At 70.2% G+C, this 55,419-nt stretch carries 56 protein-coding genes and 1 pseudogene (2 of these 57 only partly in view); 20 read left to right on the top strand and 37 right to left on the bottom strand.

Going from position 1 to position 55,419, the window contains the following annotated elements; translation table 11 throughout:
- Window positions 1–450 carry the 5' end (the start) of a BTAD domain-containing putative transcriptional regulator gene (locus ACFYW7_RS30435; protein WP_389508207.1) on the bottom strand. It extends 2,595 nt beyond the left edge of the window, so 450 of the gene's 3,045 nt are visible here — the first part of the coding sequence; its start codon is at window positions 448–450; the stop codon falls past the left edge of the window.
- Window positions 451–1,161: 711 nt separating this feature from the next.
- On the opposite strand from ACFYW7_RS30435, the gene ACFYW7_RS30430 reads away from it, so the two are divergent.
- The 6 genes and pseudogenes from ACFYW7_RS30430 to ACFYW7_RS30405 all read left to right on the top strand — a co-directional run bounded on the left by ACFYW7_RS30430 (window position 1,162) and on the right by ACFYW7_RS30405 (window position 4,574).
- Window positions 1,162–1,446, top strand: coding sequence for a WXG100 family type VII secretion target (locus ACFYW7_RS30430; protein ID WP_389508205.1), 285 nt, complete (start codon window positions 1,162–1,164; stop codon window positions 1,444–1,446).
- Between the two features lie 908 nt (window positions 1,447–2,354).
- Window positions 2,355–2,648, top strand: coding sequence for a putative adhesin (locus tag ACFYW7_RS30425; RefSeq protein ID WP_389508584.1), 294 nt, complete (start codon window positions 2,355–2,357; stop codon window positions 2,646–2,648).
- 14 nt (window positions 2,649–2,662) lie between these two features.
- On the top strand, window positions 2,663–3,079 hold the full coding sequence (locus ACFYW7_RS30420) for a DUF4279 domain-containing protein (protein ID WP_389508203.1): 417 nt from the start codon (window positions 2,663–2,665) through the stop codon (window positions 3,077–3,079).
- A 9-nt stretch (window positions 3,080–3,088) separates the two neighbouring features.
- On the top strand, window positions 3,089–3,550 hold the full coding sequence (locus tag ACFYW7_RS30415) for a DUF4279 domain-containing protein (RefSeq protein WP_389508201.1): 462 nt from the start codon (window positions 3,089–3,091) through the stop codon (window positions 3,548–3,550).
- A 202-nt stretch (window positions 3,551–3,752) separates the two neighbouring features.
- Window positions 3,753–4,211 (top strand): annotated as a pseudogene (locus tag ACFYW7_RS30410) (hypothetical protein).
- A gap of 33 nt (window positions 4,212–4,244) precedes the next feature.
- Window positions 4,245–4,574 (top strand): hypothetical protein, encoded by a 330-nt coding sequence (locus ACFYW7_RS30405; protein ID WP_389508199.1) that lies wholly within the window; start codon window positions 4,245–4,247, stop codon window positions 4,572–4,574.
- A 181-nt stretch (window positions 4,575–4,755) separates the two neighbouring features.
- Here the strand turns inward: ACFYW7_RS30405 and ACFYW7_RS30400 are convergent, their stop codons facing one another.
- The 9 genes from ACFYW7_RS30400 to ACFYW7_RS30360 form a co-directional block, all read right to left on the bottom strand.
- Window positions 4,756–5,223 carry a pilus assembly protein TadG-related protein gene (locus tag ACFYW7_RS30400; RefSeq protein ID WP_389508197.1) on the bottom strand — a complete coding sequence of 156 codons (468 nt, stop codon included), beginning with the start codon at window positions 5,221–5,223 and terminating at the stop codon, window positions 4,756–4,758.
- On the bottom strand, window positions 5,220–5,666 hold the full coding sequence (locus ACFYW7_RS30395; protein ID WP_389508195.1) for a TadE/TadG family type IV pilus assembly protein: 447 nt from the start codon (window positions 5,664–5,666) through the stop codon (window positions 5,220–5,222). Before ACFYW7_RS30395 ends, ACFYW7_RS30400 begins: the two co-directional genes overlap by 4 nt.
- Entirely contained in the window at window positions 5,663–6,127 is a 465-nt protein-coding gene (locus ACFYW7_RS30390) for a TadE family protein (protein ID WP_389508193.1), read from the bottom strand. The genes ACFYW7_RS30395 and ACFYW7_RS30390 overlap by 4 nt, the downstream gene beginning before the upstream one ends.
- A 12-nt stretch (window positions 6,128–6,139) precedes the next feature.
- Complete coding sequence (locus tag ACFYW7_RS30385) at window positions 6,140–6,391, bottom strand: hypothetical protein (protein WP_389508191.1); 252 nt, start codon at window positions 6,389–6,391, stop codon at window positions 6,140–6,142.
- A gap of 63 nt (window positions 6,392–6,454) precedes the next feature.
- On the bottom strand, window positions 6,455–7,378 hold the full coding sequence (locus ACFYW7_RS30380; protein ID WP_389508189.1) for a type II secretion system F family protein: 924 nt from the start codon (window positions 7,376–7,378) through the stop codon (window positions 6,455–6,457).
- Window positions 7,375–8,376 (bottom strand): type II secretion system F family protein, encoded by a 1,002-nt coding sequence (locus ACFYW7_RS30375; RefSeq protein WP_389508582.1) that lies wholly within the window; start codon window positions 8,374–8,376, stop codon window positions 7,375–7,377. The genes ACFYW7_RS30380 and ACFYW7_RS30375 overlap by 4 nt, the downstream gene beginning before the upstream one ends.
- A 5-nt stretch (window positions 8,377–8,381) precedes the next feature.
- Entirely contained in the window at window positions 8,382–9,692 is a 1,311-nt protein-coding gene (locus ACFYW7_RS30370) for a CpaF family protein (RefSeq protein ID WP_389508187.1), read from the bottom strand.
- On the bottom strand, window positions 9,689–10,549 hold the full coding sequence (locus tag ACFYW7_RS30365; protein WP_389508185.1) for a hypothetical protein: 861 nt from the start codon (window positions 10,547–10,549) through the stop codon (window positions 9,689–9,691). The genes ACFYW7_RS30370 and ACFYW7_RS30365 overlap by 4 nt, the downstream gene beginning before the upstream one ends.
- A gap of 20 nt (window positions 10,550–10,569) precedes the next feature.
- Window positions 10,570–11,286, bottom strand: a complete 717-nt coding sequence (locus ACFYW7_RS30360) for a hypothetical protein (RefSeq protein WP_389508183.1) — start codon at window positions 11,284–11,286, stop codon at window positions 10,570–10,572.
- 871 nt (window positions 11,287–12,157) lie between these two features.
- Here ACFYW7_RS30360 and ACFYW7_RS30355 point away from each other — a divergent pair.
- The 3 genes from ACFYW7_RS30355 to ACFYW7_RS30345 all read left to right on the top strand — a co-directional run bounded on the left by ACFYW7_RS30355 (window position 12,158) and on the right by ACFYW7_RS30345 (window position 14,633).
- Entirely contained in the window at window positions 12,158–12,811 is a 654-nt protein-coding gene (locus ACFYW7_RS30355; RefSeq protein WP_389508181.1) for a hypothetical protein, read from the top strand.
- Window positions 12,812–12,948: 137 nt separating this feature from the next.
- Window positions 12,949–13,605, top strand: a complete 657-nt coding sequence (locus tag ACFYW7_RS30350) for a hypothetical protein (protein ID WP_389508179.1) — start codon at window positions 12,949–12,951, stop codon at window positions 13,603–13,605.
- Complete coding sequence (locus ACFYW7_RS30345) at window positions 13,602–14,633, top strand: hypothetical protein (protein ID WP_389508176.1); 1,032 nt, start codon at window positions 13,602–13,604, stop codon at window positions 14,631–14,633. The genes ACFYW7_RS30350 and ACFYW7_RS30345 overlap by 4 nt, the downstream gene beginning before the upstream one ends.
- A gap of 723 nt (window positions 14,634–15,356) precedes the next feature.
- Here the strand turns inward: ACFYW7_RS30345 and ACFYW7_RS30340 are convergent.
- The 5 genes from ACFYW7_RS30340 to ACFYW7_RS30320 form a co-directional block, all read right to left on the bottom strand.
- Entirely contained in the window at window positions 15,357–15,968 is a 612-nt protein-coding gene (locus tag ACFYW7_RS30340; RefSeq protein WP_389508173.1) for a hypothetical protein, read from the bottom strand.
- Window positions 15,965–16,624 (bottom strand): hypothetical protein, encoded by a 660-nt coding sequence (locus ACFYW7_RS30335; protein ID WP_389508171.1) that lies wholly within the window; start codon window positions 16,622–16,624, stop codon window positions 15,965–15,967. The genes ACFYW7_RS30340 and ACFYW7_RS30335 overlap by 4 nt, the downstream gene beginning before the upstream one ends.
- 35 nt (window positions 16,625–16,659) lie before the next feature.
- Window positions 16,660–18,051, bottom strand: coding sequence for a hypothetical protein (locus ACFYW7_RS30330; protein WP_389508169.1), 1,392 nt, complete (start codon window positions 18,049–18,051; stop codon window positions 16,660–16,662).
- Entirely contained in the window at window positions 18,048–18,368 is a 321-nt protein-coding gene (locus ACFYW7_RS30325; protein ID WP_389508167.1) for a hypothetical protein, read from the bottom strand. The genes ACFYW7_RS30330 and ACFYW7_RS30325 overlap by 4 nt, the downstream gene beginning before the upstream one ends.
- Window positions 18,369–18,488: 120 nt before the next feature.
- Entirely contained in the window at window positions 18,489–18,794 is a 306-nt protein-coding gene (locus tag ACFYW7_RS30320) for a WXG100 family type VII secretion target (RefSeq protein ID WP_389508165.1), read from the bottom strand.
- 280 nt (window positions 18,795–19,074) lie between these two features.
- Here ACFYW7_RS30320 and ACFYW7_RS30315 point away from each other — a divergent pair, with 280 nt between their 5' ends.
- Window positions 19,075–23,643 carry an FtsK/SpoIIIE domain-containing protein gene (locus tag ACFYW7_RS30315; protein WP_389508163.1) on the top strand — a complete coding sequence of 1,523 codons (4,569 nt, stop codon included), beginning with the start codon at window positions 19,075–19,077 and terminating at the stop codon, window positions 23,641–23,643.
- Between the two features lie 64 nt (window positions 23,644–23,707).
- Here ACFYW7_RS30315 and ACFYW7_RS30310 read toward each other — a convergent pair whose 3' ends face one another.
- Together ACFYW7_RS30310 and ACFYW7_RS30305 are read right to left on the bottom strand one after the other, a co-directional pair.
- The gene (locus tag ACFYW7_RS30310) at window positions 23,708–25,555 is read right to left on the bottom strand and encodes a serine/threonine-protein kinase (protein ID WP_389508579.1); all 1,848 of its coding nucleotides are present in this window, start codon (window positions 25,553–25,555) and stop codon (window positions 23,708–23,710) included.
- 110 nt (window positions 25,556–25,665) lie between these two features.
- Window positions 25,666–26,514: a menaquinone biosynthetic enzyme MqnA/MqnD family protein gene (locus ACFYW7_RS30305; RefSeq protein WP_389508161.1), complete on the bottom strand. Its 849-nt coding sequence runs from the start codon at window positions 26,512–26,514 to the stop codon at window positions 25,666–25,668.
- A 343-nt stretch (window positions 26,515–26,857) separates the two neighbouring features.
- Here ACFYW7_RS30305 and ACFYW7_RS30300 point away from each other — a divergent pair, with 343 nt between their 5' ends.
- Window positions 26,858–27,061, top strand: coding sequence for a cold-shock protein (locus ACFYW7_RS30300; RefSeq protein ID WP_037627265.1), 204 nt, complete (start codon window positions 26,858–26,860; stop codon window positions 27,059–27,061).
- A 147-nt stretch (window positions 27,062–27,208) separates the two neighbouring features.
- On the opposite strand, the gene ACFYW7_RS30295 is transcribed toward ACFYW7_RS30300, so the two are convergent.
- Window positions 27,209–29,191: an AMP-dependent synthetase/ligase gene (locus tag ACFYW7_RS30295; RefSeq protein WP_389508159.1), complete on the bottom strand. Its 1,983-nt coding sequence runs from the start codon at window positions 29,189–29,191 to the stop codon at window positions 27,209–27,211.
- A 346-nt stretch (window positions 29,192–29,537) separates the two neighbouring features.
- Here ACFYW7_RS30295 and ACFYW7_RS30290 point away from each other — a divergent pair, with 346 nt between their 5' ends.
- Window positions 29,538–30,554, top strand: a complete 1,017-nt coding sequence (locus tag ACFYW7_RS30290) for a MaoC/PaaZ C-terminal domain-containing protein (protein ID WP_389508157.1) — start codon at window positions 29,538–29,540, stop codon at window positions 30,552–30,554.
- A gap of 147 nt (window positions 30,555–30,701) precedes the next feature.
- On the opposite strand, the gene ACFYW7_RS30285 is transcribed toward ACFYW7_RS30290, so the two are convergent.
- The 8 genes from ACFYW7_RS30285 to ACFYW7_RS30250 all read right to left on the bottom strand — a co-directional run bounded on the left by ACFYW7_RS30285 (window position 30,702) and on the right by ACFYW7_RS30250 (window position 35,977).
- Entirely contained in the window at window positions 30,702–31,406 is a 705-nt protein-coding gene (locus ACFYW7_RS30285; protein ID WP_389508154.1) for a TetR/AcrR family transcriptional regulator, read from the bottom strand.
- A gap of 70 nt (window positions 31,407–31,476) precedes the next feature.
- Window positions 31,477–31,788: a DUF4229 domain-containing protein gene (locus tag ACFYW7_RS30280; RefSeq protein ID WP_389508151.1), complete on the bottom strand. Its 312-nt coding sequence runs from the start codon at window positions 31,786–31,788 to the stop codon at window positions 31,477–31,479.
- Window positions 31,789–31,893: 105 nt separating this feature from the next.
- Window positions 31,894–32,427 (bottom strand): GNAT family N-acetyltransferase, encoded by a 534-nt coding sequence (locus ACFYW7_RS30275; RefSeq protein ID WP_389508149.1) that lies wholly within the window; start codon window positions 32,425–32,427, stop codon window positions 31,894–31,896.
- Between the two features lies 1 nt (window position 32,428).
- A complete protein-coding gene (gene mqnE, locus ACFYW7_RS30270; protein ID WP_389508147.1) occupies window positions 32,429–33,592 on the bottom strand; it encodes an aminofutalosine synthase MqnE in 1,164 nt (387 codons plus the stop codon).
- A 109-nt stretch (window positions 33,593–33,701) separates the two neighbouring features.
- Window positions 33,702–34,157 carry an Lrp/AsnC family transcriptional regulator gene (locus tag ACFYW7_RS30265; protein ID WP_389508145.1) on the bottom strand — a complete coding sequence of 152 codons (456 nt, stop codon included), beginning with the start codon at window positions 34,155–34,157 and terminating at the stop codon, window positions 33,702–33,704.
- Between the two features lie 164 nt (window positions 34,158–34,321).
- A complete protein-coding gene (locus ACFYW7_RS30260) occupies window positions 34,322–35,011 on the bottom strand; it encodes a UbiX family flavin prenyltransferase (protein ID WP_389508143.1) in 690 nt (229 codons plus the stop codon).
- Window positions 35,012–35,261: 250 nt separating this feature from the next.
- A complete protein-coding gene (locus tag ACFYW7_RS30255; protein ID WP_389508141.1) occupies window positions 35,262–35,645 on the bottom strand; it encodes a hypothetical protein in 384 nt (127 codons plus the stop codon).
- A complete protein-coding gene (locus tag ACFYW7_RS30250; RefSeq protein WP_389508139.1) occupies window positions 35,642–35,977 on the bottom strand; it encodes a hypothetical protein in 336 nt (111 codons plus the stop codon). Before ACFYW7_RS30250 ends, ACFYW7_RS30255 begins: the two co-directional genes overlap by 4 nt.
- A gap of 180 nt (window positions 35,978–36,157) precedes the next feature.
- Here ACFYW7_RS30250 and ACFYW7_RS30245 point away from each other — a divergent pair, with 180 nt between their 5' ends.
- Entirely contained in the window at window positions 36,158–36,427 is a 270-nt protein-coding gene (locus tag ACFYW7_RS30245) for a GntR family transcriptional regulator (protein ID WP_389508136.1), read from the top strand.
- 11 nt (window positions 36,428–36,438) lie between these two features.
- Here ACFYW7_RS30245 and mqnP read toward each other — a convergent pair whose 3' ends face one another.
- The gene (gene mqnP / locus ACFYW7_RS30240) at window positions 36,439–37,341 is read right to left on the bottom strand and encodes a menaquinone biosynthesis prenyltransferase MqnP (protein ID WP_389508134.1); all 903 of its coding nucleotides are present in this window, start codon (window positions 37,339–37,341) and stop codon (window positions 36,439–36,441) included.
- On the bottom strand, window positions 37,338–38,789 hold the full coding sequence (locus ACFYW7_RS30235) for a menaquinone biosynthesis decarboxylase (protein WP_389508132.1): 1,452 nt from the start codon (window positions 38,787–38,789) through the stop codon (window positions 37,338–37,340). Before ACFYW7_RS30235 ends, mqnP begins: the two co-directional genes overlap by 4 nt.
- 89 nt (window positions 38,790–38,878) lie before the next feature.
- On the opposite strand from ACFYW7_RS30235, the gene ACFYW7_RS30230 reads away from it, so the two are divergent.
- Window positions 38,879–39,283: a PLD nuclease N-terminal domain-containing protein gene (locus tag ACFYW7_RS30230; protein ID WP_389508130.1), complete on the top strand. Its 405-nt coding sequence runs from the start codon at window positions 38,879–38,881 to the stop codon at window positions 39,281–39,283.
- A 1-nt stretch (window position 39,284) separates the two neighbouring features.
- Window positions 39,285–40,190, top strand: a complete 906-nt coding sequence (locus tag ACFYW7_RS30225) for a LysR family transcriptional regulator (RefSeq protein WP_389508128.1) — start codon at window positions 39,285–39,287, stop codon at window positions 40,188–40,190.
- Here the strand turns inward: ACFYW7_RS30225 and ACFYW7_RS30220 are convergent.
- Entirely contained in the window at window positions 40,075–41,097 is a 1,023-nt protein-coding gene (locus tag ACFYW7_RS30220) for a DMT family transporter (protein ID WP_389508126.1), read from the bottom strand. The genes ACFYW7_RS30225 and ACFYW7_RS30220 overlap by 116 nt on opposite strands.
- A 175-nt stretch (window positions 41,098–41,272) precedes the next feature.
- On the opposite strand from ACFYW7_RS30220, the gene ACFYW7_RS30215 reads away from it, so the two are divergent.
- Together ACFYW7_RS30215 and ACFYW7_RS30210 are read left to right on the top strand one after the other, a co-directional pair.
- Complete coding sequence (locus ACFYW7_RS30215; protein ID WP_389508124.1) at window positions 41,273–41,731, top strand: nucleoside deaminase; 459 nt, start codon at window positions 41,273–41,275, stop codon at window positions 41,729–41,731.
- A gap of 251 nt (window positions 41,732–41,982) precedes the next feature.
- Window positions 41,983–43,065 (top strand): hypothetical protein, encoded by a 1,083-nt coding sequence (locus tag ACFYW7_RS30210; RefSeq protein WP_389508122.1) that lies wholly within the window; start codon window positions 41,983–41,985, stop codon window positions 43,063–43,065.
- A 78-nt stretch (window positions 43,066–43,143) separates the two neighbouring features.
- Here ACFYW7_RS30210 and ccsB read toward each other — a convergent pair whose 3' ends face one another.
- The 7 genes from ccsB to hemL all read right to left on the bottom strand — a co-directional run bounded on the left by ccsB (window position 43,144) and on the right by hemL (window position 50,999).
- The gene (gene ccsB, locus ACFYW7_RS30205; RefSeq protein WP_389508120.1) at window positions 43,144–44,265 is read right to left on the bottom strand and encodes a c-type cytochrome biogenesis protein CcsB; all 1,122 of its coding nucleotides are present in this window, start codon (window positions 44,263–44,265) and stop codon (window positions 43,144–43,146) included.
- Entirely contained in the window at window positions 44,262–46,082 is a 1,821-nt protein-coding gene (locus ACFYW7_RS30200) for a cytochrome c biogenesis protein ResB (RefSeq protein ID WP_389508118.1), read from the bottom strand. The genes ccsB and ACFYW7_RS30200 overlap by 4 nt, the downstream gene beginning before the upstream one ends.
- Before the next feature lie 3 nt (window positions 46,083–46,085).
- Window positions 46,086–46,865 carry a cytochrome c biogenesis CcdA family protein gene (locus ACFYW7_RS30195; RefSeq protein ID WP_389508116.1) on the bottom strand — a complete coding sequence of 260 codons (780 nt, stop codon included), beginning with the start codon at window positions 46,863–46,865 and terminating at the stop codon, window positions 46,086–46,088.
- 5 nt (window positions 46,866–46,870) lie between these two features.
- Entirely contained in the window at window positions 46,871–47,488 is a 618-nt protein-coding gene (locus tag ACFYW7_RS30190; RefSeq protein WP_389508114.1) for a TlpA family protein disulfide reductase, read from the bottom strand.
- A gap of 66 nt (window positions 47,489–47,554) precedes the next feature.
- Entirely contained in the window at window positions 47,555–48,820 is a 1,266-nt protein-coding gene (locus ACFYW7_RS30185) for a hypothetical protein (RefSeq protein ID WP_389508112.1), read from the bottom strand.
- A 146-nt stretch (window positions 48,821–48,966) separates the two neighbouring features.
- Complete coding sequence (locus ACFYW7_RS30180; protein ID WP_389508110.1) at window positions 48,967–49,686, bottom strand: histidine phosphatase family protein; 720 nt, start codon at window positions 49,684–49,686, stop codon at window positions 48,967–48,969.
- Complete coding sequence (hemL, locus tag ACFYW7_RS30175) at window positions 49,683–50,999, bottom strand: glutamate-1-semialdehyde 2,1-aminomutase (protein WP_389508108.1); 1,317 nt, start codon at window positions 50,997–50,999, stop codon at window positions 49,683–49,685. The genes ACFYW7_RS30180 and hemL overlap by 4 nt, the downstream gene beginning before the upstream one ends.
- Before the next feature lie 406 nt (window positions 51,000–51,405).
- On the opposite strand from hemL, the gene ACFYW7_RS30170 reads away from it, so the two are divergent.
- The 3 genes from ACFYW7_RS30170 (at window position 51,406) to ACFYW7_RS30160 (ending at window position 54,893) form a co-directional block, all read left to right on the top strand.
- Complete coding sequence (locus tag ACFYW7_RS30170; RefSeq protein ID WP_389508106.1) at window positions 51,406–52,038, top strand: hypothetical protein; 633 nt, start codon at window positions 51,406–51,408, stop codon at window positions 52,036–52,038.
- A gap of 1,046 nt (window positions 52,039–53,084) precedes the next feature.
- Window positions 53,085–53,816 carry a hypothetical protein gene (locus ACFYW7_RS30165; protein ID WP_389508104.1) on the top strand — a complete coding sequence of 244 codons (732 nt, stop codon included), beginning with the start codon at window positions 53,085–53,087 and terminating at the stop codon, window positions 53,814–53,816.
- A 387-nt stretch (window positions 53,817–54,203) separates the two neighbouring features.
- On the top strand, window positions 54,204–54,893 hold the full coding sequence (locus ACFYW7_RS30160) for a class F sortase (protein WP_389508102.1): 690 nt from the start codon (window positions 54,204–54,206) through the stop codon (window positions 54,891–54,893).
- 184 nt (window positions 54,894–55,077) lie between these two features.
- Here ACFYW7_RS30160 and ACFYW7_RS30155 read toward each other — a convergent pair whose 3' ends face one another.
- Window positions 55,078–55,419, bottom strand: partial view of a potassium-transporting ATPase subunit C gene (locus ACFYW7_RS30155; protein WP_389508576.1) — the 3' portion only. It continues 327 nt past the right edge of the window; the window shows 342 of its 669 coding nt (coding positions 328–669); its start codon lies beyond the right edge, outside the window; the stop codon is at window positions 55,078–55,080.

The following is a 55,419-nucleotide window of genomic DNA, read 5'->3' as shown; positions in this document are numbered from 1 at the left end:
CGAGAGGCCCGGCGTGAAGCTCGCGGTGGCGGCGCCGACGAGCAGGAGTGCCGCCACGAGCTGACGGGCCAGCAACTGGCTCGGTCCGGAGCCCGGCACGCGGTCCGGCATCCCGACGCCCGACAGCGCGGCCTTCATCTCGACGAGCACGCACGCGGTGAACTGCGCCCACGCGAGCCACACGATGACCGTCAGCACGGACACGAACGTGCCGACCGTGATCTCCTGTTGCAGCCAGTCCATCGAGGGACGCCCGTTCGGGAACGGCCACCCCACGACGACGACCAGCGCACCGGGCACGCCGACGAGCAGCACCAGCAGGGCGACGAACGCGCCGAACGCCCGCGCGAAGTCCCCGACCGTCCGACGGCGCCGGGGCAGGGGCTGCGGCGTCCGATTCCTCGGACCCGGAGTGGCGCCCGTCGAGCTGGAAGTGGTGCGTCTCGCCATGGCGGGTTTCCTGAGGTCGTGTGAGGACGGCGTGAGGTCGGGGGTGAACCGAGCCTACTGAGAGTCTAGGGAGGGTGTCGAAGGCCGGGCAGGGGGTGTGGACGGCCTTCCGCCCGTTTCGTCACCAACCGTCCGGGAGACCCGAGTTGCCGCCCCGCCCCGGGAACTCTCACCCCCGCCGGACCCTCACACCCTTCACAACACCTGCGGGCCCTCCAGAAGGGTCCGGACCGGACGGCGGCGAGCGCGGACCACCACCCCGGCCGTGGGACCCCGCGCCCGCGCGACCGGCGCCGATCCCGATCCCGGTCACGACGCCGATGCCGGTGCCGGTGCCGGTGCGAGACGAAAAAAGACCCTGTCCCGAGAACTCGGGACAGGGTCTTCGTGGAGCGCCGGGCAGGCCTTGCACCTGCATTTCCCCGCAGGAAGCGGGGCGTCTTTCCTTGGACCACCAACGCGTGACCGGTCAGTGCGACTTCCGCCGACCAGCTCAAGATCAATGCTATCAGAACATCGGTGCCGCCCCCACCCCCGTCGGCCACCCACGCCAGTCACCCCTTCCAGGCCGTGCCTATCGGAACGGTCACCGCGCCTCACGTGTAACACCCCTTCCACGAAGCCCGGTCCGGCGTTCCACTCGCAATGATCAACGCGCCACGTTCACACGTACGTTCTGATCGAAGAGTTGCGGGTGTCACGGGGGGACACGTGTCGAACAGGCCGACGGACTGGCACATACTCGACCTGGACCAGGACCCGACGCCGGGCGACCCGCAGCGGGTGCGCAAACTCGCGGGTTCGCTGCACGACTTCGCCGACGACGTCGCGGACATCCTGCGGGACGTCAAGGGACTGGCGAACGACGACGCGGTCCTGAAGTGGGCGGGGAAGACGGCGGACGCCTTCGCGTCGGAGTTCGAGGACGTCCCCGGCCAGCTCAAGAAGCTCAAGAAGTCCTACGACATCGCGGGCGACGCGCTCGCTTCGTACTGACCGGATCTGGACGACGCCCAGCAGAAGGCGGACAAGGCGCTGCGCGACGGCCGCAAGGCCCGCCAGGACCTGTCCACGGCCACGACCGCACTCTCGGGTGCCGACGACTGGGTGCACACCGCCACCGCGAAGGCCGACTCCTACGACCCGGACAAGAACCGCGGCAAGGACGTGCCCCCGCCGGACGAGGCCGACGTCCGCCGCGCCACGCGCAACGCCCAGCACGCCAAGGAACAGCGGGCCGCCGCCCAGAAGAACGTGGACGACGCCCAGGGGCTGCTGGACGCGGCGAAGAAACTCGCCGCCCACGCGAGAGGACTGCGCGAGGACGCCGCCCGCCACACGGTGAAGAAGCTGAACGAGGCGTCCGACGCCGGTATCCGCAACCGCCACTGGTGGGAGGAGCCCGTCGACCGGGTCTCCGACCACTGGGACGAGATCGTCACGGTGTGCAAGTGGGTCGTGACGATCGTCGGCATCATCGTGATGATCGTGGGCGGCCCGCTGGGCTGGCCGGTGTTCGCGGCGGCCCTCATCGTGCTGGCCGACACCATAAGAAAGATGCTCAACGGCCAAGCCGGCTGGGGAGATCTGACTTTCGCGGTCCTCGACTGCATCCCCGCCACCAAGGGTTTCACGAGCCTCGCCAAGATGGGCAAGCTCTGGAAGGCGGGCGGATTGCGCGCCCTGGGCGGCGGCGCGCTGAAGGGAATCGGTGGCGGCCTGAAGAATCTGGCGAACGGTGCCAGAAATCTCGGAGGCTCCGCACGAAACATATTCCGCGGATTCGACGGATCCTGGCTCGGCAGAATGTCGGCCCGCGGATCCGGTAACCCACTGCCTTCTCCGGAAGCAATCAAGGACGCACTGCGCAACCTCGGTCCACAACTCTCGAAGAAGACTTACACATCCGAACAAGGTCATTACTATGCGACTCGCGTATTCCAAGGCGGCAGAACCGACGAAACAGTTCTCGCCGGCCATGGCTTCCTGGAGGACGGGGCCGGGACATTCACGGCTCCCGAGGGAAGCTCGGTCTCCTTATACCCAACTACACGCTGGCTGCCCCCACAGGGTCGATGGGCGGAAGTTTCAGCGTTTTCGAGAATTCGACGACCGTTGTGGAGCGGACGAAAATTGCCAACCTGCTACAGCCCGGCATGGTGAATGTACACTGGGCGGCATGCCGTGAAATCCTCTGAGGGAGAAATGTCAGATGGAATACACCCATAGCGAAGGACCTTGGGCCGAGACTGCTGTGAAGCTGGTCGTCCGTAAGCATGATTTGGATGCGGATTTCGTTTCCCGGACAATCTCCCTGACTCCGACGACGGTTCGGAATCCAGGCAACGATCACCAGGGTCAGGCATCGCCCCAAGGCGGACTCTGGGCACTTCAGATTCACGACAGAATGCCAGGGGGCGTGAGCGATCAGCTCCGGACCCTCCTGGACTTGGTGGAACCCCGTTCTTCCTCACTGGCCCAACTGTCCGCCCAGGGCTACGACATCCACGTCGACCTCTTCGGTTTCGTCGGCCGTGGCGCCACCTTCGCACTGCCCCCTGAGGTCGTTCAGAAGGCGGCCGCCCTCCGCGTTCCCATCACGGTCACAACCAGCGTCAGCGATCGGTGAGAAGCCACCATGGAACTGCTCTCCTCATGGGGAACCCCCCAAGCCGCCCTCCTCATCACCGGGCGGAACCTGAAACCACAGGACATCACGGATGAGTTGGGTATCACTCCCACGTTCTCCAGGGAGGCAACGGTCGGTTCGCCGTTCCGCCCCGGTGAGGGATGCTGGGCGCTCCAGGTGACCGGCACGCCTCAACAGGGGTTCGACGGACCCGTCGACGAACTGATCGGCCTCATCTCCCCCGCCCTGAAGGAGATCCAGGACATCCGTCGCCGGGGACACTCGGTCCAGCTGGACCTGAGCGGCCACGTGCAGAGAGGTTCCCGGACCTTCCTCTCCTCCCACGCACTGGCACGTGCGGCTCAACTGGAACTGCCCGTGTCCCTGACCACGGACGCCGATCCTCCCACTCGATCCGAGGACCTGCTGGACTGGCTGCCGGCCCCGGACGGATCTCACCGCGCTACCTGAAAGAAGGCATCGGAAGTTGACCGCACGTTCCAACGCCCCGGAGAATCCCGGCCTGTCGACAGGTTTCTCACTGGCCGTTCCGGATTCCTGGTGGGAGTTCGACATCCGCCCGGAAGGCCGTGACGCGACCGTCCGCGCGCTCGTCGACGAGCGGATCCGCGAGGTCCCCGAGCTCCACGAGTACCGCGCCGACCTGTCCGCCATGCTGCGCAGGATGGCCAAGGAGGCGTACGACTCCGGGGCCGTGTAGCTGGGTTGCATGGCCGAGAACTTCGAGGGTGTCCCTCTGTCGGCGACCATCACCGTCTCCGTGCTCGGCGCCAAGAGCAAGCAGGGCGTGGCCCTGTCCACCGACCCGCGCGCCATCGCCTAGAGCCTGCGCACCATCACGCCCCGCCGCGAAGGTGACGCCTGGCGCACGGTCACCACCGTGGAGATCCCCGAAGTCGGCCTCACGGCGCGGACGTTCGGCGTCGAGGACGTACCCGTCGCGCAGGGCGACACCCGTACCCTTCGTATGGCGCTGACCCAGACGTACATCCCGGTCCCGGGAACCACCGACCAGGTCGTTCTCGTCTCCGGAGCCAGCCCGGTGCTGGACCTGGCCGAGGCGTTCCACGACATCTTCGACGCGGTGACCGGCACGTTCCGGTTCGTCTGAGCGGGACTTCAGGACTTCAGGAGGGGAACCGGCATGGGTGACGGCGGCAAGAGCGACCTCGCACTCCCGCTGAGCGAGCTGGAGGACTATGGCGGGCGGCTGCGGGACATCAAGACCCGGCTGAACCACACCAAGAAGCTCTTCGAGTCCTACAAGGACGACCTGGGCGACCACACGGTCTACGACGCCCTGGACGACTTCGAGTCCGGCTGGGAGGACGGCCGCGAGGACATCGGCCAGGCCCTCGACGCCCTCGCGGAGATGTCCGACGCCGTGGTCCGCGAGTTCAAGAAACTCGACGACGACTTGGCCAAGCAGGTCTCCGAGGGAGTGAAGACGGAGAAGAAGGACGGGACGAAGTAGCCCCGAAGGCCTCTGGGGCCGGTGGGCCGGTGGGCCGGTGGCGGGAACGGCACCCGAACGGCCGCCTCGCCCTCGCGGGGGATACGGCTCGCGCGGAGTCGTGAGGTCGATCAGGAAGTGGTCCGGGAGCGGCGAGCTCATCGACGGCCGGACTTTCGACGCGGCCCCGGGCGGGGCGTCCTCAGCCCACCTCGTTCTCCGCCACCGCCGTGCCGTGGACGGTCACGTCGCCGCCGTAGAACATCCCGACGAAGACCGGCGAGTACGTCAACTGGACCTCGACCTCCACCTGTTCGGCGTCGGCGGTCACGCAGTGGGTGGCCGCGATGTCCGCGCCGGACATGCCCATCTCCCGGGCGAACGCCCGCACCCGGGCTCCGCAGTTCTCGAAGTTGATGGGCGCCGGACCGTTCTCGTTCTCGTAGAGGGACTCCAGGTCGATGTCCTGGGCCGCGAAGCGGGCCGCCTGCTCGGCGATGTCGGCGGCGCGTTCCCGCTTGGAGATCGACATGCCGCCGTCGATGACGAACGCCGAGAGCGACAGGAAGACGAGCGCGAAGATGATGACCGCGCCGGCGCCCGAGCCGCGGTCGTCCAGTCGTTCCCGGCGCCCGGCGGCCCAGCCGCACAGGGCGGAAAGCGGCTTCACGCCGTCCTCCGGAACGGGTCGAGCGGGGAACTGAAGGAGGCCTCCAGAGTGGTGGGCACGTCGAGGCCCAGCACCGCGAGACCCCGGACCTCGCAGCTCACCTCGACGGTGAAGAGCGTGTCCGGCTCGAAGCCCGTGCTGGTCTGCCTCACGTCCACCGGTCCCGAGCAGATGTCCCCGAGGTCGGCCTCGGCCGCCTTCCGCGCCTCGGCCATGGCCGTCGCGTGGTCCTTCTGGATCGATCCGGACCGCGCGGCGTCCCGGGCCGCGCCGTCCAACGCACCACGCCCGTTGACCAGTTGCCCGAAGGCCACCAGGACGAGAATGAAGAGGATCATCACGGGGGCGAGGATGACCACCTCGATGGTGGACAGTCCCCGGTCGCGCCGGCACCCGGACACGCGGTCCGACAGCGCGGCGAGCAGGGCCTCCGGTCCCGTCACGGCGCCTCCTCCTCCTTCACGAACCGCTCCACCGGCCCCGCCGACCGCGCGTGCACCGTCAGGTCGAGCCCCGGGAACACCGCGGGGACCCTGGCCGTGATCTCGACGCCCACCGTGTTCTGCTCCGGCTGGAGCATCCGCACGTCCGGGGACAGCACCAGCTGCGGGCCGAGCTGGCGGATGTAGCTGTCGACGACGTCGCCCGCCTCCCCGCGCCAGGCGCCCGGCTGCGCGTCGGCGGTGGCGCGCGCCTTGCGGGCGCCCGCCTGGGCCGCCGCCTGGGCCACGTGGTCCGCGAAGAAGTACAGCGCGAACTGCACCGTCGCGAAGATCATGAAGAAGAGCACCGGGGTGAGGAACACGAACTCGATCGCGGTCATGCCGGAGTCGCCGCGGGCGGAGGCTGCCTCCACCCTGCGGCGTACCCAGTGCCGTGCCCCTCGACGTTCGCGCACTCGCATCGTCGTACGAGCTCAGCAGGTCTTGCTGTCGGTGGTGCCCTCGATGCAGTCGCCGACCTTGGTGGCGCCCTTGCTCAGCGCCGCGCTGATGATCGCGGCCACCACGCCGACGATGGCGACGACGACGGCGGAGATGATGACCCACTCGACCGCGGACGCGCCCCGGTCGAGTTCGCCGGAGCGGGCACGCTGCACCCGGCCCTGGAGGAAGGTGATCAGAAAGTCCACTCCCGGGATTCCGGTGTTGAAGTTCCGTCCGTTCATGGTGGGTTGTCCTCTCGAAGAGTGTCGGTGGTCGACTTGCGAAGCCTGGATGGGCGGAGACGGTCAGACCTGGAACACACGCATCGCCGCCGGGTAGATCAGGAAGACCAGGAAGCCCGCGCACAGCAGCAGTTGGGCGACCAGCATCGACTGGGACTTCTCGCCCGCGCTGCCCTCGATCTCGGACAGTTCGCGGTGGCGCATCGTCTCGGCGCGTGAGGCGAGCGACTCGCGCACCTTGGCGCCGTCGTCCGCGACCAGCGCCAAGGAGGCGGACAGGTCCTTGAGTTCCTCGACGCCGAGTTCCTCGCCGAGCGTGCCGAGCGCCTGCCACTGGCTGATGCCGGTGATCCGGGCGTCGGCGAGCGCGTTGCGGATGCGCCGGGTGGCCCAGCCGTCGGAGATCTCGGCGGCGGCCATCAGGGCCTCGGGCAGACCGCGCCCCCCGGCCAGGCTCATCGACACCAGGTCCAGATAGGCGCCGATCACGCGCCGCAGGTCGCGCCGCTTGTCCACCGCGTCCCGCCGCACCTCCACGTCGGGGAGGAAGAAGAAGACGAGCGCGAACAACAGCGCCAGCCAGACCGGGACGATGGGGCTCCTGCTGAAGCCGAGCGTCCAGACGACGGCGAAGAGGAGCGGGCCGAAGAAGACACCGGCCGCGGCCAGCAGCACCTTCGTCGCCAGGAACCTCTCCCAACTCCGGTCAAGGACCGCCAGGTCGGCGCGGAGCGAACGCAGCTCCCAGCCCTGCTGGAGATAGAGATCGGCGACGCGCGCACCCACCTGGGCGCGCAGGGTGCCCAGCCGCCCGCTGTCCTGCTGCCCGTGGCGGGCGGACTCGTACGCCGCGCCGCGTGCCCGCATCGCGTCGATCCGCGCGACCTGCGCGACCGCGCTGCGCTTCGACGGCAGGAGGGCACGGACGAGGGCGTAGACGCCCAGGCCCAGGACGGCGCCGATCAGGATCGGCGTGGTCAGGTTCATCGGCGTACCGCCTCATCCCCGGGAACCGGTGTACGAGGGCGCACGAACTGCACGGACGACTCGTCGCGCACCAGGAACCGCTCGGGCGTCTCGATGGTGGACAGCTTGCGCAGCCACCAGAAGCCGAGGGCGAACAGGCCGCAGACACAGGCGAGTACGAGCTGCCCGACCGCCGTCCCGTACGGCTCGACGAACTCGCGGTTGAAGATCGACAGCCCCAGGACGAAGGCGATGGAGACCCCGACGACGATCTGCACGGAGCGACGGGTCGAGGCACGCTGGGCCATCACCCGCTGCCGCATGTCGACCTCCTCGCGCGCCGACTTGGCCAGCGCGCCCAGCACTTGGCGCAGACCGGGTCCGCGCAGCTTCGCGTTGAGGATGAGCGCGGCCACGATGATGTCCGCGGACGCGTCGTCGATCTCGTCGGCCAGGTGCTGAAGGGCCTCGGGCAGCGGTGTACGGGAACGCAGCCGGTCCACCAGGGCGTCGAGGTGCGGCCGCAGCACGGGAGCGGACGCTCGGGCCGAGGCGGGGATGGCCTGCTCCAGCCCGACCGCGCCCGCGATGGTGTCACGCAGCGACTCGGTCCACGACGCCAGCGCCTCCACCCGGCGCATCGCGGCCCGCTCCTCCGAGGCGCCGCCGAAGAGCTTGTCCCAGAAGAAGACGAGGACGGCGGCCGCGATCCCTGCGACGGCCCAGCGGGTGAGCAGGAGGACGGCGAGGCCGGCCAGGGCGGCGATCGAGCCGCGCCGTCCGGCGAACCGGAGCAGTTCCTCGGCCCGTCGGCCCGCCCTCTGCCGCTCGTGCTCGGGCTTCGCGGGCAGTCCGCGCACCGCGGCGACGAGCAGCGCGAGGCCCCCGCCGACGGCGATGCCGCACGCCAGCGCGAACAGCACGGTCGTGGAGAACAGCCCGCCCAGGGAACCGAGCGAGTCGAGCGCAGCGAGCGACGTCGTGCCCGTGGTCGCCTGCGACGTCGTGTCCGGTGTCATCGTCATCACCAATTCCCGCTGCCGGGCAGCCGGTAGCCCTGCGCGACGAGTTCGTCGAGGCAGGCGATGGGCGCGTGCGGGACGATCCGGCCGTCCGGGGCCTCGGCGAACACCTCGCTGGACAGCACCCGGCCGTCGACCCCGTTGACCTCGCGCACGGAGGTCACCCGGCGCTGGAGGCGGCCGCCCGACTCGTAGTCGTTGCGGCGCTGGATGAAGACGACGAAGTTCACCGCGCCCGCGATGAGCATCTGGCTGGCCTCGATGGGCAGCCGCTCGTTCGCCTGGAGCGCGTACGTGGAGATGCGGTTGAAGACCTCGCTGGAGCTGTTCGCGTGGATCGTGGAGAGCGAACCGTCGTTGCCCTGGGACATCGCGTTGAGCATCGTCACGATCTCGTCGCCGAGCACCTCGCCGACGATGACCCGGGACGGGTTCATACGGAGCGACCGGCGGACCAGCTCGGCCATGGTGATCATGCCCTGGCCCTCCGAGTTGGGCAGCCGCTCCTCGAACGCCACCACGTTCGGATGCAGATCGGCGAAGCTGTCGAGGCCGAGCTCCAGGGCACGCTCGACGGTGATGAGACGCTCGTGCGGCGGGATCTCGTTGGCGAGCGCGCGCAGCAGCGTCGTCTTGCCGGCGTTGGTGGCTCCGGCGATCATGATGTTCTGGCGGGCCCGGACGGCGCAGGCCAGGAAGTGCGCGACCTCGGGGGTCAGGGTTCCGTTGCCCACCAGGTCGGACATGAAGACCTTGCCCATGCGCGCCCGGCGGATCGACAGCGCCGGCCGACGGGTCACGTCCATGACGGCGGAGAGCCGGGACCCGTCCGGCAGCCGCAGGTCGAGCTGCGGGTTGGCGGAGTCGAAGGGCCTCGACGACAGACCGGAGTAGGCGCCGAGCACCTGGATCAGCTCGATGAGTTCCTCGTCGTTCTCCGCGACGGGGTCCCCCTTCGTCTCCCGGCCGTCCGCGTAGCCGATGAAGACCTGGTCGTACCCGTTGATGTCGATGTTCTCGACTTCCGGGTCGTCGAGCAGCGGCTGGAGGCGGCCCACGCCGAAGAGCGCGGCGTGCACGGCGGCCGCGTACTGCTCCTCGGTCTCGGCGTCGAGCGGGGTGCGGCCGAGGTTGATCTCGGCGCGGGCGTGGTCCTCGAGGATCTGGGCGATGACCGCGCGGGCGTAGTGCCGTTCGTCCTCGCTGGACATCGGTGTGACGCCGCGGACCTGGTCCTCGCGGCGCTGCTCGGCGATGCGGTCACCGGCGTCCTGCCGGAACCGTTTGACCAACTGGTGGTCGACGGCGGTCATCGGCCGGCTCCGGCGGCGGGCTGCCCGTGCGCCGCCCCCGATCCGTCGGCGGGTACGGTCCAGGCGGCCCCGTACTGCTGGTACAGGTCCGCGCTCACCTTGCGGGCCGAGCGGATCAGCAGCGACTTGTCGAGGCGACCGCGCCTGCGCCCGGCCAACTGGGCGGCGCCCGCCGGGTCGTCGGCGATCATGCCCACGACGCGGGCTCCCGTCCGGGCCGCCACGAGCATGTCGTTGACCTGGTGCGCGAGCTTCGCGGAGTCGCCCGGGTCGGCGACGAGGACGACGCCGATGAACGGGGTGGCGAGTCCGGCGGCGCCGCGCGGTCCGCCGTGCAGCTTCGCGGCGAGCGCGGCGGCACGGTCCCGGACGCGCGCGATGGCCTCGGGTTCGGTGCGGGAGATCAGCAGCACCAGGGCGGCGTGCGGGAAGAGTTCGACGGCGGGGGTGTCCCCGCTGATCCGCCCGCAGTCGGCTATGACGTCGGCGGGCGCGTTCGGGGAGTCGGCGAGCTGCGCGAACGCCCGGCCGAGGGTGGGCCAGAGTCCGGCGAGACCGGCCGCCTGTTCGGCCATGCCGAGCCCGACGAGGACTTCGAGCCCGCCGCTCAACGGCTGCACGTGGTCCCAGAGTTGGTCGGGCACGAGACCGCGTCGGGCGGTCGCCGCGATCGACAGCATGCCGGTGTTGGGGTTCAGCGGACCGCCGTGGGCCGCCGCGCTGCGGTACACGAGGTCGCCGCCGGCCGGGTCGGTCTCGGCGAGCAGGACCCTGCGGGGCCAGACCGCCGAGAGCGCGACCGCGGCGGTGGTGACTCCGGGGGAACCCTTGTCTGCGGCGAGGGCGATGAGCGCCATGTCTCTCTACTCACTCGCCTCTAGTTGCCGGGGACAAGGACGATGGCGACTTCACCGGCGGACGAGGCGGCGGCGACGGAGGCCGCCTCACCGCTGTCCACGACGAGGGTCACCGGCAGACTGCCGCTGCCGATCGCGCTGTCCTCCTCGGTCCGGACGTAACTGACCTTCGCCCGCTCGACGAGGGGCGCGTTGTCCGCGCTCGACGCGCCGGAGCCGGAGGAGGCCGACGATCCCCGGCTGCCGCTGTTGCCCACGCGGTAGACGGCCACCGTGTCACCGAACTTGATGCCCTCGGGGTACTGCCCCTCCTTGAGGGAGACGCCCACGGAGGCCTTGCCGGCGGGGAGTGCCTCGTCATGGCCGAACATCTCGCCGATGACCACGGTCCCCTTGTAGATGGTCGACTTCGCCTTGTACGTCTTGAGCCGCTCGCGCTGGTTCCACTGGACGTAGTGGATGTCGGGGTCGCTCGCGACCAGCACGGAGGTCATGTGGTCGCCCACGGACTCACCGGCCTGGATGTCACTCGTCACCCGCACGACCTCGACACGGTCGCCGGCGCGCAGCACCAACACGGTCGCGCCCAGGGCTCCGACGAGGATGAGGAGCACCGCGAGAGCGGCGAGAGCGGGTTTGCGCTCGCGAGGCGGGGTGGGAAGACGCTCTCCCGTCGCCGGGTGAGCCGACGTGGCGGAACGGTTGCCGCCCGCCCCGATACGCTCTTGGATCTTCACGCAACCGCTCCCCGTACACCCAAGAAAATGTCTGCCAATTCACGTGCCAAACAGGACACTTCACCCCTGCGCCCATTTTCGGGACGTACCGTGCGACCTGGCCGAATAGCCAGCACCGGAGTGCGTGTCAAGCCATGGCACCGTATCAGCCGCGCATAAGCCCCTCAAGGCGCGCCAAGACCCCTGAAGCGCAACCGACTCGACGTTATCGACGCGCAACGCGGTGCTCCCGGTTCCCTGTTGAGTACGGCGATCAAACAACTGGTCGAGCTGTGCGGGCGCGAATCCCTCACAGATCCGCCACAGAAAGTCCGACACGGGACGCACGCCCTCCGCACCCGGACGTCTCGCCCGAGACCGGGACCACCGCCCTCGACAGGCGTCGACCTGTTCACCCCGTGCTCCCGACCGGCGACCAACTGCCTTCACCACCAAAGGTTTCCGCCGTCGACCCGTTCCGTCCGTCGCTCCCGCCCGGTTCCGCACGTCCTACGAGGTGCCGCCGCAACCCCGAACGCGAGGACCACCCGAACGCGAGGACCGCCCGCACCCGGATCACCCGGACACGAGGACCGCCGGCACCCGGGCCGCCGTGACGGTGACGTAGCTGACGCGAAGTCGCACAGTTCCGCGGAGTGCGGCGTTCGTGAGGAATCGATGGACGACTCGCGTCGAACTCCCCGTGCAGGAGGTGCTGTCGGCCTCGTCACTCCTCCGACCGGGACGCCGGAGCCGCCGTTCCCTGCCTGTTCGCCCAGGAACGCCCCGCTTCCGAGGGAAGTACCGCCTGGCGAAACCGAACTCCCCACCGATACCGTCGTTGCTCTTGACCAACTCGACCGAACTGATGTCTCACGGGGAGCCCACTGTGATGCGCCGCGATTTGCCCGTTGCTGCCGCGTTCGCCGTCACCACAGCCTTGCTGCTGACGGCCTGCGGCGGTCAGGGCGACGGCACGGACCGGAGCGGCGCGCTCGCGGGGGCCGATCGGGCCACGCCGGAATCGGTGCCGGCGAGTCGGTCGGCGTCGCAACCGGCCGACCACCGCCCCGAGATCACCCTCCCGAACGACCTCAGCGACAGGTTCGAGAACTGGAAGACGGGCGACGCCACGAAGGACGCCGTCCTCGCGGACGGCCGCCTGGCCCAGACCGCCATGAACGACGCCATCATCGAAGGCACGCCGGACACGCCCGGCCTCACCTTCTACTACAAGGGCGAGGCTCTGACCTCGTCCGCCCGATGGGTACGGAAGTGGCTGGACGCCGGGATCACGTACACCGGCACCACGCGCTACTACAGCCCGAAGGTCCGGATCCTCGGCACCGGGTCCGCGAGCCTCACGTACTGCGCGGACGAGAGCAAGGCGTTCAACAGGAACCGGAAGACCAAGCAGGTCGACCGGACACCCGCCGGGAACGACTCCTACGTCCTGTACGACACGCGCCTGGAGAAGAACGCCCAGGGCGTGTGGCAGACCTCCGAGGGCACGTCCGTACGGGGGAGCAGCACGTGCGCCCGGTGACCGGCACGCCGACACCCCGCCCCGGCGGCCGGACCCCGGCCTCTCCCCCGGGAAGCACCACCGCACCCCCGCGATCATCACCACCCTTGACCGCCCCGCCCGATCCGACCGACCCGATGTCCCACAGGGAGTCCACTGTGAAGCGCCACACCGCGCCCGTCGCCACCGCGTTCGCCGTCACCACAGCCTTGCTGCTGACGGCTTGCGGGGGCGGAGACGACGGCACCGCGAAGGACGGCAAGATCGCCGGGGCCGACAGCGGCCCCAAGAAGTCCTCGGCCTCACCCAGCGCGAGCGCGTCCGCCGGCGTCGAGCGGCCCGCCATGAGCCTGCCCAGTGATGTGAAGGACGAGTTCGACAACTGGAAGACCGGTGACGCGACCAAGGACGCCGTCCTCGCCGACGCGGGCCGCGCACAGACGGCGACCAACTACGCCATCGTCAAGAGCAACCCCGACGAGCCGGCCCTCGCCTTCTACCGACAGGGCGACGCCCTCATCAGCGGCGCCCAGTGGGTCAAGGCGTACGTGGACGACGGAATCACGTACACCGGCACCGTCCGGTACTTCCGTCCCACGGTGACGCTCTACGGAAAGACATCCGCGGGAGTCACGTTCTGCTCGGATGAGAGCAAGGCGTTCAACAAGGACCTGAAGACGAAGAAGATCGACAGATCCTCCGCGGGCGAAGACGCGTACGTCTACTACAACACGCATCTGAAGAAGGCCAGGAACGGCGTCTGGCAGACCACGCAGCTCATCTCCTCCAATGGGAAGAGCAAGTGCACGCGATGAGGTCCCGGAACAGAGCACTCACCGTCGGCGCACTGGCAACGGCCTGTCTGCTGGTGTCCGGCCCGGCGTTCGCCAAGCGTGGTCCGGGCGGATTCGAAACCGGTGCGAACACCTCGGCGAAGCGCTCCGGCCACACTCTGGAGTCACGGATCACGTACTCCGGTGGCACCGGTGGAGGCGGCAAGTCGTCAGGCAACGTCACGCCTGTGGGGAACTGGACACCGCCCGCCTGCTGGTACGAGCCGATGTCGGTTCAGGAGTTCCAGAAGAAGGTCGAAGGCGATTACGACGAGGTCGTCAACGATCCCCAGCAGCCCAACTACGCGAAATCGGCGACGGGTCAGTTCCGGGACATCTACAAGGACGGCAAGTACAAGGACTACAACCTCGAGAACGCCGACAAGGGAAACTTCTGGGTCTCCGTCCAGAACCCGGACCGGCTCGACGACCCGGCGGCCTTCACGTGCAGCGACCTGCCCTTCTGGGTCGACAACGGCGACACCCCGAACGTGCCGAACGCCGTCACACCGGAGGTCCTCGCGGAACTCGCCTACAACAGGATCACGCTCCCGGACACCGAGGTGACCCTCGCCCCCGAGGACGTCACCAAGGTCAACCTGCCGACCTGGGCCTGGCTCGACAAGGCGACGTTCAAGGACGTCGCCGTGACCGCGACCCTCGACGTCGCCGGGCTCGACATCTCGGCGACGACCACCGCGACGCCCGTCTCACTGAAGCTGGAGCCGGGCACCAGCGACGCGGAGACCTATCCGGCGTCGGGCGAGTGCGAGGTGAACGACGACCAGTCGATCGGTGCCCCGTACGCCAAGGGCAAGGCCGGCGAGACACCACCGTGCGGGATCAAGTACCTGCGCTCGTCGGGCGACGGGACGTACAAGCTCCGGGCGACCGTCACCTGGAGGATCTCCTGGACCGGCACCGGCGGCGCGGGCGGCGGCCTTCCCGACGGAACCTTCGGAACGACCCAGGACATCACCGTCCAGGAGATCCAGTCGGTCAACCGTTGACGACGGACCTCGGCCCCTCGGCCCCCGCACCATCGACCACCCAGAAGGCGTCATTCGGATGGCGGTTGGACCCGAGCAGGTGCCCCGAGGGCTATCGCAGCCACATCGTGGTCACCGACCGTCGCGTACTGGTCCTCGGTTTTCCCGACAACGACACCGCCCAGGACCAAGTGCTGTGGGAAACAGCCCGGGACACCATCGCGGATGTCGAACGCCGAACGTTCACCGAGGTCGGCGCGGAAGCAAAGATCACTTTCCTCGACGGCTCATGGTGCGGGCTCGCTCCGCCCAAAACCCGGGACCACTGGGAGATCGTGCGTCATCTCGCCTACGCCTCCGAGCTGATCGTGCCCGACGCGCTGACTGCCGGTCAGAGGGAAATAAGGGCCACCACGACGACCCGGCCCTGCTCGAAGCCTCCTTCGACGCCGTCGACGCCTTGCCTTCGCCAGAAGCCTCCGGATCAGCGAGGTCTCCGAGGCAGGCACCACCGGCGATCAGTCCCTCGTAAGGGTGGCGATGCGAGCCTCACGGTTCGGTCGTACTGCTGGACGCCGTCGGTAAATTGGCGCAGACATGCGAGGGCTGCGGGTCATTACGAACGAAGGCGTCGGCCGGCCGTCGGCTGGTCGATAGACCGCCCCAGTGCCTCGGCACCCAACTCGAACGAGGGTGGCGTCGGCCCATGCGTGGGTTGACGCCCCGGGGCGCGGGACAGAACAGCTAGGCCCAGTGGAGGGTTTCGGAAACCGCATCGAACAACTCCACCATCTGATCGGCCAGCGGCTCGACGGGGGTGGAGAAGTTGAGCATCAACCACCGCTTCGTCAGCGGAACCTGGACATAGTACGTAAGGTTCGTGGCTGGAAGAGTGTTGCCCAACTGCGCCTGGGGGTCGGGTGCTTCACGGTGACGATGTCGCACCGCCCGGCCTGCCATCTCCAGATCGACGGCGCCCAGTTCGGCGCCGGCGTCGATACCTCCGTCGGCAAGATGCTCCACGAGTTCATCGGCGTCCGAGACCTCCGGCCACTCGTCGGGGGCGGGGAGGCTGATAAGCAGCGAGGACGAGAGCGGCACAGGACCGATTGTGAGCGTGGACAGATAGAGCTCGATGCCACCGAAGGTATAGGCGTCCTTGGCCCTGCGCTGGAGGTCCCGCATGAACTGGTCGCGGAGGTGCGGCGCGTTGTCCACCCCTCGAAACGTGCGCTCGGCGAGGGCGACGATGCTGCGGTCGCGGTCGTCGGGATCGAGCGGAAGCTGGAACCAGCCTTCCGGCACAACGAGGTTGTAGTCCTGTGGCGGGCGTGCGAACTCGGCTGCCCGCTTCATCCGATGGCCCCGTCGCCAGTGGCCGCGTCGCCCAAAGCGAGCGGAGTGATCCGCAGCGTCTGCACGGCCTCGTCGGCGAGGGCGGCGATCTCCTCCGTACGGGCGATCGCCTCCCAGGTGACGGTGACGACGATCAGGCTGTTCATGCCGGGCGGGAAGACCGCGTACTTGATGAACTCCGTCAGCTTTCGACCGAAGCCCAGCATGCGCTTCACCTTCAACATCGCCTGCACACGCACCGCAGGGCCGGCGGGCAGGTCCAGATACGCGACCTGCGGTTCACCCGCGACCTCGGCGTTCGCCCACTTCAGGAGGAGGGGCTGGACGTCTTCGCGCGTGGGACGCTCCACACCCTCGTCGCCGTACGAGTCGACCATGAGGTTGGCGAGAGCCTCGCCGCTCTCCGTGTAGTAGGCCGCCGCGAGCGTGGGGACGTCGTCGTTGAGATCCACGGCGCGATCGACCATGTCGTCGAACACCACGCTCTTCTCGATCTCCAGAGCCAGCGGGTTCAGGCTGTTCACAACGCCGGTTGCCAGCGCCTTCGCCTCGGCTTTGGTCCCGTCTCGGAGCGTCAGGTCGATCCATCCCGGCTGGAACTCGAAGCGGCACTCGAACTCCTCGGCCGGGGGAGCGCCCTCATTCGGCGTGGTCATGTCGTTCCTTTCGCGCTGGGGACCGGTCGCGGGGCTCAGCCCAGGAGCGGGTTGACGTTGTCGTCCAAGCCCAGACCGGCCAGCGTAATCCCGCCGCCGACAACGGACAGTCGGGTGGCGGTCCTGGAGATCTTATTGAGCGAATTGACATCAAACTGACCACTCAGTGCCGATGTGCCCAATTTAACGGACTTGAGATCGGACGCCACTCCAGGGTCCGCGATGGAGAAGGACTTCCCCAGGCCATTGAAGGCACTTCCGCCTCCACGGCCCGAGAGTTCAACTTTCACCTTGCCGTAGTTTCCGCTGCCGGGCTTGAGGATCTTCAAGTTGTCACCCCAAGAACTCTTGGAGAACGGCTCAGTGAAAGGCTCCTTGAGTGACTTCCACACGTCACTCTTCCCGAGCTTGAAAGACTTCCCAGAGAGCTTCCGCAGGTTCTTGTTGGCACGACTCACCTGACGGACGGACCTGGCGGCCCCGGCTCTCCCCAACCTGCTGAGAGCACCCTTGGCGAATTTTCCCGCGATCTTGGAAAATCCCTTGCCCACACCCATGAGGAGGAACCCGAGCGCGGCGATTCCCAGGTCCATCCACTCCGCGTTCCCCTGGAGCACCTGCACGAAGGTGGCCACGAAATTGATCAACGTGGCGATCATGGCGATGGACCCCAGCACTCCCGCCAGCGCCTGCCCGATCACTGGGATCCAGCCGACGACGAGCGAGAGGATTCCGCACACGGTGGCGATGTAGGACATGGCTTCGGCGATGTCATTGACCAGCGTGTCCCAGAAGCCGTCCTTCAGGGAGTCGTGATTGATGACGACATCAATGGACCTGCAGGCCCGCTTGGCGGCGTCGTCCCTGATCTTCCTGGCCGCATCAATCTTCTCGCGTGCCGCGTCGATCTCGTCGCCGGCTGCGTTCCGCTCCTCCTCGAAGACCTTGCGGTCCTTGTCGGCTTCTTCCTTCTCTTTACCCTTGTCGGATAGCCCTTCGAGACTCCTCTGGGCCGCACCCTTGCGATCATCGGCGTCCTGGGCGTCCTTGAGGGCGGCGTCCGCGATCTCCTGGGCGCGGTTCAAATCGGAAGCATAATTCCGAGCGCCAGCGTGAAGTTTGTCCTGATAGCCACCACCCACCTCGACGACTTCGGAGCCGATGGCGGTGGCCGCCGTGTCATATCGCTTGAAAGCGGCTTCAAGCTTCTTAACGTTGCCCTTGGCCTTCTCGCGGAACTCTTTGCCTGATTTGTTGTCCCAAGCATCGACATCGACGACCGCCTTGAGATTGCGGATCTGCCGGTCGATTTCCTCAGCGGTCTTGCGCAATTGCCGCCCGAGAGCAGCCACACGGTCCGGATCACCTGGAACGGGGTCGCTATCGGCGACCGGATGCCAATCGTGCGGCCGTCCAGCCATCGTCACCTCTGCTTCTTCCCGGATTCCCGCGCACCACGAATCGCCTCAGCCAGCTGGTGATCGATATCCTCGTACGCCTTCGCCGCCGCCTTCGCGATCTGGGCGAGCGCATCGATCTCACCGATCAGCTTTTCGCGGCTCAGCTCCCAGTTGCTGGCGAAATCACCGAACTTGTCCGCGAGATCGCCGTTTCCGAAATCGTCCTCGTACTTGCCACTCAGGTCCTTCAGGCCCTCGAACGCCTTCTTGACGTTGCTGAGACCCGTCCCCATTTCCTTGATCACGTCAAGGTCGAGCCGGGTGTGGTCACTCTCGTCGCCCATGGCGCCCCTGTTGCACTGCTTCTGCCGAAAGCCGAGAACCCGCCGAAGCCGACGGGACCACCGGGTGCGACGGAGGACCGGGACACCCCGTCGCACCCGGTACGAACCACGATGCGACCGCTAGCCCTTGACACCCTTGGCCAGCTGATCATCCAGATCCTCGTACGCCTTCGCGGCGTCCTCGAGGAACTTGGCCATGCCCTTGAGGCCCTCGAGGGTGTCCTTCATCCCCTTGGTGAACTCCTTGAAGGAGTCGTCGAAGGCCTGGGAGCCCTTGGACGTCGTGTAGCCGTCCGCGACGAGGCCGTCGATGTAGCTGTCGAGGCCGTGGAGCTTGTCCTCCATCTTCTCCTTCTCGCTGCCGAGTCGCTTGGCAGCGTGCCGCATCTTCTCGTAAGTGATATCCGCGTCTTTGCCGCCGGCCATGTGGCGTCCTCCATGCTTCAACTCGCCGCAGGGCCAACCCCCGTGGCTCCTGATGCGAATGGTGCGATCGTCCGCATCGAGCAAGCAGCTTACTTACGGCGCTTGCAGGAGCACACCCCGGTTCTGTCACGAGCCCGCACCAGAGAGACGGTGCGCGGCCGGGGCCTCCGTCGTTCCCTCACACGGGCCGTTGCCTGCGGGAAGCGGTGAGCGGCTATCGTCGGGAGCACTGTGGCCCGCGTTCCGGAAGCGGCCTCGGGTGTCCTTGGGGAGGACGAACGTGCGGCTGACTCTGACCGTCGTCGACCCGCTCGGCGGCGCCACCGCCGACGTGGTTCTCGACGCGGATCCCGAGTCCCCGGTGGGGGACATCGCCAAAGAGCTCGCGGAGCACGTCGGTTACAGCGGCGGCGCGCAGATCATCCCCATCGGGCAGCAGCGGGGGCCCGCGACCGGCGGCGCGCCCGTCGCGTACGTCGACGGGTATCCCGTCGATCCGGCCGCGACCATCGGCACCTCGCCGCTGCGCGAAGGCGCCGTCGTCAGCCTCCACGACCCCGCCGGATGCCTGCCCGGCGAACCGAGCGGACTCGTCGAACTGCGGGTGGCCGGCGGCCCGGCGGCCGGCGCCGTGCACAGGCTGGGGATCGGCCGCTACGACATCGGCGGCGGCGCGACCTCGTACATCCGGATCGACGATCCCGAACTCCCCGACAGAGCACTGGCGTTGTCAGTCGCAACGGACGGAACGTGCCGCGTCGCCGTGCACGGGGAGAAGGAGGGCGTCACCCTCGACGGCGAGCCCGTCGCGGATCGCGAGGACGACGAGTGGCCGCTCGGCAGCGAGATCGCCCACGGCAACACCCTTCTTCAGCTGGACCGCTACTCGCCGCCCGACGCCGCGCTCAAGTGGTCGGACGACGGCGCCGGGCTGGACTACAACCGGCCCCCACGGCTGCGTCCGCCGGAGCGCGAGACGAAGTTCCGGCTGCCGAGCCCCGTACGGGACTACGAACCCCGGCCGCTGCCCTGGCTGATGGCACTCACGCCCCTGGTCAGCGCCGTCGTCATGGTGCTGATCTTCGGGCGCTGGTACTACATGGTCATGGCTCTGCTGAGCCCGCTCATCATGTTCGGCAACTTCTTCATGGACAAGAAGCAGGGGCGCAAGTCCCATGCCAAACAGGTGAAGGAGTACAAGGAACACAAGGCGCGGATCGAGAAGGACGCCCAGGACGCCCTGCTCGCGGAGCGTCTCGACCGGCGGCGGGCGATACCCGATCCCGCGACCGTGCTGTCGCTCGGCACCGGCCCGCGCACCCGGCTGTGGGAGCGGCGCCGCACCGACGCCGACCATCTGCTGCTGCGGGTCGGCACGGGACAACTGCCCTCCGAGGTGGTGCTCGACGACCCGGAGCAGGACGACCACAAGCGCCAGGTCACCTGGACCATCGAGGACACTCCGGTCGCCCTCCCGCTCGCCGAGCGGGGTGTCATCGGCATCGCCGGACCCGGCGACTCTGCTCAGGCGGTGGGGCGTTGGGCCGTCGCCCAGACCGCGGTGCTGCACAGCCCGCTGGACGTCCAGTTCTACGTCCTCACGGAGAACAGCGGCCAAGGCAGCTGGGACTGGGTGCGCTGGCTGCCCCACAGCCGGCCCGCCGGAGCCCAGGACGCCAACGTCCTGATCGGCACGGACGCCGAGACCGTCGGCGCCCGCATCGGTGAACTGACCCAACTCCTCGACGCCCGCCAGAAGGCCGCCCGGGAGAACGGCAACAAGGCCTCGTTCAGCGACCCGGACATCGTCGTCGTCTGGGACGGTTCCCGGCGGCTGCGGTCCATGCCGGGTGTGGTGCGGCTGCTGCGCGAAGGTCCCGCCATGGCGATGTACGCGCTCTGCCTGGACGCCGAGGAACGGTTCCTGCCCGGCGAGTGCCAGGCCATCGTCATCGCGGAGCCGAGACCCGAGGAGCACGTGACGGCCGAGCGGGAGCCGGCCCGGACCACGCCCGCCGCCCCCGGCGGCTTCCCCTCCTTCCACGCCTGGCACGCCGCCGAGCCCGACGGCTCCGCCGCGGGCGAGCAGAAGCCGCTCGAACTGCGTCTGCGCGTCCAGCAGACGGGCATCGCGCGGGTGGGGGCCGTACGCCCGGACTTCGTCTCGGCGGCCTGGTGCGCCCGGCTCGCCCGCGCCCTGTCGCCGCTGCGCGACATCAGCGGCGAGACCGAGGACTCGGCCCTCCCGGCGGCCAGCCGACTGCTCGACGTGCTGCAACTGGAGCCCCCGACCCGTGACGCGATCACCGCGCGCTGGCGGATGGGCGGACAGTCGACGACGGCGGTCATCGGTGAGTCGTACGACGGCCCGTTCGGCATCGACATGCGGCGCGACGGGCCGCACGGCCTGATCGCCGGTACGACGGGTTCCGGCAAGTCGGAGCTGCTCCAGACCATCGTGGCGTCGCTGGCCGTTGCCAACACCCCCGAGAACATGACGTTCGTCCTCGTCGACTACAAGGGCGGCTCGGCGTTCAAGGACTGCGTCAAACTCCCGCACACCGTGGGCATGGTGACCGACCTCGACGCCCATCTCGTCGAGCGCGCGCTGGAGTCGCTGGGTGCCGAACTCAAGCGGCGCGAGCACATCCTGGCCGCGGCCGACGCCAAGGACATCGAGGACTACCAGGATCTCGTACGCCGTGATCCCTCGCACGCCTCCGTTCCCCGGCTCCTCATCGTCATCGACGAGTTCGCCTCGATGGTGCGGGACCTGCCGGACTTCGTGACGGGCCTGGTCAACATCGCCCAGCGGGGCCGTTCGCTCGGCATCCACCTGCTGCTCGCCACCCAGCGGCCGAGCGGTGTGGTCTCGCCGGAGATCCGGGCCAACACCAACCTCCGCATCGCGCTGCGCGTGACGGACGGCGGCGAGTCCAGCGACGTCATCGACTCCCCCGAGGCCGGGCACATCTCCAAGAGCACACCGGGCCGGGCCTACGTCCGTCTCGGGCACGCCTCGCTCGTGCCGTTCCAGTCGGGCCGTGTCGGTGGCCGTCGGCCCGGTGCCGCGGACCCGGCGGCGCTCGCGCCCTGGGCGGGCCCCCTCGGCTGGGCGGACCTCGGCCGGGCCGCCCTGGTCAAGCCGAAGGCCGAGCAGCGCGAGGAGGAGGAGATCACCGACCTCAAGGTGCTGGTCGACGCGGTGCGCGAGGCCAACCAGGCCCTCGGGATCCCGCCGCAGCACAGCCCCTGGCTGCCCGCGCTCTCCGAGACGCTGCTGCTCGACGAGATCGCGGCGCCCGCCTTCGCGGGCGGCCCGGGCAAGCTGCCGCCCGCCGCGTACGGCGTCGAGGACCTGCCCGCCGACCAGGCCCGCCGGCCCGTGGTGGTGGACTTCGCCTCCTTCGGGCACCTGCTCGTCGGCGGCGCGCCGCGCAGTGGCCGTTCGCAGATCCTGCGCACGATCGCGGGCTCGCTGGCCCGCACCCACTCGGTGGCCGACGTCCATCTGTACGGCATCGACTGCGGCAACGGCGCGCTCAACGCGCTGACCCGGCTGCCGCACTGCGGCGCCGTCGTCGGCCGCAACCAGACCGAGCGCGTGGTCCGTCTCGTCGCCCGGCTCAAGGGTGAACTCACCCGACGTCAGGACCTGTTGGCGGACAAGGGCTTCGCGGACATCGGCGAGCAGCGGGCCGCGGAGCCCGAGGACGCGCGGCTGCCGCACATCGTGGTGCTGCTCGACCGGTGGGAGGGCTGGCTGCCGACGCTCGGCGAGTACGACCACGGTGATCTGACCGACCAGCTGACCGCGATGATGCGGGAGGGCGCGAGCGTCGGCCTGCACCTGGTGATGACGGGCGACCGTCAGATCCTCTCCACCCGGATCGGCTCGCTCACCGAGGACAAGTACGCCCTGCGGCTCGCCGACCGCTCCGACTTCTCGCTGATCGGCGTCAACGCCCGCAAGATCCCCGAGGAGATTCCCGCGGGCCGCGGCTACCGCAACGAGCACGGCACGGAGACGCAGTTCGCGCTGCTCACCGAGGACGCGACCGGCCAGGGGCAGGCCGCGGCCATCGCCGCGATCGGCGAGGCCGCCACCGCCCGTGACGCCGAACTGCCGCGCACCCGGCGTCCGTTCCGGGTCGACGTGCTGCCCACCCGGATCAATTTCACCGACGCCTGGGAGCTGCGCGACCCGGACGCCTCCCGCTCCCGGCTGTGGAGCCTGGTGGGCATCGGCGGCGACGACATCATGGGCTTCGGCCCGGACCTGTCCCGGGGCGTGCCGACGTTCGTCGTCGCGGGCCCGGCCAAGTCCGGCCGCAGCACCACCCTGATGAACATGGCCCGGTCGTATCTGGCCCAGGGGGTACGCCTGGTCGTCGCCGCGCCGCGCCCGTCCCCGTTGCGTGAACTGGACGGGCAGGAGGGCGTGCTGAAGGTCTTCGACGAGGACGACATCGAGGACGACGACCTGCGCGAGGCCATCGACTCGGCCACCCCCGAGGAGCCGGTCGTGGTCCTGGTCGACGACGGCGAGGTCCTGGAGGACTGCGACGCCGCGACGGTCTTCAAGCGGATCGTGCAGCGCGGTGCCGAGCGCGGTCTGGGGCTCGTGATCGCCGGTGACGAGGAAGACGTGTGCAGCGGATTCTCCGGCTGGCAGGTCGAGATGAAGAAGGGCCGCCGCGGCATCCTGCTCTCTCCGCAGGACTCCTCCGCGGGTGAGCTGATCGGCATCCGGACCAACCGGAGCATGGTCGGCGGACCGGTCGCCCCCGGCAAGGGCCTGCTGCACCTCGGCGACGGGGAGCCGCTGACGGTGACGACGCCGATGTAGCCCGGGTACGGCGCAGCGGGTGCGCGCCGACGGGACGGCGAACAGGGCGGGCGGCCCGGTACTCCTACCCGCCCGCCCTCCCGACCCGCGTCATCCGCGCCACCGGATCCCCCGCCTCGGCGTTGTCCGTGTCGTAGGTGAGGGTGCTGCCGGTGAGGGTCAGACGTACCTCGTGGCGGCCCTTGGTGCAGACGTCGCGGTTGGACTCGTTCGCCACGCTCGTCGCGACGAGCTGCTTCGCGGTGACCTTCTTGAGGATGAGGACGTCGTCGCAGATGCCGCCGATCTGGTCGGTCTGCCGGAACGTGCCCAACTCCTGTCCCACGGCGGCCCGGTGGACCGTGACGCGGAACGTGCCCATGGGGAGGGCGCCGTGGAGGGCGAGGCCGTCGCCCTCCCAGGTGCCGAGGTAGGCGGCCGGGATCGTGGACGGCTGCCCGTCCGGGGCGGAGGCGCTCGCCGTGGGACCCGGTCCGGGTTGTTCGCTCCCGCTCGCCGTGGGGTCCGCGCCGGGAGGGCTCTCGCCCGCGGTGACCGATGGGCGGGCGCCCGAGGCGCGTCCCTGGTCCCGCGTGCCGCCACCGCCACCCGGCAACAGGTCGAACAGGAACGCCGAGCCGACGGTCGCCGCCGCCAGTGCTCCCGCGACCGCCAGCGCGACCGTGCAGCTCATCCGGCGGCCACGCCCGTCGGCGCCGGGCGCGGAGGTCGCGGCCACGCTGACGGACAGCTTGCCCGGGTGGTCGTGCGGCCGGTCCGTCGTCCCCTCGTGGTGCACGGCGTCCCGCGGCCCGGCCGCCCCGGTCCCGCGCGGTCCGGGGACGTGGACGTACGGCGGCATCGTGGGCGGCGGCCCGAACCCGGCCGGCGGCGGCCCGAACCCACCCCCGGCCCCGCTCCCCGGGACACCCCCGGAACCGGAGCCGGACCCGGTACCCGCCTCCACCGACGGGCTGCTGAACTCCACCGGTCCGGAGAGCGCGACCTCCGCCGCCCCGGCCGCGCCGACGGCCCCGGTCGCCTCGAGGTTCAGCAGCTGTACGGCACTTCGGCTGACCTGCTCGACCAGGGAACCCGGCAGCCATCCCGCCGACACCAGCCGGGCGGCGCCCTGTGGTGCGAGCCGGGCGGCCACCTCGCCCGGAGTGGGCCGCGCCGCCGGTTGCTTGGCGAGGCAGGCCGCCACCAGCTCGCGCAACTCCCCTTCCAGGGAGTCGAGTCGCGGCTCCTCGTGCACCACCTTGTAGAGGAGGGACGCCGAGGAGTCGCCCGGGAACGGGGGCTCGCCCGTGGCGGCGTACGCGAGGACCGCGCCGAGCGAGAAGACGTCCGCGGCTCCCGTGACCCCCTTGCCGAGGATCTGCTCCGGGGACATGTAGCCGGGGGAACCGACCGAGACGCCCGTCGAGGTCAGGGAGGCGGTGCCGTCCGTGGCACGGGCGATGCCGAAGTCGATGAGGAGCGGGCCGTCGAGGGTGAGCAGGACGTTGGAGGGTTTGACGTCGCGGTGGACGAGGCCCAGCGCGTGGACCGCCACGAGTGCCTCGGCGAGACCGGCCCCGAGGACCCGCGCGGAGTGGACCGGCAGCGCTCCGCCGTCCGCGACGGCGGCCGTCAGGGACGGGCCCGCCGCGTAGCCGGTGGCGACCCAGGGGACCGGCGCCTCCGGGTCCGCGTCCAGGACCTGTGCCGTCCACGCGCCGCCCACCCGCCGCGCGGCGTCGACCTCGCGGCGGAAGCGGGCACGGAACTCCTCGTCGAGCGCGAAGTGCGGATGCACGATCTTGACCGCGACCGTACGCCCGCCCGCGCTGCGTCCCAGATACACGCGCCCCATGCCGCCGGAACCCAGCCGGCCGAGCAGCCGGTAGGGCCCCACGACCGTGGGTTCGTCGACTCCGAGCGGCTGCATGGCACTCACGGCTCACCCCTCCCCCGTACACACTGCCCAGCAGCGTAGTGCCGTGTGCGCGCGATGCCCCGAAACTGTCGGCCCGGTTCGGTCCGGTTCGGACCCCGGCCCTACGGCTGGAGGAGCCGTACGTTCACGTCCGCCGGGAAACCGGTGGTGGCGCCGACCCTGCTCGCGAACTCCCGTACGGCCTCCAGCTGCGGGCCGCCGAAGCGGAAGTCGAGCGTCGTGAAGTACCGCTCCAGGACGTCCTCGTCGAAGGCCTCCCAGCGGGCCGCCTGCTCGGCGACCTTGGAGACCTCGTCGAGGGAGAGGTCCCGGGAGGCGAGGAAGGCCTCGTGGACCTTGCGGGTGACGAGCGGCTCGCGCTCCAGGTAGTCACGCCGGGCCGCCCACACGGCGAAGACGAACGGCAGGCCCGTCCACTCCTTCCACAGGGCGCCGAGGTCGTGCACCTGGAGGCCGAACTTCGGCCCGTCCAGCAGGTTGGCGCGCAGCGCCGCGTCGCCGATGAGGACGGCGGCGTCGGCCTCCTGCATCATCAGGCTCAGGTCGGGCGGACACGTGTAGTACGAGGGAGTGACTCCGACCTTCTCCGCCAGCAGCAGCTGGGCGAGCCGCACGGAGGTGCGCGAGGTCGAACCGAGGGCGACGCGGGCGCCGTCCAGCTGGTCGAGGGGGACCTGCGACACGATCACGCAGGACATCACGGGACCGTCGCAGCCGACCGCGATGTCCGGGAAGGCGACCAGGTCGTCGGCGTGCTTGAGGAACTCGACGAGCGTGATCGGCCCGATGTCCAGATCCCCTCGCACCAGTTGCTCGCTGAGCTTCTCCGGGGTGTCCTTCGTGAGCTCGAAGTCGAGGAGCGTGCCCGTTCTCGCGAGCCCCCAGTACAGGGGCAGGCAGTTCAGGAACTGGATGTGGCCGACGCGCGGCCGGGTGCGAGAATTGTCCACATCGCGAGGCTAGACCCCATCCCGCCGGGTGCGGGCTCCAGGGTGGGCGTGTGCTGGTGTAAACCGTCCGGCCCCGTGATGTCAACCTTCGTGACAACCCGAAGTCAACGCATGTCAGAGCCCTCGCCCGAACGGGCCGACTCTCCGGAAACCGTGATCTTCGCCTCTATTGCTTTCGGCTGCCTGCGTGCTAGGCTCGCCGCAAGTTGCAGTTTGGTTTCCCTTGCAGTACAGAGCCTGCGGAGCATGTGACCGCGGGCTCTCGTCGTTTTCAGACGTATGCAGTTGTTTACACAATCGCAGGTTCTGGAGCAGGGCAACCCTTTGGGCCCAAGGAGGGCTTATGGCTACCGGAACCGTGAAGTGGTTCAACGCCGAAAAGGGCTTTGGTTTCATTGCCCAGGAAGGCGGCGGCCCGGACGTCTTCGTCCACTACTCCGCGATCAACGCGAACGGTTTCCGTTCGCTCGAAGAGAACCAGTCGGTTTCCTTCGACGTCACGCAGGGTCCGAAGGGCCCGCAGGCGGAGAACGTCACCCCGCTCTAAGCCTTCGGCTCCATGAGCCCAATGCTTTGATCCGGAACTGATAGCAGTACCCAAGGAGCCCCGCGCCAGCCGGTCGCGGGGCTCCTGCCTTTTCTCCTCCTGAGGCACGCCGGGCAGCCGGGCCCGGCGCGGCCCGGTGCTGCCCGGCTACCGCGCGTACAGGGCCTCGATCTCCTGGGCGAAGTCCTGGGCGATCGCCTCTCTCCGCAGCTTCATCGACGGTGTCAGGTGGCCCGCCGCCTCGGTGAAGTCCCGGGACAGGACGGTGAACCTGCGGATGGACTCGGGGCGCGAGACGAGTCTGTTGGCCTCGTCGACGGCGCGTTGCAGGATGGCCAGCAGTTCGGGGTCGTCCATGACAAGTTCGGCGGGGACCGGGTGCTTGCCGTTCATCCGGCGCCAGTGTGTGATCCCCTCGGCGTCGAGGGTCAGGAGCGCCGAGACGAACGGCCGGCGGTCGCCCAGGACCATGCACTGGGCGATCAGCGGATGGGAGCGGAGGAAGTCCTGCAGGGGCGCCGGGGCGACGTTCTTGCCGCCCGCGGTGATCAGGATCTCCTTCTTGCGGCCGGTGATCGCGAGGTAGCCGCCGTCGTCCAGCTCACCGATGTCGCCGGTCGCGAACCAGCCGTCGGGCGCCGCGTCGACGACCCCGCCGGCGTGCGGGTCCCAGTAGCCGCGGAAGACCTGCGCGCCGCACAGCAGCACCTCCCCGTCGGCGGCGATCCGCACCCGGGTGCCCGGCAGGGGCAGGCCCACCGTGCCGAGGCGCGGTTTGTGCGGGGGTGTGACGGTCGCGGCGGCGGTGGTCTCCGTCAGGCCGTACCCCTCGAAGATCTCGATCCCGGCGCCCGCGTAGAAGGCGGCGAGGCGGCGGCCGAGCGGGGAGCCGCCGCAGATGGCGTGCCGGACCCGGCCGCCGAGGGCGTTCCGGATACGGCGGTAGACGAGCGGGTCGTAGAGGGCGCGGGCCGCCCGCAGGCTCCGGCTCGGGCCGGGACCGGTGCCGTGCTGCTTGGCCTCGACGGCCTCGCCGTACTTCTGGGCGATCCTCGCGGCCCGGTCGAAGGAGGAGCCCCGGCCCATCCGTTCGGCCGTGGCCCGGCCGGTGTTGAAGACCTTCTCCAGGACGTACGGGATGGCCAGCAGGAAGGTCGGCGCGAAGGAGGCCAGGTCCGCGAGCAGTTCCTCGGTCTCCAGGCTCGGGGCGTGGCCGAGTTTCACCCGCGCGCGCAGACAGGCCACCGCCACCATGCGGCCGAAGACGTGCGAGAGGGGGAGGAAGAGGAGGGTGGAGGCGGGCTCCCGGGTACGGGACTTGAAGATCGGGTGGAGCAGTTCCACCGCGTTGTCGATCTCGGCGAAGAAGTTGCCGTGGGTCAGGACGCAGCCCTTGGGGCGGCCGGTGGTGCCCGAGGTGTAGACGAGGGTGGCGAGCGTGTCCGGGCCGAGCATCCCGCGCCGTACGGCCACCTCCTGGTCCGGGACCTCGCGGCCGAGTTCCGCGAGGCGCTCCACGTGGCCCTTCTTGAACACCCACATGTGCCGTAGATCGGGGATGTGTTCGCGCTCGGGGCCGAGTGTCGCGGCCTGTTCCACCGTTTCGACGGCGAGCGCGACGGCCCCCGAGTCCTGGAGGATCCAGCGGGTCTGGAAGGGGGAGGACGTCGGGTAGACGGGCACGGTGACCAGGCCCGCGGCCCAGGCGGCGAAGTCGAGGAGGGTCCATTCGTACGTCGTCCGGGCCATGATGGCGATCCGGTCGCCGGGGACGAGGCCCTCCGCGATGAGTCCCTTGGCCACCGCCAGGACTTCCCCGGCGAACTCCGCTGCGGTCACGTCCGTCCAGCCGCCGGCCGGCGACTTCCGGCTGAGGACCGGCTCGCGCGGGGCCGCGGCCGCGTTGTCGAAGGGGATGTCCGCGAGGGAGCCGTGCGTCACGTGCCCCGCGATCGGCGGTACCGAGACCTCGCGCACGACGCCGTCCAGTCGTCTGATCTCGGGCTCCGGGAGCGGGGGGACGGAGTCGAGGGAGTACGGACTGGACACGGGGCGGCTCCTTGTCGGCCGGAGGCCGGGGGGTGCAAGGCGTGTGAGGGCTCCAGGACGCGTGGGGATGCGCGTCCTCATACGGCCCTGGGAAGCAGGCGGTTCAGGGGGACGTCGGGTGCTCAGGAGGTCCTGGTGCCCCGGTGAGACGGGGAGCCTACGGCGCCCGAGTGTGGGGTTTGTGTTGCTTTGGGTCGGGCGAAGTGCGGGTTACCCGGGGTAGCTGTGTCCTGCCCCGCCGCCGCGGACCCGGCCCCTCCCGCCCCCGGGAGCGCGCCTCCCGGGCACCCGCGCCGATCCCCGGCGGGCCCCGCCCCCGCACCGGCCGCGACGGCACCCCTCGACCCGGCCTCGGCCCTGACGTAGCATTACCCCGGGTAACTTACTCCAGAGTAAATTCCGTCGGAGCGAAGAGTCGGAGAAACCGATGCGCACTCGGCCCCCCGTCCGCACCGAGCCCCGGACCCGCGACCTCGCCTCCCCCGGTTCCCTCACCGCGCTGCTGGCCCGCGGCGCCCTGCTCTCCCCCTTCAAGCGCCCCGGCCCGGACGCCCGGCCCCCCGCCACCCGGCTGACCCTCTCCGGGGTACGGGTCGACCTCGCCCACCTGGCCGCCTACGAGCGGGTGTGCGGGTTCCCCACCGGCAGGGCCGCCCTCCCCGTCACCTATCCGCACGTGCTCGCCTTTCCCCTGGCGATGCGGATCATGACGGGGCGCGCGTTCCCGCTGCCGCTCCTCGGACTGGTGCACACGGCGATCGAGATCACCCAGCACCGGGAGCCCACCACGGCCGCCGCGTACGAACTCGCCGTGCTGGTCGAGAAGCTGGCACCGCACCGGCGGGGCACCGAGGCGACCGTACGGACCGAGGCGCGGGTCCACGGCGAGCTGGTGTGGGAGTCGCGGAGCACCTATCTCGCCCGGCACCGCCCCAGGGACCCCGTCCGGCGGAACACCCCGCGCGGCGCCCCGGGGGAACTCCCGCCGGACATCGGCGAGGTCGCCTCACGCGCGGCCTCGCGGGAGGCCCGGCCGGACTCCCCCCGAACCGCCCCGCCCGGACTTCCGTGGGAGGCGCGGCCGTCGGCCTCTTCCGAGGAGCGGCGGCCGCTGCCCGCCCTCCGCGAGTGGCACCTCGCCGCGGACACCGGCCGGCGCTACGGCGCCGTCTCGGGCGACCGCAATCCCATCCATCTGCATCCCCTCACCGCCCGCCTCTTCGGGTTCCCGCACGCCATCGCGCACGGCATGTGGACCGTCGCGCGCTGCCTCGCCGAGTACGGGCCGCCGGAATCGGTGGGCGTGCGGGCCGAGTTCAGGGCTCCCGTGGCGCTCCCCGGGACGGCGACCTACGCCGCGCGGGGCGCGTCGTTCGAACTCCGCACCGGCGACCGCGTCCATGTGACCGGCGACGTACGGCCGCTCCCCGCGCGCACCGAGTGAACTTCGGTCGAAACAGCGCCCGTTCGGGAACCCTCACCGACTTCGAGGTCCGCGAGGCCCACGGCAGCCACTACTTCGCGCCCTCGGGTCGCCTCGCGTCCTGGGACGATCCGGGACGCGGGCGCGCCGCGCGCCGCCGGCCGGGCGTCAGAGCTCCCCGGCGGGCCGGGCCCCCGGCACTGCGGGGACCACAGGGGCAGCCGGGGCCCCAGGGGCCGGAGGGGTCCAGTGCCGTCCCTGCATGAGGGTGCCGAGGCCCGCCCAGGCGAAGTTCATCAGGGTGGCGGCGGCCTGCCGGGCCGAGACGCCCGGGGTGGCGTTGGCCCACGCGGCCAGCGACTCGGCCGCGCCGACCAGCGCCTCGGCGAGCCCGGCGACCTCCCGCTCGGGCAGCGAGGGGTCACGGTGCGCGGCCCGCGCGGCGTCGGCGATCAACCGCGTGACGAACCGGACCAGTTCCTCGCGCATCGCGGAGACCTCGGCCGCGAAGGGCTCGCCGTGCGTACGCGCCTGGAGGTGCAGGACCGCCCAGCCGTCCGGGTTCTCGGCGGTGTGGGTGAAGAACGCCCGCAGCCCTTCCCAGAGTTGCCGGTCGGCGGGCAGTCCGTCCCGGACACCGGCGCGGACCGCGGCCGTGAGCGTCTTGGCCTCACGCCGGATGCACGCGGTGAACAGGTCTTCCTTCGAGTTCAGGTACAGATAGACCAACGGCTTGGACACGCCCGCCAGTTCGGCGATCTCGTCCATCGACGCGGCCCGGTACCCGCACCGCCCGAAGGTCCGTACGGCCGCGTCCAGCATCTGCTGTTCGCGTACAGCGCGCGGCATCCGTTTGCTCTTCACAGCACCCATGGCGCCAAGCGTACGATCGGCCGCCGCCGCGCCGGGCGCACGGGAGCGTCGGACGGCAGGCGCGGGAGCGTCAGGAGGCCTGACCCCGGGCGCTGTCGGCGGACTCGGCCTGGGCGACGACGGCGTCCTCCTGGTTGCGGTTGCGCTCCAGGTTGGCCTTGGCGCGGTCCACGCGGGCCACGACCTGGGCCGAGGCGCGGTCGCGCTCCCCGCGCAGGACGACGAAACTGATCGGCGCGGAGATCACCAGGGCCAGCAGGACGACCCACATGTAGTTGGAGTCGCCGAGGCCGCGTGGGGCGATGCCCGAGTAGACGAGGCCCCAGACGACCCCGAGGCAGCCCACGAAGATCCCAAGGCGCATCAGTGTGTAGCGGAGCATCTCAATCCACTCTTCCGTTCCGGACATTCCCAAAAGGGCACTGTCCAGTGAAGCACGGCGGGACGACGATCTTGCAGGGGGTCCTGGGTCGCGGGTGCGGGGTCCTCAGCCGCCGAGCGCGAGGGACAGCAGCATCGTGATGTCGTCCCGTTCGTCCCCGGGAGCGACGCGGATCGCGCCGGGCACCCGCCCGACCTCCTTGTACCCGCAGGAGGCGTAGAAGTGTTCCAGCCCCTCGCCGCCCCGGCAGGTCAGCCGGATCGCGTCGACGCCGTCGAGCGTGCCCGCGGCCTCCTCGACCGCCGCGAGCAGGTCGCGCCCGTACCCCTTGCCCTGGTGCCGGGGGTGCACCATCACGGTGTACAGCCAGATCCAGTGCCTCATCAGCCGGTGGGTGTTGCGGGTGAGGAAGGCGGTCGCGGCGACGCCGCCCTCCTCGTCCCGGCCGACCAGGAGCCGGGTGCGGCCCTCCGCCATGGCGACGAAGTGCTTCACCAGTTCGGGACGGACCTCGCCGGCGGTCACCGGCGGCACGAAGCCGACGGAGCCGCCCGCGTTCGAGACGTCCACCCACAGGGCGACGACACCGTCCCGGAGCGCGGGAGTGACCGCCGGGTCCAGTTCGAAGTCCAGCGCCACGTCAGACCCGCATCGGCTGCGGCGACTCCCTGCGCGCCGGGTCCGGTCCGTCGTACTCGCGGATGATCTCGTAGCGGGTGTTGCGCTCCACCGGGCGGAAGCCCGCGTCCCGGATGAGGTCCAGCAGGTCCTCGCGGGTGAGCTTGTTCGGGGTGCCGTAGTTGTCGGCGTCGTGCGTGATCTTGTACTCGACGACCGAGCCGTCCATGTCGTCGGCGCCGTGCTGGAGCGCGAGCTGCGCGGTCTGGACGCCGTGCATGACCCAGAAGACCTTGACGTGCGGGACGTTGTCGAAGAGCAGCCGGGAGACCGCGAAGGTCTTCAGGGCCTCGGCGCCGGTCGCCATCTGGGTACGCGCCTGGAGGCGGTTCCTGACCTTGCCGTCCTTCATGTCCACGAAGTCGTGCTGGTAGCGCAGCGGGATGAAGACCTGGAAGCCGCCGGTCTCGTCCTGGAGCTCACGCAGCCGCAGCACGTGGTCGACGCGGTGGCGGGGCTCCTCGATGTGCCCGTACAGCATCGTGCACGGGGTCTTGAGACCCTTCTCGTGCGCGAGGCGGTGGATGCGCGACCAGTCCTCCCAGTGGGTGCGGTGGTCGACGATGTGCTGCCGGACCTCCCAGTCGAAGATCTCCGCGCCGCCGCCGGTCAGCGACTCCAGACCGGCCTCGATCAGCTCGTCGAGGATCTCCGAGGCCGACAGCCCCGAGATGGTCTCGAAGTGGTGGATCTCGGTGGCCGTGAACGCCTTCAGCGAGACGTCCGGGAGCGCCTTCTTCAGTTCGCTGAGCGAGCGCGGGTAGTAGCGCCACGGCAGGCTCGGGTGCAGGCCGTTGACGATGTGCAGCTCGGTGAGGTTCTCGCCCTCCATCGCCGTGGCGAGGCGGACCGCCTCCTCGATGCGCATCGTGTACGCGTCCTTCTCACCCGGCTTGCGCTGGAACGAGCAGTACGCGCAGGACGCGGTGCACACGTTCGTCATGTTGAGGTGACGGTTGACGTTGAAGTGGACGACGTCGCCGTTCTTCCGCGTGCGCACCTCGTGCGCGAGCCCGCCGAGCCAGGCCAGGTCGTCCGACTCGTACAGCGCGATGCCGTCCTCGCGGGTGAGCCGCTCACCGGCCCGGACCTTGTCCTCCAGCTCGCGCTTGAGCCCGACATCCATGCGATTACCTCTCCCTGTGACGAAACGCTGCCAACCGTACTCCCCCGCCCTCCGGGCGGACCGCCCCCCATCAGGGCCTTCACGCACCCGGGGACGTCCGCCGGTCCCGCTAGTCCTCCTCGGGCAGCTCTCCGACCCGGTTCTCCCACTTCGTGGAGAGCACGATCGTCGTACGGGTCCGGGAGACGCCCTTGGTGCCCGACAGGCGCCGGATGGTCTTCTCCAGACCGTCGACATCGCTCGACCGCACCTTGAGCATGAACGAGTCGTCGCCCGCGATGAACCAGCAGTCCTCGATCTCGCGGAGGTCGCGCAGCCGGTGGGCCACGTCCTCGTGGTCGGCGGCGTCGGAGAGCGAGATGCCGATCAGGGCGGTGACGCCGAGACCGAGCGAGGCCGAGTCGACCGTCGCGCGGTAACCGGTGATGACACCGGCCGCCTCCAGCCGGTTGATGCGGTCGGTGACACTGGGTCCCGACAGACCGACGAGGCGCCCCAGCTCCGCGTAGGAGGCCCGGCCGTTCTCCCTCAGGGCCTGGATGAGCTGCCTGTCCACCGCGTCCATGCGATCGAAGCCTTCCGCTGAAAAGGTCTTGAGAGGTCTGAATGGTCTTGAGGTCTGGAGAGGTCTTGAGGTGTTGAGCTCTTCGGGTCCCGGGGTGTCGCGAAGGTCCGCGGAGGTGCTGAACCCCGGCCGCCCGATGATGCCCGGTGCGTCGTGCGCGTCCGTCAGGGGGTGTCTCCCCGGGAACCGCCCCCGAGTTCGCCCTTCCAGCGGCGGTACAGCCGGTGTTCGACGCCCGCCGCGTCGAGGACCCGCCCGGCGACGAAGTCCACCAGGTCCTGGATGTGGGTGGCTCCCGCGTAGAACGCCGGCGAGGCGGGCAGCACGGTCGCGCCCGCGTCGTCCAGGGAGACCAGGTGACGCAGCGTCTGCCCGTTCAGCGGGGTCTCCCGCACGGCGACGACCAGCTTGCGGCCCTCCTTGAGGGTGACGCTCGCGGCCCGCTGCAACAGGTCCTTGGAGAGGCCGAGGGCGACTCCGGCGACGCAGGCGGTGGACGCGGGCACGATGAGCATGCCCTTGGCCGGGTACGAGCCCGACGAGGGTCCCGCGGCCAGGTCGCCCGCGCTCCAGTGCCGTACGCCGTCGAGACGTTCCTCGGGGACGTCGAAGGTTCCGGGCTTGCCGTCCGCTCCCCGCGCCAGCCATTCGCGCAGGTCAGCACGCCAGTGGGCGTCACGGAACGGGAGACCCGTCTCGTCGAGCAGCGTGAGCCGCGAGGCCCTGCTGACGACCAGGTCGACGCACTCCCCCGCTTCCACCAGCGAACGCAGCACGGCGGCCGCATACGGCGTACCGGACGCGCCGGACACCCCCACGATCCAAGGCCGACGCTGCGATTCTCCTGCGTTCACACCCTGAGCCTACCGGCGCGGCGGCCCCGGCTCAGGACGGGCCGGGGTTCTTCGGGTCCACGGGGAGGCGCGCGGTGCCGATCACCGTACTCACAGGGTCGGACACCGGCCGCACGATCGGCGCCCGCGCACACGAACAGGGCCGTCCCGGTGGAGCCGTTGACCTCGGCGAGCGCCCGCGCGGAACCCGTCCCGCGGTTCGGGTCGTGCCGGACCGTGTGCCGCACGTGGCGGTACACGGCCCGGCGGCTCACCGGCCCGGCTCCGGGGCGGGTGACCCCGCTCCACCGGTCCGGTCCGCCCCGTCGCCCCCGGTGTCCGGCGCGGGCACGCGCAGCCCCCGGGACTCGGCCACCCGCAGGGCGTCGCCGAGGCACTCGGCCACCCTGATGGCCGCGTACCTCACCTCGGTGTACGGGGCCATGGGGTCGTCCAGCACCTCCCGGGCCAGGACGAGAACCTCCGCCCCCGTGGCCAGTTGCCGTTCCTCGACCGTGTCGGCGAGCCGCGTCACCCACCCGTGCGCGCCCCCGGACGACAGGTAGCACGGCTTGCCGTCGGGGGACGGCCAGGGCAGCAGACGCAGGTCCGTGATCCGGCCCGGGGGCTTCGCGCACGGCGTCGGCTCCGTCATGCGAGCACCCCTTCCGCGCCGATCAGATGCCGGTCGAGGTCGATCCCGAAGTCGGCGGCGAGCACCAGGGCGGTACGGCGGCGGCGCTGCCGGGCGCGTTCCTGGTCGTGGGCGGTGAGGTAGGGGCGCACGAGACGGCTCGCGTCCCCGTCGAGCGGCGCGTCGAGGCCGTACGGGGAACGGTGCCGCGGGAGGGAGAGGGGCGCCGCCGGCCGGTGCGGGGCGGCGGCGTACGGCTGCCAGGCGATTCGGGGTCTCGCGCGATGGGTTCCGGTGCCCGGGCCGAGCAGAAGACTCAGGCGGTGGACGGTACGACGGATAAGGTCGAGCATGTCGACGCTCCTCAACCAGCGTTGGCCATGCCCCGGGGCCCTGCCAGGCCGCCGGGGTCTTCCTTTTCGACCTTACCGGTAACCGCGTCCCCCTGCACCCCACTGCGGCATACCGCGTCGGGACGCGGTATGCCGCGTCCCGACTCTGCGGTCAGCGGAGGGGTGCGCCACCGTTGGAGCATGAGTGAATTGCCGCGCTACGAATACGTGAAACTCGCGGACGCCATCGCCGCCGACATCGCGTCCGGCAAGCTGCCTCGGGGAGCCGCGCTACCCGGCGAGCGGGCCATGACGGAGCTGTACAGCGTGAGCATCGGCACCGTGCGCCGCGCCATCGTCGAGCTTCGGAAGCGAGACCTGGTGGCGACCCTGCCCGCGAAGGGGACCTACGTCATCGGGGCGCCCGCGTCACCTGCGGGCGCCCCGGAACAAACCGAAAGCACAGACTGACGGCACCCCGCTCAGACGGTGAGCCCCCGCACCAGCAGATCCAGCAGCGCGCACACGAACAGCGCGATGCCGATGAAACCGTTGACCTGGAAGAACGCCCGGTTCAGGCGGGTCAGGTCGTGCGGCTTCACGATGGAGTGCTCGTAGAGGAACGCGCCCGCGACGATCACCAGGCCGAGCCAGAAGAAGGCACCCGCGCCGGTGGCGAGCCCGTACCAGACGAAGAGGGCCGTCGTCACGGCGTGACAGCCTCGCGCGCCCCGGACGGCGGCGGGGATGCCGAACCGCGCCGGCACCGACATCACGCCGATCTCGCGGTCGGTCTCGACGTCCTGGCAGGCGTAGATGAGGTCGAAGCCGCCGATCCAGACGCCGACCGCGAGGCCGAGGATCACGGCGTCCCACGACCAGGTGCCGGTGACGGCGATCCAGGCGCCGATCGGGCCCATCGCCTGGGCGAGACCCAGGATCGCCTGCGGGAAGTTCGTGAACCGCTTGCCGTACGGGTAGACGACCATCGGGATGACCGCGATGGGCGCCAGCGCCAGGCACAGCGGGTTGAGCAGGGCCGCGGCGGCGAGGAACACGACCAGGGCGACCAGCGCGCCCGTCCAGGCGTGCTTCACGCTCATCGCGCCGGTGACCAGTTCGCGCTGGGCCGTGCGGGGATTGCGGGCGTCGATCTCGCGGTCGATGATCCGGTTCGCCGCCATGGCGAAGGTGCGCAGACCGACCATCGCGACGGTGACGAGGAGCAGTGTCACCCAGTGGATGTTCTTGTCCGCCGCGAACATCGCGGTCAGCGCGGCGATGTAGGCGAAGGGCAGCGCGAACACCGAGTGCTCGATCATGACGAGGCGCAGGAACGCCTTGGTCCGGCCCGGTTGCGGAAGCGCCGCGGAAGCTGAACTCACAGCCCGTACTCCTTCCAACGGCGGTCGACCTTCGACGCCGTCTCCGGGTCGGACAGCACCATCTCGGGCCAGCCGCCGTCCCGGGTGTAGCCCTCCTCGGGCCACTTCCTCGTCGCGTCGATGCCCGCCTTGCCGCCCCAGAACTGCTGGTAGGACGCGTGGTCGAGGTGGTCGACCGGGCCTTCGACGACGGTGAGGTCACGTCCGTAGTCGGTGTTGCCGAGGGCGCGCCAGGCGACCTCGTGCAGATCGTGGACGTCGCAGTCCGCGTCGACGACCACGATGAGCTTCGTCAGGGACATCATGTGGGCGCCCCAGACGGCGTGCATCACCTTCTGGGCGTGCTTGGGGTACTTCTTGTCGATCGCGACGATCGCGCAGTTGTGGAAGCCGCCCGCCTCCGGCAGGTGGTAGTCCACGATGTCCGGGACGATGATCTTCAACAGGGGGAGGAAGAAACGCTCCGTCGCCCGGCCGAGGGGTCCGTCCTCCGTCGGGGGCCGTCCCACCACGATGGACTGGAGCAGCGGCCGCCGGCGCATCGTCACGCAGTCGATGGTCAGCGCCGGGAAAGGCTCCTGCGGGGTGTAGAACCCGGTGTGGTCGCCGAACGGCCCCTCGGGCAGCATCTCGCCCGGCTCCAGCCAGCCTTCGAGGACGACCTCGGCGTTCGCCGGCACCTGGAGCGGCACGGTCTTGCAGTCGACCATCTCGATCCGCTTGCCCTGGAGGAACCCGGCGAAGAGGTACTCGTCGATGTCACCGGGCAGCGGGGCGGTGGAGGCGTACGTCACGGCGGGCGGGCACCCGAAGGCGATCGCCACCGGCAGCCGCTCGCCCCTGCGGGCCGCGACCTGGTAGTGGTTCCGGCTGTCCTTGTGGATCTGCCAGTGCATGCCGATGGTGCGCTTGTCGTGGCGCTGGAGCCGGTACAGACCGAGGTTGCGGATGCCGGACTCGGGGTCCTTGGTGTGGGTGAGCCCGAGGTTGAAGAAGGAGCCGCCGTCGTCGGGCCAGGTGAACAGGGCGGGCAGGGCGTCGAGGTCGACGTCCTCGCCGCGCAGCACCACCTCCTGCACCGGCGCGTCCTTGACCTTCTTCGGCGGGACGTGCGCCATCGCGCCGAGCTTCCCGAAGGCCTCGCGCACCCCGACGAACCCGTGCGGCAGTTCGGGCCTCAGCAGCCCGCCGATCTTGTCGGAGATCTCGGCGTACGACTTCAGGCCGAGGGCCTTCAGCAGACGCCGGTCGGTGCCGAACACGTTCATCGCGAGCGGCATCGCCGACCCGCGCACGTTCTCGAAGAGCAGCGCGGGGCCGCCCGCCTTCTGGACCCGGTCGACGATCTCCCCGACCTCCAGGTACGGATCCACCTCGGCCTTGATGCGCTTGAGGTCACCCTCGCGCTCCAGCGCCCTGAGCAGGGAGCGAAGATCGTCGTAAGCCATGTGTCCAAGTATCGGCCACCGGCTAACCTGTGCCCGTCACCGGGGGGCCCGCGCCGCCCAGCCGTCACTCACTGGGGGAACGTTCGGCCATGCTCAGGTATCTGCCCTTCCTGCTGGTCCTGGCGCTGTGGATCTACGCCTTCATCGACTGCCTGAACACGCCGGAGGAGGAGGTCAGGGGCCTGCCCAAGGTCGTCTGGGTCATCATCATCCTGCTCTTCGGCGAGGTGCTGGTCGGTCCGGTCGCCTGGCTGGTCGCGGGCCGCAACCGCAAGGGTCCGGCGGGCGGTTCCACCCCCTCCGAGTGGCACCGCAACCAGCGGACGGCGTTCGTCGCTCCCGACGACAACCCCGAGTTCCTCGCATCCCTCAAGGCGGACAACCGCAAGGACGAGGCGCTGCTGAAGGACTGGGAGGCCGATCTGCGACGCCGCGAGGACGAGCTGAAGCGGCGCGAGGACCGGGACCGGACCGGGACCGACGAGGATTCCTGACATGGAACTGCGCCTGCTGGTGACCTTCGAGAAGGTCGCGAGCGTGCTGAGCTTCACCCGGGCCGCGACCGAGCTGGCGTACGCGCAGTCCAGTGTGACCAGTCAGATCCGCGCCCTGGAGTCCTCGCTCGGCACGGAACTCTTCGACCGGCTCGGCAGCCGGATCCGGTTGACCGAGGCGGGGACACGGCTGCTGCCCTACGCCCGGCAGATCATCGAGCTGACCGAGGAGGCGCGGGCCGCGGTCGTCGACGCCGAGGAGCCCTCCGGGACGCTCACCGTCGGCACCATGGAGTCCCTGACCTCGTACCGGCTGCCGCCGCTCCTGGAGTTCTTCCACCACCGCCATCCCCGGGTGCGGCTCTCGCTGCGCACGACCATCGGCGACGACACCCGCCGGGCGCTGCGCCAGGGCACGTACGACGTCGGCTTCCTGATGGAGGAGGAGACCGAGCACCCGGGTCTCGAGGTCGCGGTGCTGTCGGTGGAACCGCTCGCGCTGGTCGCCGCCCCCGGTGATCCGCTCACCGGCACGGCACCGGCCACGGCCGACATCCTTCGGCGTCCGCTGCTCGCCACCGAACCCGGCTGCGCCTACCGGGACTTGTTCGAGCGCGAACTCAACTCCCGCGCCCCGGAAGGATCGCCGGTCTCGTTCATGGAGTTCGGCACGATCGAGGCGACCAAGCGGGCCGCGGCGGCCGGCCTCGGTGTCGCGCTGCTTCCCGAGGTGACGGTCGCCGCGGAGCTGGCGCGGGGCGAGCTCGTACGGCTGGGCTGGGAGACGCCGTTCACTCTGTCGACCCAACTGGCGTGGCGGGCCGGGAAGCGGCTGCCGGCTCACGCCCGGCTGTTCGTCGAGCGGGCCCGGCAGCTGATGTCCGAGGAGTCCGGGCGGCCCGGCTGACCCGGACGGTCCGCGCGGTCCCGTCCGCCGGACGGGTCCGGGAGAGCGTGACCTTCAGGCTGGCCGTCACGATCAGCGGGACGCCGAGGGCCTGGACGAGTCCGATGTGGTGGCCGTACACGGCCCAGTCCATGACCATCGCGACGGCCGGGTAGGTGAACGCGAGCACCGCGATCTTCGCGGTCGGGAGCTTGGCGTACGCGGCGTACATCAGGACGTACATCAGCCCCGTGTGGACGACGCCGAGCCCGACCAGCCAGCCCCAGTCCGCGCCGGTGCCGCGCATCGCGCCGAAGTCGGCGAAGGGGAGCAGCAGCGGGATGCCGACGAGCACCTGGACGAGCGCGACGAGATGGGGCCGTACGCCGGTGATCTGCTTGGTGACCAGGGTCGCCAGGCCGTAGAGGAGCGCGGCGAGCAGGGCCTGGCCGACGCCGGTGAGGTACGTTCCGCCGTTCGTGAAGTCGGCCGGGGAGACCCCCGAGACGAGGATCAGGCCGGCGAAGGCCACGGCGATCCAGCCCGCCTTGGCGGCGGTGAGCCGTTCGCGGAAGAGCAGGGCGCCCAGCAGCACCACGTAGAAGGGCTGGGTGTGGTAGACGACGGTCGCGACGGAGATCGAGGTGTTCTCGTACGACTGGAAGAGCAGGACCCAGTTGAAGACGATGAACACCCCGCCGAGCGCGGCGAGTCCGAGCGTGCGCGGGGTGAGGCCGTGGCCCCGGAAGCAGCCCCGGGCCAGCGCGTAGCCGCCGAGGGCGAGCGCCCCGAACAGGACCCGGAAGAACACGACGTCGAAGGGCGAGGCCCCGGACTCGACGACGAAGACGCCGAGGGTGCCGGAGAGCATCATGGCGGCGGTCAGCTGGGCGGCGCCCTTGTTCTCGACTGCGGTGGTGGAGGTCATGCCCCGAAGGTAGGAGCGGGACCCGGCGTCGGGCCACGGGCTGCCGGGGCGTCCTGCCGATGGCACCATCGACGGCTCCGATGGGGGCCCGCCGACGGTGCCGACGGGGTCCTGTCCAGGGTGCCGATGCGCGCCCTCGGCCGCCGGAGAGCGCGGGTCCCGGGAGAATCGGGGGATGGAGCGCATCGATCAGGCACAGGCCCGCGCGTGGCTCGGCACCGCCGTGGCGGAGGCGCGGGCGGGGCTCGCCGAGGGCGGCATCCCCATCGGGGCCGCGCTGTACGGCGCGGACGGCACCCTTCTGGGCCGCGGCCACAACCGCCGTGTCCAGGACGGCGACCCCTCGGCGCACGCCGAGACCGCCGCCTTCCGGGACGCGGGACGGCAGCGGTCGTACCGCGGCACGACCATGGTCACCACCCTGTCGCCCTGCTGGTACTGCAGCGGCCTGGTCCGGCAGTTCGGGATCTCCCGGGTCGTCGTCGGCGAGGCGGCCACCTTCCACGGCGGACACGACTGGCTCGCCGGGCTCGGCGTGGAGATCGTGCTGCTCGACGATCCCGCGTGCACGCGGCTGATGCGGGACTTCGTGGCGGCGAACCCGGTTCTGTGGAACGAGGACATCGGCGGCTGACGCCGGTGACGGCCTGGTGGCGGACCGGCTCCGGCCCGCGCCCGTGGGCCCGCGTCGCGCGGGCTCCGGCGACGCTCAGATCCGCCCGCGCCGACAGCGCGATTCGATCATTACCGGTTGAACAGCGGAACACATGGGCAGCCGAACGGACGACCCGCAGCCTATTCCGAACCAACCGCCCCTTCCTCACCTGTTGTTGATACACCTCACAACAGCACATCGGACCGGGCCGCGGACCAGGGGGAGTTGCGGTGCACACAGGGCTGCACGTCAACGGGGCGCTGTTCGACACCGAACCGCCCGGACTCGCTTCACGACTGGTCGGCCTGCGTCCGTACCAGCTCGGTGCCACGCCGTACGAACATCCCGGCGAACCGCCCTTCGTGGTGTTCGCGGGCGGCCGGGGACTGGGCAAGACGACCGCGCTCCTCGAACTGCGCGACGCCTACCGCGGGCACACGCCCCTCGCCCTGATCGACGGCGAGGACCGGCAGTTCGCCGCGCCGCCCGCCGAACGCCCCGCGGAGTCCTGGTCCCCGGTCGGGCAGGCGCTCACCACGGCGGCGGAGCAGCTCGCCGAACCGGTGAAGGGCGCCGGCCGGATCGGCTTCCCGCGGCTGTCCTCCGGACTGCTGGCCGTGACCGCGGGCGGCTGGAGCACCCACGACGTGCCCCGCCTGCGGCAGGAGGCGGAACGGATCCTGCTGCTCAGCCGGACCGACTCGTGGCTGTCCGGACTCGACGGACGCTGGGTGAGCAAGGCGATCTCCAAGCTCGTCACGTCGATGAGCGGAACGCGTCCCGTGGTGGAGCCGATCATCGAGGCCACCCTGGAGGCGTTCACGGAGGGCGTCGCCCCGGCCCACCGCCGACTGCGCAGGGCGGCCACCTGGTACCGGGACTACCCGGGCGCGGGCGGCAGCCCCAAACTCGCGCTGGTCCTGCTCTCCCGGCACTTCCGGGCGGGCGGCGACTCCCGCAGACACGCCGAACGCCATCTCGTCCGGGCGATGCTGGCGGACCTCGACGACGCCTACGCGGGAGTCGTCCAGCGCTCGAACCGGCACGGACGCCCGGTCCTGCTGATCGACAACGTCCAGGAGCCCGGGGGCCTCGGACTCCTGGAACCGGTGCTGCGCGACCGCGCCGACGGCATCACGGACCAGGTCGTGTTCTTCGCCGCGCTCCGCGGCTACGCGCATCCGGCGCTGCGCAACGCGGGCCGGCTCGCCCTGCCCGAGGCGGCCCGGGAGACCGGCTGGCGTCCGGGGATCTCTCCGTCCTCGCGGGCGTTGCTCGTCGCGCTGCCACCGCAGGCCGTGCCCGGCGGCTGAGGGGACCAGGAGCCCGTACGACGAAGGCCGGCCCCGGTGACGGGGTCACCGGGGCCGGCCGTGTCGCGTCGGGACGGGTCAGACGCCCGCGTAGGAGTGCTTGCCGCTGACGAAGATGTTGACGCCGTAGTAGTTGAACAGCCAGCAGCCGAACGCGGCCAGGGCGATGTAGGCGGCCTTGCGGCCCTTCCATCCGGCCGTGGCCCGAGCGTGCAGGTAGCAGGCGTAGGCGACCCAGGTGATGAACGCCCAGGTCTCCTTGGGGTCCCAGCCCCAGTAGCGGCCCCAGGCGTCGCCCGCCCAGATCGCGCCCGCGATGATCGTGAACGTCCACAGCGGGAAGACGGCGGCGTTCACCCGGTAGGAGAACTTGTCGAGCGAGGCCGAGGCGGGCAGCCGCTCCATGACGGAGGTGGCGAACCTGCCGGGCGTCCCGCCGTTCACGAGCTTGTTCTCGTAGGAGTCCTTGAAGAGGTAGAGCAGCGTGCCGACGGCACCCACGTAGAAGACGGCGCCGCACAGGATCGCGGTCGAGACGTGGATGTACAGCCAGTACGAGTGCAGCGCGGGGACCAGCTGGTCGCTCGCGGTGTACAGGACCGTGACGGCGAGACCGAGGTCGAGCAGGACCGAGGTGACCAGGGGCAGGCCGAGCCAGCGGACGTTCTTCCGCAGCGCGAGCAGCGCGAGGAAGACCCCGACGGCGACGGTGGAGAAGGTGAGGTTGAACTCGTACATGTTGCCCCACGGCGCCCGCCGCACCGACAGGGCGCGGGCGACGACACCGGCCGCCTCGACGGCCCACGCGAGCACGGTGAGGGACACCGCGATGCGCCCGTAGAGGTCGCCCTGCTCGTCCCCGCCGTGCGCGCCGGGCCCGTCGGGCACGTCCCGCGAGCCGGCCGAGGACCGGGTGACGACCTTCGGCCGCTCCAGTACGGCGGTGCCGCCGGCCTTCTGCACGGTGACCTCGGGGGCCGTCGTGTCCGCCTGTCCGCCGGTCGCGGTGAGCGCGCTCGCGGTGCGGGCGACCTTGCTGCGGCTGCCGAAGAGCCACTCGGCGATGAAGGCGAGGAAGGCCAGGGTGTAGACGGCCATCGCGGAGTAGATCAGCGTGTTGCTGATGTTGGCGAGGTGTTCGTTGGTCGCGGTGGCCAGTTCGGTCACGGCGCCCAGGTCGTGGGCGGTGGCGAGCGTCACGGCTTCTCAGCCCCTTCGGCGGCGGATACGGGGGGTTCGGCGTCGGCGTCGGTGGGTGCCGCGTCTTCGTCGGACTTGGTGGGTGCCTGTTCGTGCACGAGCGCGGCCAGGTCGCCGAGCTCCTCGGGGAGTTTCGCGGACTCGCTGCGGCCGAGCCCGGCCATCTCGACGACGGTCACACCGTCGGCACCGGTGGTGGCCCGCACCCAGACACGGCGGCGCTGGATGAACAGCGATCCGGCGAGGCCGAGGATCGCGGCGAACGCTCCGGCCAGCGCCCAGTCACTGCCGGGCTGCTGGGTGACCTGGAAGTTCGCCCACTCCTTGATGTCCTTCTCGAAGGTGATCGAACCGGCTCCGTCCGGCAGCTTCATCGTCTCGCCGGGCCGCAGCCGCGACTTGAGGATGTCGCCCTTCGCGTCCTTGAACTGCTTCATGTGGGAGGTCTCGAGCTGGTACACGTTCTGTGGGAGACCGGCGTCGACCCCGAGGCTGCCGTGGAAGCCGCTCAGCGCGAGCACGGGGTAGTCGAGCGCGGGGAACTGGGAGAACATGTCGCCCTTGCCCGCCCCGGCGAAGGTCGGCACGAAGAAGGCGGAGAAGCCGAGCTGTTCGCTCCTGCCCCGCGCGTCCTTGTAGCCGTCCATGACCTTGACGGCGCCCTGCGAGGTGACGTTGGAGTCGAGCGGCAGCAGCGGCACGGCGCCGTGGAAGACGGTCTCGCCCCTGCCGTCCCGGACGGTCACGACGGGCGCGTAGCCGTGCGCGGTGAGGTAGACCTTCGAGTCGCCGACCACCAGCGGCTCGTTGACCTTGACGACGGCCTTCCGGCCCTTGCCGTAGGCGCCGACGTTGTAGGTGACGGTCGCCTGGTACGTGCGGGGGGTGCCCTTGTTGGGGCCGGTCCGCTCGTAGGTGCCGGTGAAGTTCTTCAGGTCGAAGCTGAACGGCGTGAGGTCGTCGGTGCTGAAGAGGCTGCCGGATTTGAAGTCGTCGTAGGACAGGAGCGTGTTGGAGAAGCCGTCGCCCTCGACGATCAGTTTGTCGCCCTCGGACTTGAAGAGCTGGCCCCAGGCGAAGGCGACGAGCATGACGATCAGCGCGATGTGGAAGAGCAGGTTGCCGGTCTCGCGCAGGTAGCCCTTCTCGGCGGCGACGGCGTCCTTCTCGATGTGCGCCCGGAAGCGCCGCTGCCCGAGGATCTTCAGCGCGGCCTCGCGGACCTGCTCGGGTTCGGCGGCCGTGCGCCAGGTCGCGTACGCGGGCAGTCGGGACAGCCGTTTGGGGGCGCCCGGCGGACGGCCGCGCAACTGCCCGACGAACTGCCAGGTGCGGGGCACGATGCAGCCGATGAGCGAGACGAACAGCAGGATGTAGATCGAGGAGAACCACACCGAGCCGTACACGTGGAACAGGCCGAGCCGGTCGTAGAGCGGGCCGAGCACGCTGTGCGCGTCCTTGAACTCCTGCACCTTCGCCGCGTCGGTGCCGGACTGCGGGATCACGGATCCGGGGATGGCGCCGAGCGACAGCAGGAAGAGCAGAATCAGCGCGACCCGCATCGAGGTGAGCTGGCGCCAGAACCAGCGGGCCCAGCCGACGGCCTCGCGGGCGCTCCAGGCGATCCATCCCGCGGCGCCGGGAGTGCGCGGGCCGCCGAAGGAGCCGGGCACCACCGTCTCCACGGGGGCGGTGGACAGCTGCGAGCCGGCCTCGCCGAGTTCGCCGTCGGCGCTCACCCCGATGTGCCGCTTGGCCGCCGCCGGTTCGGCCGTCCCCTCGGCGCCGGCGCCGGTGTCAGTGTCGGTCGTGCTCATGGATCAGATCCCTACCGTGAAGCCGCTGGACCACGTCTGCATCTGCTGCACCAGGCTGTCCCAGGCGCCTGTGAGCAGGAGCACGCCGGTCACGATCATCATCGTGCCGCCGATGCGCATGACCCAGACGTAGTGGCGCTTGACCCAGCCGAACGCGCCGAGTGCCTTGCGGAAGGCGACAGCGGCGAGGACGAAGGGCACGCCGAGACCGAGGCAGTACGCGACGGTCAGTATGGCGCCACGTCCGGCACTCGCCTCGTTGGAGGAGAGCGCCAGCACGGACGCGAGGGTCGGACCGATGCAGGGCGTCCAGCCGATGCCGAACAGCGCGCCCAGTACCGGTGCCCCGAGCAGACCCGTCACCGGCCGCTTGTGGAAGCGGAACTCGCGCTGGGTCAGCCAGGGCATCAGCCCCATGAAGAAGACGCCCATGAGGATCATGAGCACGCCGAGCACCTTGGACAGCGTGTCCTGGTACGCGAAGAGCGTCGACCCGAAGTAGCCGAACAGGGCTCCGCCGGAGACGAAGACGGCGGTGAAGCCGAGCACGAACAGACTCGCGCCCGCCGCCATCCGCCCGCGTCTGCTGTCCGCCAGATCGGTGCCGCTCACCCCGGTGACGTACGACAGATAGCCGGGGACGAGCGGCAGGACGCACGGCGAGAAGAAGGAGACGAGGCCGCCGAGGACCGCGATCGGCAGCGCGAGCAGCAGGGCACCGTCGGAGACCGTGCCGCTCAGGTCGGCCGAGGCGAGCTGCGTGGACGAGAGGAGGAGGGACACGCCGGTCACTTCTCCGCGAGGACGGGGTCGAGCATCTCGCGCAGCTTGTCCTCGCTGAGCGCCTGGAGCGTACGGGCCGCGATCTTGCCGTCCCGGTCGATGATGAGTGTCGAGGGGATCGTCTGCGGGTTGAGCGTGCCCTTCTTGAACCGGAGCATCAGCTTGCCCGTCGGGTCGTAGAGGCTGGGGTACGTGACCCCTTTCTCCTTCTCGAAGGCCTTCGCGGGGGCGGTGTCGGCGTCACGGGTGTTGATGCCCACGAACTGCACGCCCTGTCCGGCGGTCTCCTTGGCGACCTTGACGAAGTTGGGCGCCTCGGCGCGGCACGGCGGGCACCAGGAGCCCCACACGTTCAGGACGACGACCTTGCCCTTGTAGTCGGCGACGTCGAGTTGCTTGCCGTCGACGGTCGGGCCGGAGAGGTCGGGGGCGGTGTCGCGGGAGCCCTTGGCGACGGTGGAGATGCCGTCCTTGCCGGAGACGAAGTTGCTGTTGCCCGAACCGCCGCTGGTGCCGCCGGATCCGCACGCGGACAGGACGAGCGCGGCGACGGCGGCCCCGGCGGCGTACAGAGCGGCACGGGTGCGGTTCGGGCGCTGGTCTGCGCGGCAGGCGGCACTCATGTGAAAAGTTTCGCATGCCCGTTTCGGGGATCTTCCGCACCCCCCTTGCGGGTGGAAACCCGCATTTCAGGCGGGCCGCCCCCGGAGGTAGGCGTTCCAGCCGCCGGCGGGCCGCTCCGCCACGTCCATCGACTGGAGCTTCTCCAGCACTTCGGGCCGCTGCACGTCCAGCCAGTCCACGAACTGGCGGAAGGAGACGAGGCGTACGTCGCCGCCCTTCTCCTTCTCGCGGGCGACGTGGGTGAAGACGTGCTCGACGGCGTCCATGTAGATGCCGCCGTTCCACTCCTCGAAGTGGTTGCCGATGAAGAAGGGCGCCCGGTTCGTCTCGTATGCCCGCTTGAATCCCGATACGTACGATTCCGCGGCCTGGGTACGCCAGGCCGGGTAGTTGTACGAGGGCGCCCGGGTGGAGTTGACCGACTGGTTGGCGAGGATGTTGTAGTCCATCGAGAGGACCTCGAAGCGGTGCCCGGGGAAGGGCATCGCCTGGAGCGGCAGGTCCCACAGTCCCTGCTTCTTCTGCGGCCAGCGCTGGACGCCGCCGGGCGAGGAGGCGTCGTAACGCCAGCCGAGCTCTCGGGCGACGGGCAGCAGATTGTCCTGGCCGAGCAGGCAGGGGGTGCGGGCGCCGATGAGCTCCTTCTCGTAGTCGAAGGGCAGCGCGGGCAGATCCGTCCAGCCCGTGTGGGTGCGCCACTGGGTGACGAAGGCCTTGGCCTGCTCGATCTCGCTGGCCCACTGCCGGGACGTCCAGTTGCCGACCGATCCGGAGCCGCCGCAGAAGTGGCCGTTGAAGTGGGTGCCGATCTCGTGGCCGTCGAGCCAGGCCTGACGGACCAGCTTCAGGGTGGACCTGACGTGCTCGTCGCTCAGGTACCCGATGTCCGAGGCGCCGCGCGGGTTGTTCGGCGGGTCGTAGACGCGCTTCTTCGACTCGGGCAGCACATAGAGCCCGGAGAGGAAGAACGTCATGTGCGCGTCGTTCTCCCGGGCGAGCCGGAGGAAGCGATCGAAGAGACCGGTGCCGACCTCTCCGGCACCGTCCCAGGAGAAGACCACGAACTGCGGCGGGGTCTCGCCCGGCTCCAGCGGTACGGGATACCGGGGCTGGCGCGGCTGCTTGCCCGTGTACGCGGTGGAGCCGTCGCCGATGAGACGCGCGGCCGGCTTCTTCGGGGCGCCGGGCCGGCCGGTGCCGGAGGGCGAGGGGGAGCCGCCGGGGCGGCCCGCGGCGTCCCCCTGGGCGGTGGTGCCGCACGCGGCGAGCCCCAGCGTGGCCGCGGCACCCGCCCCGAGGCCGATCATTCCCCTCCGGCTGACGTCCCGCATACGGTCCTCATCTCATGGCGCCCTCTCAGCTGACTCTCAGCTGGCACTCCATGAGAGGACACGTTGACGTCAGAGGTTCCGTTCAACTCGCGGATGTTTATACGATTTTACGAAGATGAGACCATTTGGCCCGACTTCTCCGCCCGTCAGGCCCCGAACGCCTTGTCCTTGCCCTTCACCGGCTTGGCACCGGCGAGCAGATGAGCCGGAACCAGATCGCGCGCCGGCTCGGTGTACCCCACGGACACGATCCTGTCGCCCCGGTAGGTGAACGTCGTCAGGGAGGCCAGCGTGCACTGCCGCTTGCGGGGGTCGTGCCACAGCCGCCGCTTCTCCACGTAGCTGCGCACGATCCAGATCGGCAGCTGATGACTCACCAGCACCGCCTCGTGGCCGCGCGCGGCGTCCTTGGCCGCGTCCAGCGCCCCCACCATCCGCACCACCTGGTCGACGTACGGCTCGCCCCAGGACGGCTTGAACGGGTTGACCAGGTGCTTCCAGTTCTCCGGCCGCTTCAGCGCGCCGTCCCCGACGCCGAAGGTCTTGCCCTGGAAGACGTTGTCGGCCTCGATGAGCCGGCCGTCGGTCGCCAGGTCGAGACCGTGCGCCTTCGCGATCGGCGTGGCCGTCTCCTGCGCCCGCTCCAGCGGCGAGGCCACGACGTGCGTCACGTCACGCGAGGCGAGGTGCTCGGCCACCCGGTCGGCCATCCGCCGCCCGAGCTCGGACAGGTGGTACCCGGACAGCCGCCCGTAGAGCACACCCTCCGGGTTGGCGACCTCGCCGTGCCGCATCAGGTGGACGACGGTGATGTCGTCGCCACCCGCGCTCCCGGTGTCCCCGTTCGTACCGATCGTCACGCTCATGCCGTGGCCTCCGCCGCTGCCCGTGCCGCCGCCGGAAGGGCGTCGGCGATCCGCTGAACCGCCTGGTCGTCGTGGGCCGTCGATACGAACCACGACTCGAACGAGGACGGCGGCAGATACACGCCCTGCGCCAGCATCGAGTGGAAGAACGCGGTGTAGCGGAAGGACTCCTGCGCCTTCGCGCCCTCGTAGTCGCGCACCTCACGTCCCGTGAAGAAGACGGAGAACATGTTGGAGGCGCTCTGCAGACGGTGGGTCACACCCTCCTTGGCGAGCGCCTCGGTCACCAGCGTCCGGATCCGCTCCGACACCGCGTCGACCTTGGCGTACGCGGCCTCGTCGAGCAGCCGCAGCTGCGCGAGCCCAGCGGCGGTGGCGACGGGATTGCCCGAGAGCGTGCCCGCCTGGTACACCGGCCCGGCCGGGGCGAGGTGCGCCATGATGTCCGCGCGGCCACCGAACGCGGCGGCCGGGAAGCCGCCGCCCATCACCTTGCCGAAGGTCATCAGGTCCGGACGTACGCCGTCGATCCCGAACCAGCCGGCCCTGCTGGTGCGGAAGCCGGTCATCACCTCGTCGGAGATGAAGAGCGCGCCGTTCTTCGCGCACGCGTCCTTGAGACCCTGGTTGAAACCGGGCGCGGGCGGCACCACGCCCATGTTCCCGGGCGAGGCCTCCGTGATCACACAGGCGATCTCACCGGGGTGCGCGTGGAAGGCGGCCTGGACCGCCTCCAGGTCGTTGTAGGGCAGCACGATCGTGTCGGCGGCCTGGGCGCCGGTGACACCGGGGGTGTCGGGCAGCGCGAAGGTCGCCAGCCCGCTGCCGGCCGCGGCGAGCAGCGAGTCGACGTGCCCGTGGTAGCAGCCGGCGAACTTGATCACCTTCGACCGCCGGGTGAACCCGCGGGCGAGCCGGATGGCCGACATGGTCGCCTCGGTGCCGCTGGAGACGAGCCGGACCTGCTCGACGGGCTCGACGCGCGCGACGATCTCCTCGGCCAGGGCGACCTCGCCCTCACCGGGCGTACCGAAGGACGTACCGCGGGACACGGCTTCCTGAACGGCGGCGATGACCTCCGGGTGGGAGTGCCCGAGGATCATCGGACCCCAGGAGCAGACGAGGTCGACGTATTCGCGGCCGTCGGCGTCGGTCAGGTACGGACCGTCACCGGACACCATGAACCGGGGCGTACCGCCCACGGCGCGGAAGGCGCGCACGGGAGAATTCACGCCACCTGGCGTGACGACCTCCGCACGGTCGAACAGCGACTGCGAGGCTGGGGCTTCGTAGGGGTATGGCAGTTCGGTCATGACCTGCGACGTCTCCGACTCCGGGGGGCTAGTGACAACCTCAGGGTAGGCCAGGGGCGGCCGGGGGCCGTGAGGGGAAGAGCCGGTGGACGCGAGGCGGAGCACGGGGGAGCGTGAACGGACGGACCCGGGCCGACGTACGGCTTCACAGAGGAATGATCCCGGCCATCGTGGGGCCGGTGTGACGGAGTCCGGTACGACAACCGGGCCCCTTCCGTCGGCCATCTGCGAAACTGGGTCACGAACGGACAGCTCACATGAACGACAGCGTTCAGGGGCCGCGAAGATCCCGCGGACAGGTGTTTCGGCGTACGTTTCGGCGTGCGACCGTGGGGGAGGTCACTGTCACGATGATCGGGTTGCGTGGCGGGGGTCGCGCGACTTAGAAAAGCAGTCGGGTGGAGATATGCATCGCGGTGGCGGACTGGGCGAGGGGACCGACGACCTCAACCCTCGGCGTGCCCGGCGGGGAAAACACCGGCGCGAGGCGGAGGAAGCGGCCGGAACACGGGCCGGACAGGCACAGGGATCGCAGAGTGAGCCCGAGCGGATCGACCGCGAGGTGGAGCGACTGCGATCGGAGAACGGGAATGGTGGCCGAGTGGGGGTGACGTACAAATACTTCGGCGCGCCGGACGGCGCGACGGCAGCCCGCGTCCCGATCTCGATGCGGCCCGAGGAGCTCGGCGGCGACGAGCTCGGCATGAACGGCATGTTCACCAAGATCAAGCCGGAGACGATGGCCGCGATGGTCCTCACCGGCATAGAAGGCGTCCCCCTGAGCAAGGTGCCGCCGCTCGAACTCGTCGTCCTGCACCCCGACTACGCCGTGGTCAAGCTCCCGATGACCGTCGTCGACCCCATCCGCGGCATCGGCGAGGAGGCCGTCGGCGCCGCCGCCTTCATCTGGTCCACCGTCCCCGACCGGGGCGGCCCACGAGACGCCTTCAACGTCTACCAGCTGCTGCACGAGTGGCAGGACTTCTCCCAGCGCCTGCACGAGGCGGGACACCAGCCCTACTGCTTGGTGTGGCCGTGATCCGGACTCCTCCCGGCGCCTGACCCGGACTCCTCCGGCGCCTGACCCGAGCTCCCGGATCCACGCGGCCGGGACGGTCGCGCGCCACGGGCCCGCCCGCTCCGGGCCCCCGGGCCTCACCGCGCCCGCCCGGTTCCTGACCGCGCCCCCCCGGCGGGGTTCTGCCCCGGGCCTCCCGGGATCTTGTCCCTAGGCTCTCCGGAACCTGACCCCGGGCTTCTCCGGGACCGGGTCGTCGCCGCGCTCCCCCGGGCGCCCGCGCGCGAGCCGGGTCTCCCCGGGGCGCCTCCCATCGCCGGGACGCCCGACGGGGATTCCGAGAACCGCCGGGACAGCCCGACGGGGACTCCTGGAACTCGCCGGGACCGACCGGCTCTCCCCTCAACGGGACCCTGCCCTGCCTGGCCGAACGGCCGTTCTCGGCGCGGCGGCGGCCTGGCGGTCGCACACCGGCCCGGCGAGGGGCCGCACGTCGCCGCCCAGGCGAGGCAGCCACGTCTCCGTCCCGGCCGGGCGGTCCGCGCCGAGCCGGGACGGCCACGAACGCACCCAACCCCCCTTCCTCCGGACGGCTTTGGAGCCGGGGCGGGCGGTGTCCGCACCGTCGGGGCGGCATTCCCGGACGGTCGGCCCGCGCGGTGGCCGCCACGCCGGCCGCCACAGCCGGGAGCCTCGCGGTCGGCCCGCGTCCCCGTACGCCGTGTGCCGCCGACGGCCATGAGCCCTCCGGCCGCGGCGATCTGACGCCGGGCACCCCGCGCGGCCCAGCGGGGCGAGCAGACGTGTCGCCGCCGATCGGGTCACACGCGGAGCACCGCACGGGCCCGCTGGACACCGGGCCCCATCAGCGAATCAGCAGGTCAGACGGTTCGACCGGCTTCCGGGCGGCCGGCGGGGCGGCCGGTGGACGGGGCGTCGGCGGTAGGCCGGGCGGGCTTCTCAAGTGGTGGGCTCCGCTCATCGGCTTGACGGTTGATCACGTCGGGCCGGGTTTTTGTCCGCTGACACGAGGTCAGCTGCCCGGCCGCGACGGAAGGACTCCGAAAATGCGATCTGCCCGCATGCTCCTCGCAGCCGCGACGGCCACCGCCGCTCTCGCGATCGCCGCCCCCGGCGCCTATGCCGTCACGGCCGGCGACTGGGACCAAGGCGACTCCTCATCCTCCTCATCCCCCAAGGACCAGGACTCCTCCGCCTCGACCAAGGAGGACTCCTCTTCGTACGGCAAGGAGGAGGAGTCCTCGGAAGGCAAGAAGGAGGAGTCGTCCTCCTACGGCAAGGAGGACGACTCCTCCTACGGCAAGGAAGAGCCCGGCAAGGAGGAGCCCGGCAAGCCGGAGCACGAGAAGCCGGAGCACGGCAAGCCCGAGCACGAGAAGCCGGAGCACGAGAAGCCCTCGTGGCACCACGACAAGCCGAGCGGCGGTGTGCACACCGGCGGCGGCGCGCTGACGTTCCTCAAGTCGGACGACACGGCCAAGGATGACAAGAAGTACGACCCGGAGACCTACAAGGACAAGGGCTCCTCGAACTCCGACAGCGAGAAGGGCTCCTGGGAGAAGGACTCCTCGGGCAGTGAGAAGGGCTCCTGGGAGAAGGACTCCTCAGGCTCCGGTTCCTGGGACTCGGAGCACGAGAAGCCGCACGGCGGCATGCACACCGGTGGCGGCGGTCTCGCCTCGCCGGGTGTCACGGCCGGCGGAGTCGCGGTCCTCGGCCTCGGAGCCGCGGGCGTCTACGCGCTGCGCCGGAGGAACACCGCGGGTGGTGTGGCCTGACCATGCCTGATGACATAGCGGCCCGGGCCGCCACCCACGACCTTCGTGGCGGCCCGGCCTGCTTCCCTTTCTCCCGCTACCCCTCCCGTACGCCCACTCCCGCCCCGCCCGCTCCCGATCCTTCTCTCCCCTCCCCTCCCCTCCCCTCCCCTCTCGCCCGCTTCCCGGGCCACCGGCCCACCTGCTCGCGCTCCCGCCGCTCCCCCGGCCCCCGGCCTCCCAGCCCCGACCGGCTGGTCCCCTTCTCGACCACTGCTGCCGCCCTTGCTACCGCTGCTGTTCTTGCCGCCCCACCGACCCGCTGTTCCCGCCGTTCCTGGTCTTCCTGTTCCTCCCGCCGTTTCGGCCCTTCCGCTTTGCTGCCCCGACCCGATGAGGTGGTGCCCGATGGCAGCCCGGTTGTCTTCTCCCGCGGAGTCCCCGTACACGTCGCCCGGCCGGAACCCCCGGCACCGGGTGACGTGGTTCGTTTGGTGCGCCGGCTTCGCGGTCCTCATGGCGATGAGCCTGTTCCGCGGCCATGACGAACCGTCCGGCCCCTCCCACTCCTCCGGTGCCGCGGCGGCCCCCGCGCCCTCGTCCTCGCGGGCGGCCCCGGCCCGCGCCGGCGAGGACGGCAAGCACCTTCCGCGAGCCGAACCGACCCGTCTGCTCATCCCGAAGATCAAGGTCAACGCTCCCTTCACCGAACTCTCCACCGACGACACCGGCCGGCTCCAGCCCCCGCCCGCGAACGACACGAACCTGGTGGGCTGGTACGCCGAGGGCGTCTCGCCCGGTGAGAAGGGTGCGGCGATCATCGCCGGGCACGTCGACACGACCACCTCGGCGGCCGTGTTCGCCGGGCTGGCCGACCTGAAGAAGGGCGACAAGTTCAGCGTCCAGCGGTCCGACGGCCGCACGGCGTCCTTCGTCGTCGACAAGACGGAGACCTTCGCGAAGAACGCCTTCCCCGACGACGAGGTGTACGCCGACACTCCCGACGCCCAGGTGCGCCTCATCACCTGCGCCGGGAACTACGACCGGTCGGTCAAGGACTACACCGACAACCTGGTGGTCTTCGCCCACCTCGTCTGAGCCGACGGCCACGGCGGCGGCGTGCGCGGCGAGGCTCTCCGTCGCCCCCGCGGGACGGTTCTCCGCCGGCCCCCGCGGGAAGGTCCTCCGCCCGCCCCTGACTCCCCCTCCGCCCCTCGCGGGCAGGGGAGTCGGCGACCGGGTCTCCCGAGCCGCCGACTCCCGTGCGGTGTACGCGGATCCGTCAGCCCTTCGTCGCCAGTTCCCTCAACGCGACGTTGAGTTCGAGGACGTTGACCCTGGGCTCTCCGATGAAGCCCAGGGTCCGGCCGTCGGTGTGCTCGTCGACCAGCTTCCGCACCTGGGCGACCGGAAGTCCGTTCCGCTGCGCGACCCGGTACGCCTGGAGGTCGGCGTACGCCGGGGAGATGTCCGGGTCGAGGCCGGAGCCGGAGGAGGTGACCGCCTCGGCGGGCACGTCCGCGGGCTTCACCGTGTGGCCGGGGACCGAGTTGTCCTTGACGACGGCCGCCTTGGCCGCCCTGACCCACTCGATCAGGTCGGCGTTGTCGCCGGAGCGGTTGGT

The organism is Streptomyces sp. NPDC002580, assembly GCF_042889485.1.
Classification (GTDB): Bacteria; Actinomycetota; Actinomycetes; order Streptomycetales; family Streptomycetaceae; genus Streptomyces.
The sequence above is the reverse complement of the archived record's forward strand: the minus strand, read 5'-3'. Positions and strand labels throughout refer to the sequence as shown.

Bases quoted from the DNA above. Each gene is read 5' to 3' on its own strand.
- ACFYW7_RS30170 (WP_389508106.1), top strand. From the start codon at position 51,406: ATGCATCGCGGTGGCGGACTGGGCGAGGGGACCGACGACCTCAACCCT.
- ACFYW7_RS30325 (WP_389508167.1), bottom strand. From the start codon at position 18,368: ATGGGCGACGAGAGTGACCACACCCGGCTCGACCTTGACGTGATCAAG.
- ACFYW7_RS30190 (WP_389508114.1), bottom strand. From the start codon at position 47,488: ATGAGTGCCGCCTGCCGCGCAGACCAGCGCCCGAACCGCACCCGTGCC.
- ACFYW7_RS30230 (WP_389508130.1), top strand. From the start codon at position 38,879: ATGCTCAGGTATCTGCCCTTCCTGCTGGTCCTGGCGCTGTGGATCTAC.
- hemL (WP_389508108.1), bottom strand. From the start codon at position 50,999: ATGACCGAACTGCCATACCCCTACGAAGCCCCAGCCTCGCAGTCGCTG.
- ACFYW7_RS30160 (WP_389508102.1), top strand. From the start codon at position 54,204: ATGGCAGCCCGGTTGTCTTCTCCCGCGGAGTCCCCGTACACGTCGCCC.
- ACFYW7_RS30345 (WP_389508176.1), top strand. From the start codon at position 13,602: ATGAGGTCCCGGAACAGAGCACTCACCGTCGGCGCACTGGCAACGGCC.
- ACFYW7_RS30280 (WP_389508151.1), bottom strand. From the start codon at position 31,788: ATGCTCCGCTACACACTGATGCGCCTTGGGATCTTCGTGGGCTGCCTC.
- ACFYW7_RS30220 (WP_389508126.1), bottom strand. From the start codon at position 41,097: ATGACCTCCACCACCGCAGTCGAGAACAAGGGCGCCGCCCAGCTGACC.
- ACFYW7_RS30385 (WP_389508191.1), bottom strand. From the start codon at position 6,391: ATGAACGGACGGAACTTCAACACCGGAATCCCGGGAGTGGACTTTCTG.
- ACFYW7_RS30420 (WP_389508203.1), top strand. From the start codon at position 2,663: ATGGAATACACCCATAGCGAAGGACCTTGGGCCGAGACTGCTGTGAAG.
- ACFYW7_RS30255 (WP_389508141.1), bottom strand. From the start codon at position 35,645: ATGACGGAGCCGACGCCGTGCGCGAAGCCCCCGGGCCGGATCACGGAC.
- ACFYW7_RS30235 (WP_389508132.1), bottom strand. From the start codon at position 38,789: ATGGCTTACGACGATCTTCGCTCCCTGCTCAGGGCGCTGGAGCGCGAG.
- ACFYW7_RS30265 (WP_389508145.1), bottom strand. From the start codon at position 34,157: ATGGACGCGGTGGACAGGCAGCTCATCCAGGCCCTGAGGGAGAACGGC.
- ACFYW7_RS30390 (WP_389508193.1), bottom strand. From the start codon at position 6,127: ATGCGAGTGCGCGAACGTCGAGGGGCACGGCACTGGGTACGCCGCAGG.
- ACFYW7_RS30285 (WP_389508154.1), bottom strand. From the start codon at position 31,406: ATGGGTGCTGTGAAGAGCAAACGGATGCCGCGCGCTGTACGCGAACAG.
- ACFYW7_RS30375 (WP_389508582.1), bottom strand. From the start codon at position 8,376: ATGACACCGGACACGACGTCGCAGGCGACCACGGGCACGACGTCGCTC.
- ACFYW7_RS30320 (WP_389508165.1), bottom strand. From the start codon at position 18,794: ATGGCCGGCGGCAAAGACGCGGATATCACTTACGAGAAGATGCGGCAC.
- ACFYW7_RS30225 (WP_389508128.1), top strand. From the start codon at position 39,285: ATGGAACTGCGCCTGCTGGTGACCTTCGAGAAGGTCGCGAGCGTGCTG.
- mqnE (WP_389508147.1), bottom strand. From the start codon at position 33,592: ATGGATGTCGGGCTCAAGCGCGAGCTGGAGGACAAGGTCCGGGCCGGT.
- ACFYW7_RS30215 (WP_389508124.1), top strand. From the start codon at position 41,273: ATGGAGCGCATCGATCAGGCACAGGCCCGCGCGTGGCTCGGCACCGCC.
- ACFYW7_RS30335 (WP_389508171.1), bottom strand. From the start codon at position 16,624: ATGACCACGCCGAATGAGGGCGCTCCCCCGGCCGAGGAGTTCGAGTGC.
- ACFYW7_RS30340 (WP_389508173.1), bottom strand. From the start codon at position 15,968: ATGAAGCGGGCAGCCGAGTTCGCACGCCCGCCACAGGACTACAACCTC.
- ACFYW7_RS30415 (WP_389508201.1), top strand. From the start codon at position 3,089: ATGGAACTGCTCTCCTCATGGGGAACCCCCCAAGCCGCCCTCCTCATC.
- ACFYW7_RS30300 (WP_037627265.1), top strand. From the start codon at position 26,858: ATGGCTACCGGAACCGTGAAGTGGTTCAACGCCGAAAAGGGCTTTGGT.
- ACFYW7_RS30185 (WP_389508112.1), bottom strand. From the start codon at position 48,820: ATGCGGGACGTCAGCCGGAGGGGAATGATCGGCCTCGGGGCGGGTGCC.
- ACFYW7_RS30290 (WP_389508157.1), top strand. From the start codon at position 29,538: ATGCGCACTCGGCCCCCCGTCCGCACCGAGCCCCGGACCCGCGACCTC.
- ACFYW7_RS30180 (WP_389508110.1), bottom strand. From the start codon at position 49,686: ATGAGCGTGACGATCGGTACGAACGGGGACACCGGGAGCGCGGGTGGC.
- ACFYW7_RS30295 (WP_389508159.1), bottom strand. From the start codon at position 29,191: ATGAGGACGCGCATCCCCACGCGTCCTGGAGCCCTCACACGCCTTGCA.
- ACFYW7_RS30200 (WP_389508118.1), bottom strand. From the start codon at position 46,082: ATGAGCACGACCGACACTGACACCGGCGCCGGCGCCGAGGGGACGGCC.
- ACFYW7_RS30165 (WP_389508104.1), top strand. From the start codon at position 53,085: ATGCGATCTGCCCGCATGCTCCTCGCAGCCGCGACGGCCACCGCCGCT.
- ACFYW7_RS30250 (WP_389508139.1), bottom strand. From the start codon at position 35,977: ATGCTCGACCTTATCCGTCGTACCGTCCACCGCCTGAGTCTTCTGCTC.
- ACFYW7_RS30365 (WP_389508185.1), bottom strand. From the start codon at position 10,549: ATGGCGCTCATCGCCCTCGCCGCAGACAAGGGTTCCCCCGGAGTCACC.
- ACFYW7_RS30370 (WP_389508187.1), bottom strand. From the start codon at position 9,692: ATGACCGCCGTCGACCACCAGTTGGTCAAACGGTTCCGGCAGGACGCC.
- ACFYW7_RS30310 (WP_389508579.1), bottom strand. From the start codon at position 25,555: ATGCAGCCGCTCGGAGTCGACGAACCCACGGTCGTGGGGCCCTACCGG.
- ACFYW7_RS30245 (WP_389508136.1), top strand. From the start codon at position 36,158: ATGAGTGAATTGCCGCGCTACGAATACGTGAAACTCGCGGACGCCATC.
- ACFYW7_RS30380 (WP_389508189.1), bottom strand. From the start codon at position 7,378: ATGAACCTGACCACGCCGATCCTGATCGGCGCCGTCCTGGGCCTGGGC.
- ACFYW7_RS30405 (WP_389508199.1), top strand. From the start codon at position 4,245: ATGGGTGACGGCGGCAAGAGCGACCTCGCACTCCCGCTGAGCGAGCTG.
- ACFYW7_RS30355 (WP_389508181.1), top strand. From the start codon at position 12,158: ATGCGCCGCGATTTGCCCGTTGCTGCCGCGTTCGCCGTCACCACAGCC.